This is a genomic window from Leptospira barantonii (assembly GCF_002811925.1).
Lineage (GTDB): Bacteria > Spirochaetota > Leptospiria > Leptospirales > Leptospiraceae > Leptospira > Leptospira barantonii.
This window is the reverse complement of sequence record NZ_NPDS01000011.1, coordinates 1-57671: the sequence shown is the minus strand read 5'-3', so window position 1 is coordinate 57671 and position 57671 is coordinate 1. Positions and strand designations below refer to the sequence as shown.

The 57671-nt window shown below is 44.5% G+C and carries 53 protein-coding genes and 1 other RNA gene (1 of these 54 running past the window's edge); 34 read left to right on the top strand and 20 right to left on the bottom strand.

Going from position 1 to position 57671, the window contains the following annotated elements; translation table 11 throughout:
• A protein-coding gene (locus CH367_RS20110; RefSeq protein ID WP_100764293.1) for a PD40 domain-containing protein crosses the window boundary here: on the top strand, positions 1-75 show its 3' portion. 7704 nt of this gene lie to the left of the window's left edge; 75 of the gene's 7779 nt are visible here — the last part of the coding sequence; its start codon lies off the left edge, out of view; its stop codon occupies positions 73-75.
• Between the two features lie 111 nt (positions 76-186).
• Here CH367_RS20110 and CH367_RS20105 read toward each other — a convergent pair whose 3' ends face one another.
• Together CH367_RS20105 and CH367_RS20100 are read right to left on the bottom strand one after the other, a co-directional pair.
• Positions 187-1209 carry an ankyrin repeat domain-containing protein gene (locus CH367_RS20105; RefSeq protein ID WP_100764292.1) on the bottom strand — a complete coding sequence of 341 codons (1023 nt, stop codon included), beginning with the start codon at positions 1207-1209 and terminating at the stop codon, positions 187-189.
• 385 nt (positions 1210-1594) lie between these two features.
• Positions 1595-2698 carry an aminopeptidase gene (locus CH367_RS20100; RefSeq protein WP_100764319.1) on the bottom strand — a complete coding sequence of 368 codons (1104 nt, stop codon included), beginning with the start codon at positions 2696-2698 and terminating at the stop codon, positions 1595-1597.
• Here CH367_RS20100 and CH367_RS20095 point away from each other — a divergent pair.
• The 8 genes from CH367_RS20095 (at position 2697) to CH367_RS20060 (ending at position 10615) form a co-directional block, all read left to right on the top strand.
• Positions 2697-3803 carry a S1C family serine protease gene (locus tag CH367_RS20095; protein WP_100764318.1) on the top strand — a complete coding sequence of 369 codons (1107 nt, stop codon included), beginning with the start codon at positions 2697-2699 and terminating at the stop codon, positions 3801-3803. The genes CH367_RS20100 and CH367_RS20095 overlap by 2 nt on opposite strands.
• Positions 3804-3836: 33 nt before the next feature.
• Positions 3837-5141, top strand: a complete 1305-nt coding sequence (locus CH367_RS20090) for a pyridoxal phosphate-dependent aminotransferase (RefSeq protein WP_100764291.1) — start codon at positions 3837-3839, stop codon at positions 5139-5141.
• The gene (gene murI / locus CH367_RS20085) at positions 5125-5943 is read left to right on the top strand and encodes a glutamate racemase (protein WP_100764317.1); all 819 of its coding nucleotides are present in this window, start codon (positions 5125-5127) and stop codon (positions 5941-5943) included. The genes CH367_RS20090 and murI overlap by 17 nt, the downstream gene beginning before the upstream one ends.
• A 1-nt stretch (position 5944) precedes the next feature.
• Positions 5945-6505 carry an RNA polymerase sigma factor gene (locus CH367_RS20080; RefSeq protein ID WP_100764290.1) on the top strand — a complete coding sequence of 187 codons (561 nt, stop codon included), beginning with the start codon at positions 5945-5947 and terminating at the stop codon, positions 6503-6505.
• Between the two features lie 321 nt (positions 6506-6826).
• Positions 6827-7441, top strand: a complete 615-nt coding sequence (locus tag CH367_RS20075; RefSeq protein WP_100764289.1) for a cupin domain-containing protein — start codon at positions 6827-6829, stop codon at positions 7439-7441.
• A gap of 155 nt (positions 7442-7596) precedes the next feature.
• Complete coding sequence (gene lsa19 / locus CH367_RS20070; RefSeq protein WP_100764288.1) at positions 7597-8193, top strand: adhesin Lsa19; 597 nt, start codon at positions 7597-7599, stop codon at positions 8191-8193.
• A 30-nt stretch (positions 8194-8223) separates the two neighbouring features.
• The gene (gene purM / locus CH367_RS20065) at positions 8224-9348 is read left to right on the top strand and encodes a phosphoribosylformylglycinamidine cyclo-ligase (RefSeq protein WP_165783349.1); all 1125 of its coding nucleotides are present in this window, start codon (positions 8224-8226) and stop codon (positions 9346-9348) included.
• Between the two features lie 73 nt (positions 9349-9421).
• Positions 9422-10615: a chloride channel protein gene (locus CH367_RS20060; protein WP_425268896.1), complete on the top strand. Its 1194-nt coding sequence runs from the start codon at positions 9422-9424 to the stop codon at positions 10613-10615.
• A gap of 207 nt (positions 10616-10822) precedes the next feature.
• Here the strand turns inward: CH367_RS20060 and len are convergent, their stop codons facing one another.
• The gene (gene len / locus CH367_RS20055; RefSeq protein ID WP_100764285.1) at positions 10823-11506 is read right to left on the bottom strand and encodes an endostatin-like outer membrane protein, LenA/LenB family; all 684 of its coding nucleotides are present in this window, start codon (positions 11504-11506) and stop codon (positions 10823-10825) included.
• A 498-nt stretch (positions 11507-12004) separates the two neighbouring features.
• Between len and mutL the strand changes: the two genes are divergently transcribed.
• The 4 genes from mutL (at position 12005) to CH367_RS20035 (ending at position 15956) form a co-directional block, all read left to right on the top strand.
• A complete protein-coding gene (gene mutL / locus CH367_RS20050; protein WP_100764284.1) occupies positions 12005-13795 on the top strand; it encodes a DNA mismatch repair endonuclease MutL in 1791 nt (596 codons plus the stop codon).
• The gene (locus CH367_RS20045; protein WP_100764283.1) at positions 13764-14384 is read left to right on the top strand and encodes a YqaA family protein; all 621 of its coding nucleotides are present in this window, start codon (positions 13764-13766) and stop codon (positions 14382-14384) included. The genes mutL and CH367_RS20045 overlap by 32 nt, the downstream gene beginning before the upstream one ends.
• A gap of 76 nt (positions 14385-14460) precedes the next feature.
• The gene (locus CH367_RS20040; protein WP_100764282.1) at positions 14461-14688 is read left to right on the top strand and encodes a hypothetical protein; all 228 of its coding nucleotides are present in this window, start codon (positions 14461-14463) and stop codon (positions 14686-14688) included.
• Positions 14685-15956, top strand: coding sequence for a replication-associated recombination protein A (locus CH367_RS20035; RefSeq protein ID WP_100764281.1), 1272 nt, complete (start codon positions 14685-14687; stop codon positions 15954-15956). Before CH367_RS20040 ends, CH367_RS20035 begins: the two co-directional genes overlap by 4 nt.
• Here the strand turns inward: CH367_RS20035 and CH367_RS21200 are convergent, their stop codons facing one another.
• Both CH367_RS21200 and hisC read right to left on the bottom strand, forming a co-directional pair.
• Positions 15957-16256: a hypothetical protein gene (locus CH367_RS21200; RefSeq protein ID WP_425268901.1), complete on the bottom strand. Its 300-nt coding sequence runs from the start codon at positions 16254-16256 to the stop codon at positions 15957-15959.
• A gap of 23 nt (positions 16257-16279) precedes the next feature.
• Positions 16280-17383, bottom strand: coding sequence for a histidinol-phosphate transaminase (hisC, locus tag CH367_RS20020; protein WP_100764278.1), 1104 nt, complete (start codon positions 17381-17383; stop codon positions 16280-16282).
• A gap of 152 nt (positions 17384-17535) precedes the next feature.
• Between hisC and CH367_RS20890 the strand changes: the two genes are divergently transcribed.
• Positions 17536-17709 carry a hypothetical protein gene (locus tag CH367_RS20890; protein WP_165783348.1) on the top strand — a complete coding sequence of 58 codons (174 nt, stop codon included), beginning with the start codon at positions 17536-17538 and terminating at the stop codon, positions 17707-17709.
• On the opposite strand, the gene CH367_RS20015 is transcribed toward CH367_RS20890, so the two are convergent.
• The 3 genes from CH367_RS20015 to CH367_RS20005 all read right to left on the bottom strand — a co-directional run bounded on the left by CH367_RS20015 (position 17710) and on the right by CH367_RS20005 (position 21525).
• The gene (locus CH367_RS20015; protein ID WP_100764277.1) at positions 17710-18867 is read right to left on the bottom strand and encodes a M48 family metallopeptidase; all 1158 of its coding nucleotides are present in this window, start codon (positions 18865-18867) and stop codon (positions 17710-17712) included.
• A 3-nt stretch (positions 18868-18870) separates the two neighbouring features.
• Positions 18871-19833, bottom strand: a complete 963-nt coding sequence (locus tag CH367_RS20010; protein ID WP_100764276.1) for a YjgN family protein — start codon at positions 19831-19833, stop codon at positions 18871-18873.
• Between the two features lie 81 nt (positions 19834-19914).
• Positions 19915-21525 carry a peroxidase family protein gene (locus tag CH367_RS20005; protein WP_100764275.1) on the bottom strand — a complete coding sequence of 537 codons (1611 nt, stop codon included), beginning with the start codon at positions 21523-21525 and terminating at the stop codon, positions 19915-19917.
• A gap of 193 nt (positions 21526-21718) precedes the next feature.
• Here CH367_RS20005 and CH367_RS19995 point away from each other — a divergent pair, with 193 nt between their 5' ends.
• Positions 21719-23428 (top strand): EAL domain-containing response regulator, encoded by a 1710-nt coding sequence (locus CH367_RS19995; protein ID WP_100764274.1) that lies wholly within the window; start codon positions 21719-21721, stop codon positions 23426-23428.
• 121 nt (positions 23429-23549) lie between these two features.
• Complete coding sequence (locus CH367_RS19990; RefSeq protein ID WP_010574222.1) at positions 23550-23939, top strand: response regulator; 390 nt, start codon at positions 23550-23552, stop codon at positions 23937-23939.
• 130 nt (positions 23940-24069) lie between these two features.
• On the opposite strand, the gene CH367_RS19985 is transcribed toward CH367_RS19990, so the two are convergent.
• Positions 24070-28506, bottom strand: coding sequence for a PAS domain-containing protein (locus tag CH367_RS19985; RefSeq protein WP_100764273.1), 4437 nt, complete (start codon positions 28504-28506; stop codon positions 24070-24072).
• Positions 28507-29164: 658 nt separating this feature from the next.
• On the opposite strand from CH367_RS19985, the gene CH367_RS19975 reads away from it, so the two are divergent.
• Together CH367_RS19975 and CH367_RS19970 are read left to right on the top strand one after the other, a co-directional pair.
• The gene (locus CH367_RS19975) at positions 29165-30724 is read left to right on the top strand and encodes an LA_0442/LA_0875 N-terminal domain-containing protein (protein ID WP_100764271.1); all 1560 of its coding nucleotides are present in this window, start codon (positions 29165-29167) and stop codon (positions 30722-30724) included.
• 30 nt (positions 30725-30754) lie between these two features.
• The gene (locus CH367_RS19970) at positions 30755-32830 is read left to right on the top strand and encodes a methyl-accepting chemotaxis protein (RefSeq protein ID WP_100764270.1); all 2076 of its coding nucleotides are present in this window, start codon (positions 30755-30757) and stop codon (positions 32828-32830) included.
• Between the two features lie 288 nt (positions 32831-33118).
• On the opposite strand, the gene CH367_RS19965 is transcribed toward CH367_RS19970, so the two are convergent.
• Positions 33119-34165, bottom strand: coding sequence for a hypothetical protein (locus CH367_RS19965; RefSeq protein ID WP_100764269.1), 1047 nt, complete (start codon positions 34163-34165; stop codon positions 33119-33121).
• 158 nt (positions 34166-34323) lie between these two features.
• On the opposite strand from CH367_RS19965, the gene CH367_RS19960 reads away from it, so the two are divergent.
• From CH367_RS19960 to CH367_RS19945, 4 genes are all read left to right on the top strand, one after another.
• Positions 34324-34674 carry a hypothetical protein gene (locus CH367_RS19960; RefSeq protein WP_100764268.1) on the top strand — a complete coding sequence of 117 codons (351 nt, stop codon included), beginning with the start codon at positions 34324-34326 and terminating at the stop codon, positions 34672-34674.
• Positions 34649-36031 (top strand): PP2C family protein-serine/threonine phosphatase, encoded by a 1383-nt coding sequence (locus CH367_RS19955; protein ID WP_100764267.1) that lies wholly within the window; start codon positions 34649-34651, stop codon positions 36029-36031. The genes CH367_RS19960 and CH367_RS19955 overlap by 26 nt, the downstream gene beginning before the upstream one ends.
• Positions 36032-36038: 7 nt before the next feature.
• Positions 36039-36812, top strand: coding sequence for an enoyl-CoA hydratase/isomerase family protein (locus tag CH367_RS19950; protein WP_100764266.1), 774 nt, complete (start codon positions 36039-36041; stop codon positions 36810-36812).
• A gap of 206 nt (positions 36813-37018) precedes the next feature.
• A complete protein-coding gene (locus CH367_RS19945) occupies positions 37019-37480 on the top strand; it encodes a DUF192 domain-containing protein (protein WP_100764265.1) in 462 nt (153 codons plus the stop codon).
• Between the two features lie 69 nt (positions 37481-37549).
• Here the strand turns inward: CH367_RS19945 and CH367_RS19940 are convergent, their stop codons facing one another.
• Positions 37550-38155 (bottom strand): DUF3332 domain-containing protein, encoded by a 606-nt coding sequence (locus CH367_RS19940; protein WP_100764264.1) that lies wholly within the window; start codon positions 38153-38155, stop codon positions 37550-37552.
• A 177-nt stretch (positions 38156-38332) separates the two neighbouring features.
• Here CH367_RS19940 and CH367_RS19935 point away from each other — a divergent pair, with 177 nt between their 5' ends.
• The 4 genes from CH367_RS19935 (at position 38333) to CH367_RS19920 (ending at position 41586) form a co-directional block, all read left to right on the top strand.
• A complete protein-coding gene (locus CH367_RS19935; protein ID WP_100764263.1) occupies positions 38333-39787 on the top strand; it encodes an MBOAT family O-acyltransferase in 1455 nt (484 codons plus the stop codon).
• A gap of 184 nt (positions 39788-39971) precedes the next feature.
• Positions 39972-40331 (top strand): PilZ domain-containing protein, encoded by a 360-nt coding sequence (locus tag CH367_RS19930; RefSeq protein WP_100764262.1) that lies wholly within the window; start codon positions 39972-39974, stop codon positions 40329-40331.
• Between the two features lie 83 nt (positions 40332-40414).
• Positions 40415-41017, top strand: coding sequence for an RNA polymerase sigma factor (locus tag CH367_RS19925; protein WP_100764261.1), 603 nt, complete (start codon positions 40415-40417; stop codon positions 41015-41017).
• 5 nt (positions 41018-41022) lie between these two features.
• Positions 41023-41586 (top strand): LIMLP_12425 family protein, encoded by a 564-nt coding sequence (locus CH367_RS19920; protein ID WP_100764260.1) that lies wholly within the window; start codon positions 41023-41025, stop codon positions 41584-41586.
• A gap of 4 nt (positions 41587-41590) precedes the next feature.
• Here CH367_RS19920 and CH367_RS19915 read toward each other — a convergent pair whose 3' ends face one another.
• From CH367_RS19915 to CH367_RS19900, 3 genes are all read right to left on the bottom strand, one after another.
• Positions 41591-42532 carry a tetratricopeptide repeat protein gene (locus CH367_RS19915; RefSeq protein ID WP_100764316.1) on the bottom strand — a complete coding sequence of 314 codons (942 nt, stop codon included), beginning with the start codon at positions 42530-42532 and terminating at the stop codon, positions 41591-41593.
• A gap of 66 nt (positions 42533-42598) precedes the next feature.
• Positions 42599-42886 (bottom strand): ribosome hibernation-promoting factor, HPF/YfiA family, encoded by a 288-nt coding sequence (hpf, locus tag CH367_RS19910; RefSeq protein ID WP_010574237.1) that lies wholly within the window; start codon positions 42884-42886, stop codon positions 42599-42601.
• Positions 42887-43078: 192 nt separating this feature from the next.
• Positions 43079-43528 (bottom strand): tetratricopeptide repeat protein, encoded by a 450-nt coding sequence (locus CH367_RS19900; protein ID WP_100764259.1) that lies wholly within the window; start codon positions 43526-43528, stop codon positions 43079-43081.
• Positions 43529-43656: 128 nt separating this feature from the next.
• Between CH367_RS19900 and rnpB the strand changes: the two genes are divergently transcribed.
• From rnpB to CH367_RS19885, 3 genes are all read left to right on the top strand, one after another.
• Positions 43657-44050, top strand: an RNA gene (rnpB, locus tag CH367_RS19895) — RNase P RNA component class A.
• A gap of 30 nt (positions 44051-44080) precedes the next feature.
• Positions 44081-44509: an acyl-CoA thioesterase gene (locus tag CH367_RS19890; protein ID WP_100764258.1), complete on the top strand. Its 429-nt coding sequence runs from the start codon at positions 44081-44083 to the stop codon at positions 44507-44509.
• A gap of 114 nt (positions 44510-44623) precedes the next feature.
• Positions 44624-45982 (top strand): Ntn hydrolase family protein, encoded by a 1359-nt coding sequence (locus CH367_RS19885; RefSeq protein WP_100764257.1) that lies wholly within the window; start codon positions 44624-44626, stop codon positions 45980-45982.
• Here the strand turns inward: CH367_RS19885 and CH367_RS19880 are convergent.
• Positions 45969-46688, bottom strand: a complete 720-nt coding sequence (locus CH367_RS19880; protein WP_100764256.1) for a TerC family protein — start codon at positions 46686-46688, stop codon at positions 45969-45971. The two genes, CH367_RS19885 and CH367_RS19880, sit on opposite strands and share 14 nt — an antisense overlap.
• A 73-nt stretch (positions 46689-46761) precedes the next feature.
• On the opposite strand from CH367_RS19880, the gene CH367_RS19875 reads away from it, so the two are divergent.
• Positions 46762-47325 (top strand): SelL-related redox protein, encoded by a 564-nt coding sequence (locus CH367_RS19875; RefSeq protein ID WP_100764315.1) that lies wholly within the window; start codon positions 46762-46764, stop codon positions 47323-47325.
• 65 nt (positions 47326-47390) lie between these two features.
• On the opposite strand, the gene CH367_RS19870 is transcribed toward CH367_RS19875, so the two are convergent.
• On the bottom strand, positions 47391-47825 hold the full coding sequence (locus CH367_RS19870; RefSeq protein ID WP_100764255.1) for a universal stress protein: 435 nt from the start codon (positions 47823-47825) through the stop codon (positions 47391-47393).
• Between the two features lie 159 nt (positions 47826-47984).
• Between CH367_RS19870 and CH367_RS19860 the strand changes: the two genes are divergently transcribed.
• Positions 47985-48836 carry a hypothetical protein gene (locus CH367_RS19860; protein ID WP_100764253.1) on the top strand — a complete coding sequence of 284 codons (852 nt, stop codon included), beginning with the start codon at positions 47985-47987 and terminating at the stop codon, positions 48834-48836.
• Between the two features lie 187 nt (positions 48837-49023).
• Positions 49024-50826, top strand: coding sequence for a methyl-accepting chemotaxis protein (locus tag CH367_RS19855; protein ID WP_100764252.1), 1803 nt, complete (start codon positions 49024-49026; stop codon positions 50824-50826).
• 48 nt (positions 50827-50874) lie between these two features.
• Here CH367_RS19855 and CH367_RS19850 read toward each other — a convergent pair whose 3' ends face one another.
• Both CH367_RS19850 and CH367_RS19845 read right to left on the bottom strand, forming a co-directional pair.
• Positions 50875-52344, bottom strand: coding sequence for a M20 family peptidase (locus CH367_RS19850; RefSeq protein WP_100764251.1), 1470 nt, complete (start codon positions 52342-52344; stop codon positions 50875-50877).
• Positions 52345-52347: 3 nt separating this feature from the next.
• Positions 52348-53820 carry an amidohydrolase family protein gene (locus tag CH367_RS19845; RefSeq protein ID WP_100764250.1) on the bottom strand — a complete coding sequence of 491 codons (1473 nt, stop codon included), beginning with the start codon at positions 53818-53820 and terminating at the stop codon, positions 52348-52350.
• A 119-nt stretch (positions 53821-53939) separates the two neighbouring features.
• Between CH367_RS19845 and CH367_RS19840 the strand changes: the two genes are divergently transcribed.
• On the top strand, positions 53940-54590 hold the full coding sequence (locus CH367_RS19840) for a TetR/AcrR family transcriptional regulator (RefSeq protein WP_100764249.1): 651 nt from the start codon (positions 53940-53942) through the stop codon (positions 54588-54590).
• Between the two features lie 59 nt (positions 54591-54649).
• Here CH367_RS19840 and CH367_RS19835 read toward each other — a convergent pair whose 3' ends face one another.
• Both CH367_RS19835 and CH367_RS19830 read right to left on the bottom strand, forming a co-directional pair.
• The gene (locus tag CH367_RS19835; protein WP_100764314.1) at positions 54650-55012 is read right to left on the bottom strand and encodes a hypothetical protein; all 363 of its coding nucleotides are present in this window, start codon (positions 55010-55012) and stop codon (positions 54650-54652) included.
• Between the two features lie 177 nt (positions 55013-55189).
• On the bottom strand, positions 55190-56170 hold the full coding sequence (locus CH367_RS19830) for a patatin-like phospholipase family protein (protein ID WP_100764248.1): 981 nt from the start codon (positions 56168-56170) through the stop codon (positions 55190-55192).
• A 154-nt stretch (positions 56171-56324) separates the two neighbouring features.
• On the opposite strand from CH367_RS19830, the gene CH367_RS19825 reads away from it, so the two are divergent.
• Positions 56325-57335: an LA_2444/LA_4059 family outer membrane protein gene (locus CH367_RS19825; protein ID WP_100764247.1), complete on the top strand. Its 1011-nt coding sequence runs from the start codon at positions 56325-56327 to the stop codon at positions 57333-57335.
• Positions 57336-57671 lie beyond the last annotated feature (336 nt).

The following is a 57671-nucleotide window of genomic DNA, read 5'->3' as shown; positions in this document are numbered from 1 at the left end:
AAGGAAGCGCATCCTCTGGATCGGGTTTGGAACGGTTATCGATTGTATACGAATAGTATTATATTAGAAGAATAGAGTGTAATTTTGATACGAAGTCGGTCGTTGATAAACTTGTGCCGCCGAACTTGGGCGGCTACGTTGACGATTTCAAGAATCTTCTTTTGAAATTCGTTCCGACGTTCGGTTTCAATCGGCCGTTTTGTATTCGAACGGAGTTTTCCCCGATTTGTCTTTTATATTCGGATTCGCGCCTTGGCTGAGAAAATATTCTACCAACCAGCGGCGGTTCCAACCTCGGGCTGCAATGTGTAACGGCGTTTGCCCCTGATTGTTCTTAGAATTAATTTTTGCGCCGTGTTTTAAAAGTAACTTCAAGATTTCCTTTTTATCTTCCGCGAAATAGGTCGCCAAATGTAAGGGGGTTTGACCGTCGTCGTCTTTGGCGTTCACATCGGCGCCGTTCTCTATAAAGTATTTTGCATATTCATATTTATATTTTGAACCGAAAAGGTCGACCGCTTCGTGGAGAGGTCTATTGTTTCCGCCTGATGAAGAGGAAATTTCAAGATTTGCCTTTCCTTTTTCCACTAAGAGTCGAATGATTTTTAAACGTATATCCGGGTCCGGAATTCCTCCAACACGCTGGGCATGTATGAGCATAGGTTCCTGATCGAATTCGGAGTTCGCATCGGCTCCTTTTTCTAAAAGTAGTTGGACGATTTCTATGTTTCCTTTTTCGATCGCGTAGCCCAAAGGCGATCTGCCATAGTAATTAAAATTGACGTCCGCACCTTCCTGAATTAACTTTCTGGCGTTTGTTGTATCGTTCCGTTTGATTTTTACTATCAGAGGACTTGCTTTGAGAGCGCTCGACGATTTTTTCCAATTATAGTTTACGGCGAGAGGAGCCGAAATCGGGAGAAGAATGGTATCCATAACCAAACAAAGAGGAAAGTCAATGATTGCAGCTATCAGTAGAATCGCTGATTCCGCTGAAAAATGAGGATCGAGCCAAGATCGTACTCCGCCGTAGATAAATTTAGGAGAGGTTTCGTAATCCGGATGATTTTGACGGCCATAATCGTTCTGGAAATTTTTCTCTCGGATTCGAATGGGTTTATTCACGTTTTCGTACAACGTCCACACAGAGAAACAATTCCAGGAAACGCTCGCGGCGAAAATGAATACGAGTTTTAGCAAAACATTCATATTTTTTTATATCGATTCCCGATGTGTGAAGGACAGATTTTTACTTTTTTAACAGGCAATCCGTGCTTGAAACGACTGTCATTTTATAAGAATTGCTTACGTTAAGCGATCGTTTAGTCGCGACGAACCAGTCGTAGTTCCGACAATTTTGTAGGAATACAAAGGCGCCCCCACCCTGAATTGGGCGGTGGAGGCGGGCCTTGTGGGAAAACTTCGGGAAATTTTCCTATATCAGAAAATCATAAACTTGTCCACACAAATTGGCCAATCCTGTCGGAACATTCAAAATTTCTAATAAATATTATATCTTAAAACTTCCGCGAACCAACCGTAGTAGTTCCTACAAATCTCCGTAAACTTCTTTGATCACCGCATGCTTCCTTCTTCAACGCGCGGCTTCGAGCAACTTCTTTCTTTCCTCGTTGGAAAGATCCACAAGCGTTCGCATTCTTTCGTGAAACTTCGCAAAGTTTCGATCCGCTTTTGTAAACTCGCGGTGAAAAAAATCGGTTCCGGAATGATAGCGAAGATAACCTACGAAGTCTTCGTTGTTCCAGTTTCTCGTAGCGAGTTTGTCCAAGTGGATCGTTTTGAATTCTCTCTTAGCGGAAAGAAGTGAGTTTTTAAATTCTTCCAAGATTCTTTTTTTGCCTTCGAGTTTTTCGGAATCGCTACCTGAACCTTCGTATAACTTTCTAAGTTTACCCGCGGTTTCCACGAGTAAAACTTTGAGTTTTTTAGATTCTTCCTTTTTCAAAAGAATCTCTTTTTTAATCGGACTTTCTTTTCCTTCCACCGATTCCAGATAATGAAACGCTCCTTCCTCTTCGACGAAACTCGCATAACTCTCGTTAAAGAGAGAATCTCCCGGAAAATATACGGTTGCGTGCGCCATCTCGTGAAACACGAGTGAGGCGATCTCGTGAGGTTTTGTATCGTCCAATTGTGAAGAGAAAATCGGATCTTCGAACCAGCCGAGCGTGGAATAACCGGCGGTGATTCTGATTCTTGTGTCGAATCCTTTCTCTTTGAGTTCTTGCTCTTCCTTTTTCGTTTTTTCCAAATCGAAAAATCCTTTGTAAGGAACCGTTCCGGCGATCGGAAACCACCAAGTATAAGATTCCAACTTGAGAGGATAACAAGCGGATACGTGCCAACCCAATTCTTCCCGGTCGAGTTGAACGAAGGACTTGAATCCGGCGGCTGGAGCGAGTGAAAGTTCCTTGATTCCGTATTCCCGAAAGGATTCCACTTCTCTGAGTTTTGTTTTTAATTCTTCCTTTGCGGACGGATCTTGCAGGATCGTTTCGATCGATTTTCGTTTTAGCAAAATGTCGAGTTGTCCCGTTCCCAAGTGCCAGAGATAACCCACGCAGTTCTCAAGAGTGAAACATAAAAAAAGGAGAATTGCGATTCTTCCCAATCGATGTGCGGTTTTCGATTTACACTTGTTCTTCGAACAAGGAGAATCGAATTTAGGTTCTATTATGGAATTTATACGTTCACTTCCTAAGGTTGTCGTCTTCAACGGAATTCTTTTGGTCGCTCTCATTTTGATCCTGATTTTTCCCAAGGAATGTTCGTTGTCTTCTCTTTTCTCCGGCAAAAGACCGATCAATCCGGGCGAACAAAAGTCGGCGATCGAAATCCAGAATTCCTTTCGCAACGTCTATCATCTCGTTAAGGATTCGGTCGTTTCCATTCGCACGAAAAAAAGCGAATCGATCACAAGCCCGTATCACTACTTCGATTTCAGAAACGAAAGACTGGCTTCCTTCGGAAGCGGTTTTTTCGTTCATGAAAAAGGTTATATAGTTACCAACTACCACGTCATCGAAGGTGCGGAAAGTATCGAAGTCATCACCTCGAACGGTAGCGTTCATTCCGCGAAATACGTGGGAAGCCACGAACGCGCGGACATCGCTCTTTTAAAAATCCGAGAAGGTTCCGGTTTGCGTCCCATCGTTTTCGGAGATTCGGACCGGATCGAAGTGGGAGATTGGGCGATCGCGATCGGTTCTCCCTTCGGTCTCGAACGTTCCTTCAGCGTCGGCGTGGTCTCAGCGAAATACAGGGAGGATCTGGACGAAACCGGTCAGACTCATATCCAAACGGACAGCATGATCAACCCGGGAAGTAGCGGAGGTCCGCTCTTAAACATCTACGGAGAAGTGATCGGGATCAACCGTTTGATCCGAAGCGAAACTGGTCGTAACTCCGGCATCGGTTTTGCGATTCCGAGCAATTATGCTTTGAAGATTATCCGAATGATCGAGTCTAATCAAGGCAGACATATTCGTCCGGCGATTCTCGGCGTGATGGCTACGGTTCCGCTTCCCGATCATAGAATCGCATTGGGCATTCCCGATTCTTGGACGGGGGTTCTCGTTTACGATATGGATCCTCAGTCTTCGGCGGAACTCGGAGGAATCAAACGTTATGATTTTATTCTCGAGGCGAACGGAGCCCCGATCAAAAATATTAATGATCTGCGTGAACAGGTTGGAATAGTGGGACTTGGGGGCAAGATCAAGCTCCGTATCTACCGGGAGAAAACGATGCTCGAACTTCCGGTGAAGTTGATTCAAAAATAGCGGTTTTAGAATTTTAGAGGAAAGAAAGACGGGATGAGAAGAAACATCGTTCACAGCGGAGCCGATGCTCTGATCTATGAAATCAGACAGATCGTAGCCGTCGCGAAAAAACTGGAGGCTCTTGGTCTTCAGATCACTTACGAAAACATAGGAGATCCGATTCAAAAGGGAGAATCCATTCCCGATTGGATGAAAGAGATCGTTTCCAACCTGGTTCTAACGGACAAGTCCTGGGCCTACACGGCCACGCAGGGTTACGAACCTACGCGTACATTCCTCGCCGAAAAAGTAAACGAAAGAGGCGGAGCCCAGATCACCGCGGACGATCTTTTGTTTTTCAACGGACTCGGAGACGCGGTCGCGAAAATTTTCGGATTTATGAGAAGGGAAGCCCGTGTTCTCGGACCGAGTCCCGCTTATTCCACGATTTCATCCGCCGAAGCCGCACACAGCGGATATGAGCACCTAACGTATAATCTTCTTCCCGAACACAACTGGATGCCGGATTTGGAGGACATCGAGAATAAGGTTCGCTATAACGATTCCATCACAGGAATTCTTCTCATCAACCCGGACAATCCAACCGGCGCAGTGTATGATAAAACCTTAATGAAGGATATCGTAAAGATCTGCGAAAAATACGATCTGATGCTGATCTGCGACGAAACCTACGCGCACGTGAACTATTCCGATCACGGACCCTTACATCTTTCCGAGGTCATCGGAGACAAGGTGCCGGGAATGGCGCTAAGATCCATTTCCAAAGAATTTCCTTGGCCGGGCGGTCGTTGCGGTTGGCTTGAAATCTTCAACAAGGACAAGGATCCCGTTTTCAGTCGTTACGTAAAATCGTTGTTAGACGCAAAGATGCTCGAAGTATGTTCTACCACACTTCCGCAGATGGCGATTCCGGAGGTTTATTCTCATCCGGAATTTATTCCTCATCTAAAACGAAGAAACGAAAAGTTTAAAAAACGCGCTCACGCGGCGACCGAATACTTTGCCGGTTTAAAAGGTGTAAAGGTGGTCGAGCCGAAGGGAGCGTTCTATCTTACGGTCGCTTTCGACGACGGGGTTTTGAATTCCAAGATGAAGTTGAACGTGGAAAACAAAAAGGCGGACGAATTCATCCAACCTCTTTTGGGTTCCGCGGCGAACGATCGAAGATTCGTATATTATCTGCTCGCCTCCACGGGAATTTGTGTGGTTCCTTTGTCCGCGTTCTGTACGCTCAAGGACGGGTTTCGCGTAACGTTGCTCGAGGAGGACGAAGAAAAATTCGATTGGATCTATAAGACGCTTCGAGACAAGATCGGTGAGTATATCGCGTCCGCTTAAAATCGGACTGATGGATTCCGGAATGGGCGGCTTGTCCGTTCTTAAGGAACTCCTGAAATACGATTCGGAAATGGAAATCGTATATTACGGAGATCTAAAGAACAGTCCTTACGGGGAAAAACAAGCCTCCGTCGTTCTGGAACTCGTTCGAAACGTATGCAATTATTTGCAAGCGGAGAATGTGGACGCGATTCTTCTCGCGTGTAACACCGCGACCTCGGCCGCGGCGGAAACCCTCCGAAAAGAATTTAAGATTCCTATTTTCGGAATGGAGCCCGCGATCAAACCGGCGATTCTCCAGAACCCCGGAAAAAAAGTCGCGTTACTCGCAACGCCTGTCACTCAAAGAGAGGAAAAACTTCAGAAGTTAAAGACGGAACTCGGTGCGGAAGAATTGATCGTTCCCGTATCCTGTCCCGGTCTCGCCGGTTTTGTGGATAGGGGAGAATTTGCCGAGGCCGAAAAGTATCTTCTTCCGATTCTTTCGGATCTTCGCGAAAAGAAGGTGGAGATTCTCGTTCTCGGGTGTACCCATTACGTTTTTCTAAAACAGATTATTCTAAAGAACTTTCCGGAGGTCAAACTCTACGACGGAAATTTCGGAACCGTAAAACATCTTTTGAATTCCCTGGAAGCGAATGCGGACGCGGCTTCAAATGCAACCGCCGATACGAACTCGATCCCCGAAGGACCACGATCCGATTCCGGGAGAGGCCCTCATTATAGATTGATCTTAAACAGCGACGACGACTCTCACATTCGATTGGCGGCCGATCTTTTAGAATCTCCGAGCAAGGTCTAATATGTCCTCAGAGGCGGAACGTCTCATAGCGGAGATCGTTCGTAAAGAACAACGTTCTCTGGAAAAATTCTACGATTTATACGGATCGATGCTCTATTCGGTAGTTTATAAAATTCTAATGAATCGTGAAGAGGCCGAAGAGATTCTTCAGGAAGTGTTCTCGATTCTCTGGACGAAAGCCGAACAGTTTGATTCTTCCAAATCGTCTCCCTTAACCTGGATGACTACGATTGCGCGTAACGCGGCGCTTTCCAAAATCCGATCGGTGGATCATAGAACGCGAAGACAAAGTTTTGAATTTCAGGAAAGTTTTGCGGAGAATCCGAAGGTGATCCAGGATTCCGTTTTTCAAAACGTGATGGACTCGAGCCTCAGAGATAAGGTCAAAGAAGCGATCGCCGGTTTGGCGCCGGAGATTTCCATTCTTTTGGAAGAGGCATATTGGAGCGGTCTCAGTCAAAGCGAGATCGCTAAGAAATACGATCTTCCTTTGGGAACGGTCAAATCGAGAATTCGGTCGGGGCTGATGGAACTTAGGGCGTCCTTGAAGGATTGGTCGTGAATTTTTGTATGAGTTCCCACATTTTTAGTGAAATCGCGCCCCCACACTGCGATGCAACCCATAGGGAGCAACGCGCTGAGTTTATGGTGAGGTGGCGGGAAAGGAATCACCGCAAAATCTCCGATATCAGAAAAATTGAATTCGAACAAGAAGAAAAATATTTCTAAAAATTGTAGGAATTCCTACAAAACCGGACGCCGGTGTAAAAAAAATCGATCCGATCGGAATTTTCCGGAATAAAATCAAGTGGGAGTTCCTACATCGGAACCGATCGAAAGGAAACGTTGAAACAATGAATCGTAGAACTGGAAAAACGAAACTATGACGAACCCGAATTCCGACCCGATCGAACCGGCGGAAAGCTGGGAGGATTTCGTCTTTCCGAAAGAAGTTTTTTCTTCTTCGAAGGCAGAGTTGGACTTAGAGGACGTGTTTCATCTTTACGGACTTTCTTCGATGGAGGAGTTCCGACCTCATTCTTCCCTGAGGAATCAAATTCTATCCAAGGTTTTGCAAGACCCGACCGATTTGAGCACGACCGGCTTGCACGGGAACGATTCGAAAACGAAGAACGCGCCGAAATCGCACGAGGACTTTCTATTCGTCCGCAAATCGGAGGAATCGCTCTGGAAGAAAAGCGCATTCGAAGGTGTGGAATATAAAATTCTCAACCGAGATTCTTCCCGCAACACGGTAACTCTTATGATCCGAATGGAACCCGGCGCGGTGTTTCCGGCGCACCCGCACGGAAGCGCGGAAGATTGTTTTCTCGTAAGCGGCGATTTGATGATCGCCGGAACTACGATGTCGGCCGGAGACTTTCACAGAGCGGAAGCCGGATCCAAACATAAAAAATTTACCACGTCTCTCGGAGCGGAATTCCTGATCGTATCGGGAGAATCCGACTTCTCAGAATCCGAGAAATTTTTTTCCTAATTTTTGAAAGCCGATTCTTTGGAAATAAATTTCCAAAAACGAAAAAAGTTTTTTTGAAATAAATTTCCAAACTTTATACTAAAAATTCGATCCGTTTTTTTCGAACTATAGTATAATACGAAAACTCCTCCATAGAGGATTCATCGGAGCAATGAATGATCCGTTTATTAACCGCGATTGCGGTTTTATTCTCTCTCACCGTTTGTAAACCGAAGGTCGCCGAAAGTTCGGACGCGGTTGTAACCTTTCTCAAAGGAAAGGCTTCCGTAATCGAAACCGGTAAAGATCTTTCTCCTCTTGCAAACGTAACCGAAAAACAATCCGTGAAAACGGATTCGGACGCGGTATTAGATCTTACTTCCAAACTCGGAAGTTTCCGTTTATTAGGCGGAAGCACCGCAACCTTGGCGACTCTCAACGCAGAGAGCGCGTCCTTTCAAGTTTCCGAAGGAAACGTTTTGATCAAAGCGGGTAAACTCGCAAAAGGTCAAAGCCTTCTTGTGGATACACCTACAGTCGTTGCGGCCGTTCGTGGAACCCAGTTTTGGGGAAGAGTGAACGGCAAGGACGAATCCGGCACCTTTGCGGTTCGTGAAGGAGCCGTTGAGATCACTCGTAAGTCCGACAACGTAAGAGTTCTGATCGAAGCCGGACAAGCGGTGGATCTAAAACCCGGTGAGAAGGATCTAAAACCTAGAACCGCCGCCAAAGAAGAATTAGCCGCGATGGAGCAGATCGACCAAATGAAATGATTTCCTGAATTCCCGAATCTTCGTCCTTAAGTGCCGGATTTCCTAGTGGGTCCGGTTTTTTTTTGTGTGCAGGGATTTTGTCTTTTCCAAGCTATTCTAAAAAAGAACCGGGAACGGAGAATGGAAGAAAAGATCACATACAAAAGCGCGGGTGTGGACACCGAAAAGGGAAGAGAGTTCGTTCAAAAGATCAAACGAAACGTAGAATCCACGCACGGACCGAGAGTTCTCGGCGGTCTCGGCGGCTTTGCAGGAGCTTACGACGTAAGCGTTCTTAAAAAATTCAACCAACCCATTCTTCTTTCCGGAACCGACGGCGTCGGAACAAAGATAGAACTCGCAAGATTGTTAAACACGTTCGATACGGTAGGGATCGATTTGGTCGCGATGTGTGTGAACGACATTCTCGTTTGTGGCGGAGAACCGTTTTTCTTTTTGGATTATATCGCCTGCGGAAAATTAGATCCGGAAAAAATGGATCAAATCGTATCGGGAATCGTACAAGGATGCAAATTGTCGAATGCTTCCTTACTCGGTGGAGAAACCGCGGAACATCCCGGAACGATGAAGGAAGACGAGTTCGACCTCGCGGGTTTTGTAGTCGGCGCGGTGGAAAAGGATCTGATGATCGACGGTTCCACGATCAAACCGGGCGATAAAATTTTAGGATTGGAATCGAGCGGTCCGCACAGCAACGGTTTCTCACTCATTCGTAAACTTCTTTTGAAAGACGGAAAACATCTTCCATCCGATCCGGAACAGGTTAAGTTTTTAAAAGAATACGCTCTCAAACCTACGCGTATCTACGTTCAAAGTATATTAAAACTTTTGCAAAAGATTCCCGTAAAAGGAATGGTTCACATCACCGGAGGCGGTTATCAGGAAAACGTTCCGAGAGTTCTTCCGAAAGGATCTCAGGCGAAATTTTTCAAGGATAGAATTCCTTCCGGATATTTTTTCGAAAGATTAAAAAAAGATCATAAACTCGACGAGTTGGAAATGTTCGCCACGTTCAACATGGGAATCGGTTATATGGTGATCGTATCCGAAGAGAACGTTTCTTCCGCAAAAGAATTTTTGGAATCCACCGGAGAATCGGTTCACGAGATCGGAGAGATTCTTTCCGGTAATAAAGAAGAAGTAATCTTCGTCTAACAACGCATCTATGATGACGATCGCAGATCTTCTCCGGTCCAGAGTTCTGGTTTTCTCCAGGAAAAATCCGTTTATGCTTTCGAGACTCACTTTTTTTTACGTGATTCTCGGGATCGCGGGCGGACTTTTTTCGGCCGCGTTTTGGATGCTCCTCGAATACCTGACACGTTTTGCGTCCGCGATCTCCGGGATTTACACCGTTCCTTTTATGACGATCTCCGGACTGTTGATTGGACTCGTCATTCATTTTCTCGGAGAACCGGGGGAAATCTCATTAGTAATCGATAATATACGTTTTCGTGGCGGAAAGTTGGAAGCGAGTCAGAATCCTTCCATGGCTCTTTCTTCCATCTTAAGTATATCTTCGGGAGGAAGCGCTGGTCCCGAGGCTCCTCTCGTTCAAATCACGGGTTCCTTCGGAAACTGGTTCGCAGAAAAGCTCGGACTTACCGGAGAAGAATACAGATCTATGACCATCGCCGGGATGGCCGCGGGTTTTACTTCGTTGTTCGGTTCTCCCTTGGGAGGCGCGTTATTCGCTCTTGAAATCCTACAACACAGACACGTGGTCGAATACTATAAGGCGCTTCTTCCCGCGTTTTTATCGAGCACATCGGCGTTTTTCGTTTTCCTTTGGATGACACACGCGGGTTTACAACCCACTTGGCAGTTTCCTCAGTACGTTCCCGGAGACATTCAAGATTTCTTATATGCTCTTTTACTCGGCGCGGTCGGCGCGGTTCTCGGATGGATGTTTCACGGTTTGTTCATCGCAAATCGTTGGATCTATTCTAAAATTCCGGGACCGATCTACTGGAAGACCTTGCTCGGCGGCGCGGTTTTGGGATGTATCGCTTGGCAGATTCCGTTGACCCGGTTTTTCGGACACGATCAACTCAATCAAATCGTGGAAGGAAAGTTCACTCTCGTTTTTTTAGCGGCTTTGATCTTCTGGAAAACATTCGCGATCACGAGTACGGTTGCGAGCGGTTGGAGAGGGGGAGTGATCATTCCCTTGTTTTTTATCGGGGCTTGCGCCGGTAAACTTTTGTTCGGAATTCTTCCTACCGAAAACGAATCCTTTCTGATGATCTGCTTGATGGCCGCGGTCAATTCTTCCGTAACCAAAACTCCGATTTCCACCACGATTTTGTTATCCGAACTGACCGGTCTTTACAGTTTTACACCTGTGTTGATCGCAAGTTTAAGCGGTTACTTTTTATCTCCTAAAGAACCGTTTATCAAAACTCAGGGAAAAGAAGTTTAATCAAAGTCGATTTGTGAAATTCACTTTTGTAGTTTAGTATATTTTAATTTTTGTATGTTTTGTTTTGAATGTGTTTTGAGGTTAAACTTAAAAAACATCATGAGGATCTTTCAATTTTCTTTCGAAAATATTCCTCATCGACTGTTCGGTTCTATTGTGGCGGCGAGAACGACGAGCCGATTTTAGACTCGCCATTCTCCCTTGATTTTACTGTTCGGCGCAGAGTAGATTTAGGTTCACATTACAGTTATACGTATCCACGGTAAACGCTCCTTCGGGCGTTAAATTAGGATTTGTCTCCGTGGTATTTCCCGCTTTTCCTGCGGACACGGCGTTATTCGAAGACCACGCGTTACAATCGGAAGAGACTTCCCATGGAAATGTCCCCGCTCCTCCGTTGAAGCCATTCCAGAAAAATTTCTGAGCTCCCGCATCGATTCCGTTCGTCAGGTTTGCGGTTACGATCGAATTCGCGTTCGTGGTAAACGTGATCGTAGTTCCGTCGCTTCTGCGGTATTGTTTATTCGGATATAAAACCCAGTCTTTTCGATTCGGATTTCCATCCGTAGCGGATATAACTTCCCGAACGTTGAGCGATACGATGACCGCTTTGTAAGTTCCGGTTAAGCCGCTAGGTCTTGCCGCCATACACTTTGCGTCCGCGCCACTGATTCCGCCTAAGTTTCCGTTGTAACCGGCTCCGTTATTTGTCGCGATAAACGTTCTGCAGAACGAAGAGTCCTTGCAGGAGGGGACGGAGTTTCCCAATGCTCCGCTGGATGCGAGTAAGAAAAAGAGAGTGCCCGTGTTGTCTTCTTTTTTGTCTTCGCAGGAAAAAAGGGTCATAACGATCGTTCCCGTAAGTAAGCTAAGAAAAATTTTTTTAAACATTGTGTTTTCCTATTTTTTGAACTAAATTCGCGCGTGTTTTATCTTACTCTAATGTTTGTGTTATCTTCGGGAACGAAATAGAAACGCAAACGAATCCATCTTGAAGAACCGTCCTTTGTTTTTAAATTTTCAGATTCTATGAATTAATTGATGAAACGTTGTCGTGCGTGAATTCGATTCTTTGGTATTGTTAGTGAAATACTTTTTTGTTTTTGTTTCTTTTGAGTTGAATGTACAATCATTTTAATATAGTTCTTATAATATGGAGAGCGTGATTTCGATGCTCGCGTTACGCTGTCCTTGATTTTGAAAATGAGGAAAGAGAGTTTACGATTTAGGATGTCTCACTTGAAAAATAAACAGTTTCCGATTGTAGCGTCTTAAGAATCCGGCCGATTTTAGATTTCACAAAAGTTTTCCAAGAATCCATTCTCCCTTAATTTTCGAAGATTTCCACGATTGACAGCCTTGGTCGGAATTCCGACATTGGAACCATCCATGGGGAAAATTCAGGAACTCAGTCCGGAACTCATCAATCAAATCGCGGCGGGAGAAGTCATTGAATCGGCTCATTCCGTCGTAAAAGAACTTATGGAGAATTCCATGGACGCGGGCGCGACGCAGATCGACGTGGAGTCGAAGGACGGCGGGCTTTCGCTTTTGCGAATCACGGACAACGGTTCGGGAATCGATCCGGGGGATTTGGAACCCGCGCTCAAACGTCACGCGACGAGTAAAATCCGGGATTACAGAGATCTTGAAAGTGTGTTGAGTTACGGGTTTCGGGGAGAAGCTCTCGCATCGATCGCATCGGTGTCCCGCCTAACGTTGGAAAGCGGAACCAAGGATCAAAAGACCGCGTGGAAGATCCGTTCCATCGGTGGAACGATTTCCGATCGGGAAGAGATTCCCGGGTTTACGGGAACGAAAATTCTCGTGGAAGAATTGTTCTTCAACACGCCGGTTCGCAGAAAGTTTTTAAAGTCGATCCGATCCGAAGACAAAAAAATTCGGGATCGAGTCACAACCCAAGCCCTTGCCAGAGAAGACGTTCGCTTTCGTCTTTTTCAGGACGGTAAGGAAGTCTACGTATTGCCTTCCAGAGAAAGTAAAAAGGACAGAATCATCGATCTTTTCGGTGAAAACTTTCGAGATCATCTTTTGGAAGTGAGTTTGGAACGCGGCGGAATCAAAGCATACGGCTATATCAGCGATCCCGATTTTTATAAATCCAACCGAACCGGACAATTCATCTTTATCAACGGAAGACCGATCGAAATCAAATACAGCTCCGTTCTATTAAAAAAAGCTTATGATGAACTTCTTCCTCCGAACGGACATCCGTATTGTTTTTTATTTTTCGAGATCGATCCTTCGAGAGTGGACGTCAACGTTCATCCAGCGAAGAAGGAGATTCGCTTCTTAGACGAAGAAGGTTTTAACGGATTCTTTCTTACTTTGATTCAAAAGGAATTGAGATCGAGTACTCCGGTCAGTTTTTTAGAATTGAAAAAACGTCTTTTAAAACCGACACCCGATACGTTCAAAACGAGTTCGCTTTATCAGGCTCATTCTTCTTCGCGTGCGGGTGAAAGTCCTTTGCTCAGCCGAGAACTTTTTACCGATGTTCCGAGACAGGAAGGATTCGAGCTTGATCGAATGGGACCGGGCGCTTCCTTGTCCGCTCTCACGGACGAAAGAGTCAAACATTCTTCCTTTGTTCCCAAGAAACATTTCGGAGTTTTGTTCGAGACGTTTATTCTCGCGGAAGCGGAAGACGGTTTTTATATCATCGATCAACATACGGCTCATGAAAGAATCCGTTACGAAGAGGTTCTTCGAAAACTCGAAAAGAAAAACTACGGAATCCAACCGCTGTTGACTCCGATTCGAATCGACGTTTCCAAACAGGAACAGGAAGACATATTAAACCGAAGAAAAGAATATGAAGAAGTCGGAATATACTTGGATCCATTGGGCGAGGACAGCGTGGTTCTCCGCGAAATTCCCGCGTATATGGAACCCGGAGAGGAAAAGGAAATCATACTCGATTTTCTAAATCGAACCGAAGGAAAAGAATCCAGCGAACCCGAGTTATACGATCTTATGGCGAAGTGTGTTGCCTGCCGATCCGCGATCAAAAAAGGGGATCATCTCTCCGATCCGATTTTAGCTGAAATATTAAACAGACTGAGTTATTGCGAAAATCCTTCCCGTTGTCCGCACGGAAGACCCACCCTAGTAAAGTTGAGCAGAGATGACCTCGAAAGAATGTTCCACAGAAAATGAAGAAGTTCCGGGAAAAGAACCGGATCGAGTCGTACGTAAATTATTCCGTCAAACGTTAGTCGGAATCGTGATTCTCGTATTGGGAGTCGTGTTTTTGGCGCGTGTTTTTCCCGAACCCGTGCTCGCGGTTTCTCAAAAGTTTATCGAGATCACCGGAGTTTTCGGAGTCGGGATCGGAATCATGCTCGCAGATTCTTTGCACGTTTTTATTCCGCCGGACGTATTTTTGATGATCGCGGTGGCCGGTAAACTCAACTCGATTCTCGTGATCGTTTCCGCTTCGATCGGAAGTCTGATCGGAGGAACCATATCCTATCTTACGGGAAGAATCGTTTTACCGAAGATCGAAGGTGTTGCGAGCTTCGTAAAAAAACACGAACAGAAATTGGAACACTATCTGCATCGTTACGGATTTTGGGCCGTCGTATTAGCGGCTTTGACCCCGCTTCCGTATTCTTGGGTTTCGCTTGCGGCCGGAGCGATGAAAATGAGATATCTTCTCTTTTTTCAGGGTTGTCTTTTTCGAATTCCGCGTTTTATAGTATTCTATTATTTGATTCAATTCGGTTGGGTCGGGGGCGGAATGTGAGATCTTTTTTCGGTTCCGATCAGTCCGATATAAGAAAGAATTTTTTGATGAATCTTTTGTATCAAGGTTAGAATTTTTGGAAACCAACCAGCCCAATCTATTTCCGAAAACGAGAGAGGAAGTCATCCGAGAGAACTTGGATCTGTTCGATCTTCCGATTCGAATTCAAGCCTTGATCGAAAACGTTCTTCAAGGAAACATCCGGGAACAATCCCTGGTTTGTTGTCATAGCGCCTGCGACGTTTGTAACGCGACCATACGAACCTGTCTTAGAAAAATCAAAAACGAGTTGGAACCGAGTTGAGCGATCTTTTTACAAAGAAGCCGATTCCTCCGCTCGCTCATAAGATCCGTCCTTCCAGTTTCGACGACGTAATCGGTCAAACAAGAGCCACCAAACAACTCGTCAATTATCGTTCTCCCGTATCGATCATTCTCTACGGACCACCGGGCACCGGCAAATCGACGTTAGCCGGAATTCTATGCAGAAAATGGAATCTTCCCTACGTGGAATACAACGCAGTCTCCACCGGAGTAGCGGAGATCAAAAAACTTCTCGAAAGAGCGGAACGAGAGGGAACGATTCTTCTTTTTTTGGACGAGATCCATCGTTTTAGCGCGTCCCAACAAGACAGCCTTCTCAAGGGAGTGGAAACTGGACATCTCGTATTGATCGGAGCCACGACCGAAAATCCGGCGTTTCGGATCACAAGACCTCTTTTATCCAGATGTCAGATTTTAAAGATAGAACCTCTTTCTTTGGAAGAACAATCCTCTTTGTTGGAAAGAGGAATTCAAAATTTAGCATATTCCATAAATCTAAATCAGGAAGCCAAGGAAACATTGATTCGATTTTCGGGTGGGGACGGAAGAAAACTTCTTTCCAATCTAGAGGGTCTCAGTTTCAGTTTTCCGGAGAATCATACGATCGACCAAGCCGACGTTGAGGAATATCTCGCTAGCAGGGTGATCGAATACGATAAAAGCGGAGAATCGCACTACGACGTGATTTCCGCGTTTATCAAATCCGTGCGTGGGAGCGACCCGGACGCCGCGTTATACTATCTTGCGGTTTTACTCGAAGGCGGAGAAGATCCGCTTTTTATTATGCGAAGATTGATCATTCTCGCGAGCGAAGACGTGGGAAACGCATCGATCAACGGATTGCCCTTGGCGGTTTCCGGCTTACAAGCGCTCGAGGCAATAGGGATGCCCGAAGGAAGATTGATCCTCGCGCACGTAACCACCTTTCTTGCATCCTGTCCCAAATCGAACGCGAGTTACAAGGGCATCGGAGCCGCTCTTTCCTTTGTAAGAGAAAAGGGAACCGGAATTCAAATTCCGAATCGTCTCAGAAACGCTCCTACGTTTTTACACAAGAAAGAAGGCGCTTCTCAGGGTTATATTTATCCTCACGACTTCGGCGGATTTAAGGAACAAAATTATTTCCCGGATCAGTTTGCGGACGATCCGCCCCGTTTTTATTTTCCAACCGGAAACGGAGCGGAATTGAAACTCAAAGAATACTTGGATAAGATTTGGGAAAAAACTCCCTGGAAGAAAGGAAGTTGATTATTTGTCGTAGAGATCGGGTCGAACTTTGACCTGTTTTGTCCTGGATTCCAATCCTTTCAGACCGGTTTCCGTTTCGTTTCCATTTCTACTCGAGTCCGAATTCCATTGATACGCCACCGCGTGTTGTTGGTGTTGGATCGGCTCTTTTATTTTTTTGTGTTTATACTCAGAATTGAACATTTTTCCTCCTTGGGTCGTAAGACCGCCAAGGTTTAGTAATCGTTTCGTGCTTTTCGGTAAAAATCTAAATCTTTTTTTTAAAGATAGGATGGCGATTTCGTTACAAAACGGTTTAATCGCGCAACGGGTCGTAAGTTTTTTTAGTTGAATTCTTTTTCCAAAGCGGAAAGAACCCGGTCGTTTTGTTCGGGTCTTCCGATCGTAATTCGAAGCGCGTTTAAATCGTAGCTCTTCAAGTCGCGAAGAATGATCCCTTGTCTTAAAAGAGACTGGGAAATTTCCGAAGAAGTTTTACCGTGTTTTCTTGCAAAAAACGTAATAAAGTTCGCGTATGAATTCGGATATTCTATACTTTGTTCCGATGCGAATTTTTCGTATCGTTTCATCTCGTTCAGATTCGTTTCCAAATAAGAATCCACGTGAGATTCGTTCTTTAAAGCCTCGGTCGCCGCGAGCGCGGAAAGATTCGCGACGCTGAACGGAGGGCGCATCTTATAAAGATTGGAGATCAATTCCTTGCTTCCGATCCCGTAACCGATTCTCATTCCTCCGAGTCCGTAGACTTTGGAAAATGTTCCCGTATAAAAAACGTTCGGAAAAATATCGGTGACTTCTTTTGCGGGAATGAATTTATCCTCGTCCTTTTTTTTACCGAATTCCATATAAGCCGCGTCAATGACGACTAACGTGTCCGGGGAAACCTTTCTTAAAAATTCATAGACGTCCGATTTGGAAAGGGCGTCGCCCACCGGATTGGACGGAGTGCATAAAAAGATGATTTTGGGACGAACGGATTTCGCAAGATCCAAAAACGCGTTCAGATCGTGTTCGATCGTTTCGGTGGAATGAATCACGGCACCGCATTGAAGGGCGTAGATCTTATACATAGCGAACGTAATACGATTGATCAGAATCGGATCTCCCGGACCCAATACGCATCTACACGCGAAATCCAAAACCTGATCGCTTCCGTTTCCGGGAATGATTCGATCGGGAGTGACGTCGAACTTGGACGCGAGCGCGGTTTTTAAATCCAAGTAAGAATCATCCGGATAATACGACATCGTCGACGCCGCGCGCTGGATCGCCTCTACGACCGGAAGGGCCGTGCCGAACGGGTTTTCGTTGGAGCCGAGTTTGATGACTTCTTTAGGATCGATCCCGAATTCTCGAACCACGAGTTCAATGGGTTTACCGGCTTCGTAACTTTTGAGCGTGTTTAGAATAGGTTGAAATGGGATCATCTTCTCCCATGCTTTTTTTAGGAAAAAATTTGGGAATCGATTTAAGAATAAATTCGAGTTCGACTCGGAAAAATAGTTTGGGTTCGTTGTATTCCCGATTTTTTTCCCTCTAATCGTAAGTATTCGTTAAATAAAAAGAATCTGGTATCAAGATGAAAGACACGCAGTTCCACAGTGAAGTAGAAGAAGAAATTTTGGATCGTTTAGAGGACTTTTCGAACGGAGAAATTTTGATTCAGGAAATTCTCAAGTCGTTCGAGAACTTCGATAGAGCTTTAGGAAATACGGTTCAAGAACTCTTTCCCTTGGATGACAACAAGAAATAATTAAGAACAACTTTCACGGATCGACTTCCAAGAATCGATGCGGATTCCCCTCGATTTTCCCTGAAGTCGTTTCGCATACTCCTTCGCTTTTTGAATTCTACTTTGATTGTCCGGATGTGTGCTCAGCCAATCCAGAATTTTCTCGGCGTTCCATTCCTTTTCGTCCTTCTTCGAAGACTGCCCGCCTTGTTTTTGGGGAGAATTTTTCGAAACCTTCGATTCTTCCCTTTCAAAAAAATCTATAAAGCCCGAAAGACCGACCCCCGATTTTTTTAACATCTCAAAGGCTCGTTCGTCCGCTTCCTCTTCGAATTCCCTCGAATATCTAAGAACGGTTAACGTGTTTACGATTTCCGTGATCGTCTCCAAGGTTCCGATGTCGTCGAATCCGATTCCGATCGAGAGTTTGATTACGAGCGAGATTCCCAGAAGACGGATCATCTGACGGATTCCGTGACGATTTTCGACGTGCGCGATTTCGTGTGCGAGTATTGCCGCGATCTCTTCGGGGCTTTCCGATTCTTCGATCAAACCCGAAAATACGTAGATTCTTCCTCCCGGAAGAGCGAACGCATTTATATCAGAAGTTCTTAATATTTTAATGGAGAATTTGTCCCTGACTTTCGGGGACACGATCGTATTGCGGATCTTGTTCACACTTTCCCGCAGTTTCGGATTCTTACATTCGGAGTAGTTCGTTTCGAATCGTTTCGAGATCATTTCTCCGAGAGCCTTGTCCGCCGATTCCGGAACAAGAACGTAAACTTGATCGAGTTTGTTTACTATCAAAAATCCGATGCCGAACGCGAGAATTCCCGCGATCAAAATCTGTTGGAATGTGGGCAACAAAAGAAATCTGGATAAAAGCCCGCCGAAGTCCGTTCCGAGTTTGCGTTTTCTGTATTTTTGAAAAAGATCAGCCTTCTCCTTTGAGAAGAACGTAAAGATCAGATCGTTTCCGAGTTCGTGGTTGTCCGAGAGTTCGAGTCTGTACTCGTTTCCCAGTTTTTCGAGGGAAAGAATTTGTGTATAAGAAAAATGGAATGTATTATTTTCTTCCGAGTTTGTTTCCGCGACGAAGCGAAATCCGGTCTCGTTGGGAATCAAATTCCCCGAAACCGGTTTCGCCGATTTGCCGTCGTAGTAAAGGTCGGGCATTCCTTAGTTTCCGAATACGGAACTGATCGCTTCTCCGGCTTCGTGCAATCCGTCGGCGAGAGCGTTCGCGTACGGATCTTTTACGCTTTGGATCGCTCCTAAGTTCGGAGAGGATTCCAAGGACAACGCTTCCGTAAAAATTCTCATGGAACGAAGATACGCCCAGGGAATTCCGATTCCCAACGTAAACACGACCAACACGATCGAAATGAACGCGTTTAGAAAAACGGTTCCTCCTTTGAGTTCGGAGCGGAAAGAAATTTCCTGAAACTTCGTGTGATTCCAGAAATAGTTATGAAGATTGGCTTCGAACCAGAATAGATAAATTCCCGCGGTAAACGGCGTGAAAAAGATTCCTTTTAGGTAGATGAAAAAAAGTTCCTTTCCTTTTCCGTGATACTGAAAGTCCGCGTTCCCTAAATGAGAATGTTCGATGAAGAATTTTTCGAGTTTGTTGTAAAACCAAGGAGAATAAATTCCGAGCGTCACTAAGGAAAGAAGCGCGTTCGGTATAAAAAGGCTCACGAGATGTCTTACCTTTCCCGTGAATCTAAATCTGATATTGTTAAACGAAGTTCTGCTTAGGAAATATCTTCTCGATCCGATCGAGATATAAGGGATCGCGAGTAGAATACTGGAATATAAAAGAAGAGTAAAAAGAATCGTGGCCCAAAGTCCGAGTTTACCGGCGATGTAAAACAAACCCGCAAAGACCAAACCGAAAAGAAGAAGGATTCCCATTCCCTTTAGAAAGCCGATAAAATTCTCCTTACCGGTTCCGTGATAATCGAATCTCTGATTTTGAAACGACAAATGTCTATGTACGAATTTTTGCGTATTGACCTTGGCCCAAAAATAATACACACCCGCAGTGATGATCGTAAAGAATATATTCTTAAGATAAATGAGAAACAGTTCTTCCGCTTTTGCATCGAGTGAAAAACGATTTGCCGATTCGGGCATCATGGGTCGCTCCTAAACTTGTAGATCGATCAGGTTAACGTTCGATTCATTTCGTTCAAGAAAAAAATTTCCCTTTCTTTTCATTTAGGCAGTGAGCTTCCGATATGCGGCAACGAAGTCCTCGAAAAACTTGGATTGATCGAGAGCGTAATCCAAAACCATAGCTCTGGTTTCGTCGTTTTTCAAAAGTTCTCTGTCGTTCGGGATCAAGAGCGGCCCTTCGAGTCCCGCTTTGAGAAGAACGTGAAAGTAACTGTTGTCGAAGTTGAAAGGATTTGCGGTGAGAGATTCGTCTCCGAGCCATCCGATCGTACGCGCTCCCGAAATCAAAACCAAATCTCTGACTCCTAAATTCATCTTTTGAAGACAGGGAAGTTGATCCGTTTGAGTTTGCATTCCCAAGGGAAGAATCTGAACGACTTCGTTGATCGATTCGTCCTTTCTTCCGGATTCTATGGAAATTCTCGGTCCCCCCGATTTTTCGATCGCAACGGCTCCGGCCAGCGCGAGAAAATCCGCGAGAGAGATCGGAACCTGAGTTCGTTCCACGAAAGTATCTCTTGTCTCTTTGAGTTGATAATAATTCTGAACCAGATCTCCGTTTTCCGGAAGTTTGGTGAAACCCGAAAACGATTCCGCCGCGGAAAGTCCGATCCATTCGTTCTTCTCGTTAAACAGACAAGAAAGATGATATACTAGTTTTAACCAACTTCCGGTTTCACGTACGAGTATGATTCTTCGGAGCGCGTTTCTCGCTTCTTCCCAAGCGTTCACGCTCGCTTTTTTTAGAATCTCTCGGATTTCGTAGAGTTTATATTCTCCCGTTTTTCCCTTGAGTTGTGTGGAGAACGTTCTGCCTTTGAGAACTCTTTCCTTCACCTGTTCGTAAAGCGATTCCGATATAAGAACGGACGTTCCGGCCTTTTTGGTTTTCGATTCGATTCTACTCGCCATGTTGACCGAATCTCCGATCGCGGTGTAAGACATGTTCGCGGGATGTCCCAGTTGTCCTAATATGCAACTTCCATAATGTACTCCGACTCCGATCCGAAAGGAAGTATGAAAATGGGACTTTAGATATTCGTTGAGCGAGTAGAGTTCCAATTCCATTTCCTTAGCCGCACGAAGAGCGGAAAGACAAATCTCTTCGGGCGAACCGCCTTCCACTCCGAACAAGGCCATCAACCCGTCTCCGATATACTTGTCGATCTTTCCGCCGTGTTTTAATACGATGTCGCCCATCTTGTAAAAGTATCGATTGAGAATATGGATCACGTCGTAAGGAAGATGTGATTCCGAAAAGGTAGTGAAGTCTCGGATGTCGCTGAAAAGAATCGCGATGTCCTTTTCTTCTCCGGAGGTTTCGGACGAACCGGGGATGGTAAGATTGTAATCCTCGTCGTCCAAAACGATTCTTCTCACTCGAACGTCTCCTAAGACCTTGGCTTGGCAAGCGAGTCGAACCGCCTCTGGAAAACCTTTCTTTTGCGACAGATCCTTTTCTTTTTGTTCCGGTTCGGATAAATTGGAGGGATTTTCCAAAACTAAGACGCGGCAAGTGGAACAACGAGCGTGTCCGCCGCAAGCGTGCGTATGAGGGATCGAGTTTGATAAACTAATCTCCAACAGGCTCTGTGGTGCGGAATTTTCAGGTAAACTAATTTCTTTTTCGTTTTCGAAATTTACGAGAATCATTAAAACCTTCCGGATTTGACGGGGAACTAAAAAAATAATTGGCGTCTTATAGGGAAGAGTAGAATTGCAGACTCGGTTGTCAATAGAAGAACTCGGCCGACCGTTACGGGGCTTGCTTTCAAAAAAGCTAACGTGAGTTTGCGGGATTTGAGTGAAAGCATTGTTAAACGAATTATTGTTTTAGGATCATTGAATGAACGGAAATCAAAATTCTCGTGAAGAAAATAAGGATTCGAAGCCGGTCATACTTTTGGTGGACGACGAACTCATCATTTTGAGGGGTTTGAAAGAACAACTGAAACTCGCATTCGGTAAAGACTACGATATCGAAACCGCCGAAGACGCAGAATCCGCTTGGGAGATTTTGGAAGAATACGACGAGAAGGGAATCGATATTCCGGTCGTAGTCTGCGATCAAGTTATGCCCGGTGTGAAGGGAGACGAACTTCTCATTCGAATCCATAATAAAAATCCGGATATTAGAAAGATCATGCTTACCGGTCAGGCTTCTGCGGACGCGGTCGGTAATGCGTTGAATCACGCGAACTTATACAGATATTTATCCAAACCCTGGGATTCCAACGATTTGATTCTTACCATCCGAGAAGCGCTTAAGTCCTTTTTTTCGGATCAATCCCTTTCGGAACTCAATCGTAAGTTGGAAACCACACTTCTATACGATCGGGATACGGGACGTCCGAATCTCGAAAGTTTAAGAAGAGCCTTGGACGCGCGCGAGTCCGAGGGAATTCCATCCACTCTTGCGGTGATTCGGATCGAATCTTCCACGTCGACCACACACCATTTCGGAGTGGGAGTATATCATAACGTACTCAATCAATTTTTAACCACCCTTTCTGCCTTTATCGGAAAGTCCGGAAATCTCTTTCATCTCTATCAGGACGAGGTGGCGATTCTTTCGGAGGTGGAGGAGAGTAAGTTCCATTCTTTGCTTGTGGCGTTTCGGATTCTTTTGCGTTCGGAATACATCGAAGCGGACGGGATTTCATTTCGAGTGAACGTTTCCATCGGAACGGCGACACACCAATCCGCATTGTATTACAAGGCTAGGATCGCGATGATGCACGCGGCTCAAAACCGCGAACTCGAACTCATGAATTATTCCAACACGATGGAAGAGGGAGATCAATACCGGATCAATCTCGTTCTCGGAAGAAAGTTGAACGACGCAATCAACGCCGGGAATGTGATTCCTTACTTTCAGGGAATTTACGACAACAAACTCGAAAAGATTACTAAATTTGAATGTCTCGCGAGAATTCAGGAAGGGGATAAAGTATACTCTCCGGCGAGTTTCATTTCCATCGCAAGATCCACGGGAATCATTCGTCTTCTCACTCCGATCATGATCGAAAAATCGATTCGCTATTTTGCGAAATACCCGGACTATTCTTTTTCCGTGAATATTTCCGAATCGGATTTGGAAAAGAAGGGTTTTGCGCTCTGGGTCATCAGTCGTTTACAACACTACGAGATCGATCCAAGTCGTTTAACGTTGGAGATACTGGAAACGGACCGTCTTCGCGGCGGGGAAAGAGGCCTTGATACCTTAAAGGAATTGAAAGAATGCGGTTGTAAGATCGCAATCGACGATTTCGGAGTGGATCAATCCAACTTCGAAAGATTGATGGAAATCGATCCAGATTATATCAAGATCGACGGAAAATTCATCCAAGGAATTCATCTGAGTAAAACTCCGTATTTGCTCGCCTCTGCAATGACGGAGATGGCTCATCGAATCGGAGCGAAGGTAATTGCTGAATTTGTAGCCGGAAAGGAGGAATTTGACACTGTTCGTTCCTTAGGTGTAGAATATTGTCAGGGTTATTATATCATGCAACCCGCTCCGGAGATTCTTCCCATCCCCGAAGTCTTGTTATAAGGGCCTTCGTAATTTTTTTCCAAAATTCGCTTGCCTTTATTTTTTTTCCAAATAACGTAACGCCTTGCGTTTTTTATCAATTAGGTGAGTCGAATAGAATAGGTGAGGGTGAGTACTTCAGTTGGATAAGGCGATTCTTTTTGTAGACGATGAAGCTCTGATCCTGATGAGCATGAAGTCCCAGGTAAAAAGACATCTGGGAGACGGATACAGGTACGAAACGGCTTTAGACGCCGGAGAGGCCTGGCAGATTATCGAAGAACTAATTCACGAAGATGTAAGAATTCTGATCATCATTTCCGATTGGCTGATGCCTAACGTGAAAGGCGACGAATTTCTTAGACAAGTACACAGTAAATATCCGGACATTCAAAAAGTGATCGTGACCGGACACGCGGACGATTCGTCCATCGAAGCTCTCAAAAAAGAAATCAATCTTCGTTCCTATCTTAAAAAACCTTGGGACGAACGAGAACTGGTTTCTACAATTACAACAGCGTTAGAAGGTTGAACCGCGAAAGCGGTTCAAATCAAAAGCCAGCGGAGCGTCTGGCGTTGATCCTCAGCGAAGCTGAGGAAGCAAACAATCGAAGCGCCTGTCGAAATCCTAACGACTTCATCGTCTACACTGCGTTAGGCGTTTAAGAAGTTGTAATCGGTAAGAATATCTTAAACGAAGTATTTCCGGGAACGCTTACGAGTTCGATTCTTCCCTCGTGTTTTTGAACGATCTTTTTCACGATGTCCAGACCGAGTCCGCTTCCTTCTCCGGGCGCTTTGGTTGTAAAGAAAGGTTCGAAAATTCTTTCCTGAATCTCGTCCGGAATTCCGGGTCCGTTGTCCTTTACTTCCACCATCAATTCTTTTCCTAGATTTTTCAAACGAAGAAGAATGGCTCCCTTGAACTGCATCGCTTGCAAAGAATTGTATATAAGATTGGTCCAGATATGCAATAAGTCGTCCGGGAAACACAGAATCGGTTCGACGTCTTCGAAATCCTTCTGAAGTTCGACGCCTTTTTTGAGTTGGTTGTGATAGATCGTGAGTACGGTTTCGATCGTATCCTTGACCGAAGCGGAAATTCTTTCTCCGGCGATGTCGAAGTGGGAAAAGTTTTTCAACGCGTAAAGAATTTTGGAGATTCGATCCACGGCCACCTGAACCGTTTTTGTGTTTCTAAAAAAGTAGGATTCGAGAGCGGAATATTCGAGAATCAATTCGGATTGTTCCAAAAGAAGGAGGGGAATAAACTTCTCGTTCAATTCTCCCAAGCCCATGTCGACTAACGTGTCCGCGTAGGAAACCGCGAGTCTCGTGGGAATCTTTTTGGATTCCAATATGCTCGTGATCGCCTTTTTCCGGTTTCTCTGTTCCATTCCGGTAAAGTGTTCGTTGCTCTGAATCGCCTGTTCAATGAACTCGGCGGACAGTTCGCGCATCTCGTTATTCAAGGTTCCCATTGCGATCTGCACGTCGGGGAGAAGCGATCTAAATCTATTTAAGCATTCTTGAATATTCTGATTTGAGGCTTGAACCGCTCCGATCGGGTTGTTGATTTCGTGCGCGATTCCCGCCATCAATTGTCCGAGCGCGGCCATCTTCTCGGATTGGATCAACTGCGATTGTGTTTTTTTCAGGTTGTCTAAAGTGTTCTCCAATTCGTTTTTCTGAATTTCGATCAGTCTGTTTCTGACCCTGATTTCGTCGTTGATGATCCTCAGTTCCTCCGCTTCCTTAAACGGGGTCGTATCGATGATGTTGATGGAAAAGAAAGTGCTTCCTTTGCTTATGAAAATTCTCTGACTGATGATGGCCGGAAAAGAATTTCCGTTTTTCTTTTTGGCGATGACCTCGATGGAATCCTTTCCTCCGATTGCGAATTTTTTCCGCGTGAGTTCGTGAAGAGATTCCTTGGACAACAAACGTGCGACGTTGAGTCCGATCGATTCTTCCGATGTATATCCGAATAATTTTTGGAATGCCGGGTTCGAATCCGCGATTCGTATCTTTCCCTTTTCGATAAGCAGGATCGCCTCGTTCGAAAATTGATAGAAGGTTTGAAATCTCGTTTCGGAAGCCTTCAATTCTTCCTCGGCCTTTCTTCTTTCGGTTACGTCGGTTACGGTCCCCACAACACGAATCGGTTTGGAACTCTTATCCCGAAAAAGTTTCGCCTTCGCTTCGACCCACGCGATTTCTCCGTCCGGAAATAAAATTCTATGTTGAAAGTATAGGTCGTCTCCTTCCGTGTTTTGTTCGATTACGTCCTTTAACATTTTTTCCAAACGCGGCCGATCTTCCGGATGTGTTACGTTCCAGATGGTTTGCAGATTGGGTCGAAAGTCTTCCGGTTTGATCTTGAAGATTTGAAACGCCTTATCGGACCAGGTGAGTTTATCCTCGTGAATTTCCCAACTCCAACTTCCCATGTTTGCGGCGTTTAACGCGAGTCTGAGTCTTTCCTCGCTTTCTTTGAGTTTTTCTTCGGCCTTTTTCTTTTCGCCGATATCGATCATCGCGCCCATCATGCGGAACGGTTCTTCGTTTTTATCGTATAGAAAAACTCCACGATCTTCGACTAACGTATAACCGCCGTATTTCGTTCTGAAACGATACGTGGATCTGAACTTTGTTTTTTTGGAAACCGCTTCCTCTAATTCCTGAATGACTCGGTCGAGATCGTTCGGATGAAGATAATCGGTCCACTTATCTATATTAAAGTTTTGGAATTCTTCCAATTTGAATCCGGTTATGGAAAATACAGCGCCCGCCCAGGTGATGTTGCCCGTGGAAATGTCGTAGTCGTATACGATACTACCCGTTTGTTCCGCGACGGTTCTATATCGATCCTCACTGGCCCTGAGTTCGCGTTCCTTCAATAGGTTCTCGGTGATGTCGGTCACGAGAAAAACGAGGGATACGATTTCCCCGTCCTGATTTTTTACGGGAGAACCGTTTACGGAAAGATATTTGATCTGTTTATCCGATGTGATGATGGAATGTCTGATATCGTAAACCGGTTTGCCGGTTCGCATAACAACGGTAAACGGTTGGTCTTCCTCTTTCCATTCTCCGCCGTCGAGGGATTTCGCTTCCCATTGTTTAGAATTGTAACTTCTGGAAGTGATATCCTCGAGTTGAATCCCGAGTACGTGTTCGGAACTTTTGTTCGCGTAAAGAATTTTTCCTTTCGTGTTTAAGACGACGATCGAGGTCGCGCTATTCTCCGTAATGGAAGAAAGAAGATCCCGTTCTTGAGTCAATTCTTCCTCGACCCTTTTTCGTTCGAGCGCGTTGATCACGATTTCGGCGAAGTTTCGTAGCAGTTGATTTTCAAGCGCGTCGAACTCCGGTTCTTTGGGAGAACCCGTAACTTCCGAACCGAAGCCGAGTCTTCCCTTCAATATACCTCCGATCAAAAGCGGAACCGCGGTGAAAGATTGGATTCCGTTGTTCGTAAGAAGACGACGATCCGACTTCGCTTCCGGGGGGAGATCGTCCACTCTGTCTATTTTTGCGATTCTTTCGGCCTTCATCTCGGCCGTAAAAAAACTATGAGGGTCGATCGAATCGACCTGATTCAGGGAAGAATTTTTTGTCTTCGCGTTCGGGTCGATCCATTCGTAGACTACCTTTCGGGTCGAATAGTTTTCATCGTAGAAAACGATGTTCGCCCTTTGTACGTTTAGGAATGTTCCCAGTTTTTCCAGAGCGGAATGGATCGTGTTTGAAATTTCGGATAACGGAAGATTGATGATGTCTCTCGATACCACCGTGGTGATCGATTCGAAACCGAGACGAAACTGAATCAGCTTTTCGATCTTTCTTTTTTCGCTGACGTCCAAAACGGAACCGATGATTTTTACAACTTCTCCCTTTTCGTTTCGTATCAGTTCGCTTTGGTTGAGAATCGTTTTGATCTTTTTGGATTTTGTAACGATTCTATATTCGATTTCACGAATGTAGTTGTTCGAGATCGCCTCGGAAAAATAATGTTTTACCCTTTCTTTGTCGTCCGGATGGATGAGTTTTTCGCCGTAGATTCCCTTTACGGTTTCGTTCGGAAGTTCGTAGATCGTGCTGAGTTGTTCCGAAACGGACATGAGGCAAGTGGAAAGATCGTATTCCCAGGAACCGAGTCCCGAAAGTTTTTGAGATCTGGAAAGCGCCGCTTCTTTTTCTTTGAGTTCTTGTTCGGCCCTTTTTCTTCGATCAATGTCCGCGTGGATCCCGTACATCTTGAGAGGATTTCCCGCGGCGTCGAAGTCCGTAAACTTACCGACCGTGATCACCCATTTCCAGGAACCGTCCTTACATTTTAAACGGAATTCGGCTTCGTATATGGGGGATTCTTTTCTGATGTATTTATTTAATGCGACTTCGACGTGAGGCCAATCCTCAGGATGAATGAGAGATCTCCATGTATCCGCGTGGGGTCTCAGTTCGCTCAACTTGTAACCCAACATCTCCGCCCAATATTCGTTGTAAGTGTTGCTATCGCTTTTAACGTCCCATTCCCAAAGACCCAATTCGCCGCCTAAGATCGCGGATTCGAGTCTCTTCTGATTTTCCCTGAGTTCGTCTCGGATTTTTTTTTGTTCTCTGAAATCGAGAATACTTCCTCGAACCAAAAGATTCTCGCCGGGAAGAGCGATCAGACGAACCTCGCAGGGAATGATCTCGCCCGACTTTGCCATATGAAGCCATTCGAAGGTTACCAGTTCCCCTTGGATCGCTCTTTGTACGTAAGCCATCGCGGCTTCGGAACTCGGCCTTCCATCTTCTTGGTGTGTGGGGCTGATATCGACCGGACCCAAATTCCTAAATTCTTCTTTAGTAAAATTGAAGATGTCGACTGCGCGTTGATTTACCGATTGGAATTTTCCGGTGGGAATGTCCAGGATTACGATCGCATCGGGAGAATTTTCTATGATCTGGGAGATTCGAATCTCGGATTCTTTGAGGGATTCCTTAAGTGATTCGTTTTCTTTGACTTTTTGCTCTAAGGAGAGAATTTTTCGATTCGCTTCCTCGTATTTTTTTCGAATGTCTTCGATAGCAACTTCGTCTTGGTTCATATTTTATTTTCCAAAGACCGTTTTGGAGGAGGGAAAACACATTAGGATTTTATTAAATTCAAAGGAGCCGGATTTTGCGACGTTTTGAGAAGTTTGTTTTTTCGGATCGGATTTCCGAGAACGAACGATAGTGTTATGTCTTAAACGATTTCTCATAAATGATTTAAAAAGATCTCACCCGCTTAGTTATTAGTCTCTTGTCGCTTTAAAATTCATTCCGTCCGAAACGCGTTTTTCGAACTATACTAGGAAATTATTAAATATGGATACTTTTATATAATTTTATTCTCATTTTCTGAAATTCTAATCTTCCGATCGGGGTTCGTTCTTTGAAAACCGGAAGTGAATCGAATCGTAATATTCCGGGAAAGATTATAACCCGAGTTTTCTTTCCGCGCGGAAATTTTAGGAGAATTTCCCAAAAAAGACGCAGAATTGTCTCAATTGGTTTTTCCTTTTTGAGCCGTTCCGCTCGCTTGAAAGATCGATCTCTTTCGTTTCGTCGAAAGAAAATGTTTTTCCGAGTTGATTCTTCTCTTTGTTTTCTATTTCTGTTATTCTTCCCGGGTTGTACATAAAGAAAGAGCCGTGTTCGGAAATTCATTTCTGCTTGAAATTCGAAAAATAAGAAATAAAAAAATGACAAGGTTGTAAACGTATGAGGCTTAAATATTTTCTTCTATCCTTATTCTGTTTGTTCTTCTGTTTCGGAACCTCCCTGATCGCCGCGGACATCGTCCGTTTAAAGAACGGTCTGATCTATCGAGGTAAGGTGGTTCTCGAAGACGACGAAAAGGTTCTTCTTGCGGAGAACGACGATTTTATACGCTACATCAACAAGGAAAACGTGGTCAGCGTTACCTACGAAAAACCTCAGGATAAAAACAAAAATTCTTTAGTGAGTTCTTCGGATAAGGACAAGGATAAATCTTCTGCGAAAGAACCTCCTCCGCATACCAACCCTTATGCGGGAATCGCGACGCCGATCGAAAGGGAACCGCCTCACGCTTCTTCGCAAGGAAACGACACGACTATCGACGTGACTCACGAGATCGTCACGGACTTTATTTGGCGGGGTCTTAGTTTTTCCGGCGAGATGGCCAATCGTCGTAGAAACGACAGTTATCCTTCGACCACGTTCGTACCTTCGTATCAACCAACAATCGATATCAATACACCTTTGAAAGGGTTTAAGATTCAGTTCTGGGGAAATTTTCAGCTAACGGAAAGAAACGATAAGGATAACGACGGACGTTTTCAATTGTTTCCGGGCGGTCCGGGACCTTCTTATCCGGGTCAGGGAAATCCTTTCACGGCTCCGAATCCGGATCTTCTCAATCAAAGTTGTGTTTACGATACTCAGAACAACGTGATGGGCGGGAACTACGCGACAGGACCTACCTGCGGAGGTCTTACTCCCACCGCACATAAGGAACAGAACGGTATGAAACGAGCGGACGGTTTATTCTACGCTTTTTATTATACGTTCGAAAAGACGAGTTGGGGAAAGTTCACCGTAGGGACTTGGTTCTACAATACGTTTAACAAAAACCCGGCGTATATCTCGACTCCATTAGGAGGTTATAATTCTCTCGCGGCTCAGGGAGTCACGAGTTCGAACAACACTTCGAATCAGATCACAAGACTCGCTTGGCAGGAATATTACATCTTTTGGCAACTTCCGTTTCTTTCTTATTTAACTCCTACGATTTCGTTTTATACTCAGATGAGTCAGGAGAATGCGGGGCTTGCGGCGGGTAAGAATTATCTTTCCCTTTACATGAGTCACGAATATTTCGCGGAGAAGTTTTTTAGAATCACTCCCGCGGTCAACATCGGTTATGAAATGTCGAACAATATCGTGGACAACCGTTACGGGATTCAGGACATCACGAGTAGTTTGACATTCTATTTCGGTAAATTCTTCATCAAAGGAAACCACGTATATCGCCCCAATCTGTATATGTATGATACGGATAACTACTATGGAGCGACCGGAGGTTACGTTAACCGAAATACAAAGGACGGTTTGATCGTGGATCCTCATAAGGTCAACGGTCCGGTGAACCAATATCTATTGGATCAGATCGCGAACAGTCCTTTGATTCCGGACGCGGGCGACGGATCGTTGAGACAGGCCCTTCGAGAATCGTATTTATTGCAGAAAATTCCGGCTCATTTATTCTGGTTCAGCGTCGGTTTTTCTCACAGTTTCTAATATAAAAACAAAAAGAACATAGGAAGATTCATGAGCATCAGGTTTCGAATTTCGTTATATCTCGCACTCGTACTTTTGGCGGGAAGTCTTGCGATCACCACCATGAATGCCATCACGACTTACTTTAAGTTATCGCAGGATATCAAGGATTCTTCGTCGATGGTCGCGTCTCGTTACGCATTCGAAATTCAGGACTTTTTCGATCGCGCACTCGGGGGGCTACGAGGGCTTGAGTTTCAACTTTCTCACGCAAGACCGACTCGAGAAGAAACGATCGAAACACTGAAGGACCTCGCGAAAACCGATCCGCATTATTTCGGAGCCTGGTCCGTTTTCGAAGCCGGTAAGTTCGATTCCAAGGATTCTCAATACGTCAACAAACAAGGGTATGACGGAACGGGAAGATTCATTCCTTACTTAAACAAGGCTGGGGGTGCGGATAAACCTCTGATCTTAGAACCGGTCATCTATTATGAAAACCAGGATGCAAGCGGATACTTTTACAACATTCCGAGAAAAACCGGAATCGATTTTATAGCGGATCCGTTTGCATATCCGGTTTCCGGAAAAGAAATTCTCATGATCTCCGTCGTTAAGCCCGTGAGAAGAAACGGAGAAGTCGCGGGTGTTGTTGGAATGGACATCACGATGGAGAATATGCAGGAGATGCTCGCTCCGATTCGTCCGTATCAGGGCGAAGGTTATCTGAGTTTGATTTCTCCCGGAGGTTTTTACGCCGCGAACGGACAAAAACCCGAACTCGTAGGAAAGGAAATTCAAGATCCTGCATGGAAAAAACAAATTCTGGAAGGAAGTCAGAAGAAGGACATTCAGATCTACGAAAGAGACGGCTCCACACATTTCTTTTATTCCTTTTTTCTCGGAAGTTACGATAAGAAATGGATCTTGGAAGTCAGCGTACCAGACAGCATCTTCTGGAAGAATTTATCCAAGATCATCATGGAAACGATCGCTTCTTCCCTGTTTACGATGATCATCATCGTAATCGTATTAAATCTAATATTCCAAAAATTGATTACGAATGGAATTAACACGGCCATTTCTTTTTCGGAGGAGATTTCCTCCGGAAATCTGATCGTCGAAAATAAATACGAACGTTCGGACGAGGTGGGTAAGTTACTCCTTTCTTTGGATCATATGAAGAATAATATCAAGAGAATCATTCTCGAGATCAAAGGTTCTTCCGAATCTCTGAATTCCACTTCCGATCAGATGGCCGAATCCTCGAAAAGTTTTTATGATGTTGCACAGGAACAGGCTTCCGCTTCGGAAGAATCTTCCGCGGCGATCGAAGAATTGGCGGCCTCGGCGGAGAACGTGGGCAAGTCCATGGACAGAGCCATTTCTCACATGAAGGACATCGACGGGAACGTGGTTCTTTTGAAGGAACAGATCGCAAGAATCAACGAAGAGATGAAGTCTCTCGCTTCTCTCGCCGGAGAATCGCAACAACAGGCGACCACGGGCGAAAGTTCCATGAATCAATCCACGAAGGCGATGGATGAGATCGGTGACAGCGCGTCTCGGATCAACGAAATTCTTTCCATCATCACCGATATTTCCGAAAAGACCAACTTACTCGCGTTAAACGCCGCGATCGAAGCCGCTCGGGCCGGAGAGGCCGGTAAAGGTTTTGCGGTTGTCGCGGAAGAAATTTCCAAACTCGCTTCCCAAACGTCCAACAGTGTTCAAGAGATCAGTCAACTCGTGGAATCCACGAACCGAGCCGTGATGAACGGAACGAGCAAGGTGAAGGAAGCGTCCGGAATTCTCGCGAAACTAAGAAGTTCGGTAGATATGTTCGGCGTTTCGGCAAAGAACGTTTTGGATTCGGTCAACACTCAGGAAAAAAATACGGAGAAGATTCACCAGAGCGCGAGTTCTTTGATGAGTTTCAGTCTTCAGATCGAGGAAGCGGTCCAAGAGCAAAAACGCGCATCGGATGAAATCACAAAAACGATCGTGAGTATTTCGGAAGGAACTCAGGAGATCGCGAGCGGCGCGGACGATCTTACCGGTTTTTCAAAGAATATGCATACTCAGTCCGAGGGTCTTCTTCGTTTGATCAATAAGTTTAAGATATAGTGAGCCCCTATTGAACGACCCGTAGGGAGTGAGATTGAGTTGAGGAAGCGTTCTGCTGAGTTCAACGCGAAGGCCTATTGAAGTGAGAATCTTGTCGTAGTTCCGACAATCTTGCAGTGGAACAAAGGCGCCCCCACCCTGAATTGGGTGGAGGAGGTGGGCCTTGTGGGAAAAATCCGACAAACTTCCTATATCAGAAAATCATACTATTTGCAAATACATTTCCGAACCGTGATTCTGTCGGAATTCCGACAAATCCGGATTTCTAAAAAGTTTGACCCGCGTCGTTCAGCGTTCCAGCTCCGCAAACAAACGATCTAAGAATTCCCTTTGTTTTTTACATCGTTCTTCCTGGATTCCGTTCTTCATTTGAAAGACTACTTTTTCGCCTTCCAAAACTTCGAGATTCCAAACCTTCTTTTGCAACACCGTATGGACATAGGACACGAAAGAATCCGCAAAAAAATCGTCTCCGTTCGCGGCCGAATACAAAGTCGGGAAAGAAGTTTTTTCCAAAGGAGGGTAGATGTTTTTCCAATTCGAAGCAAGATCGATCGGTCTGGAAGAATAGAATTTCAATTTCTTACGCGTCGGAAAATCGGAATCGAAAACGGAATCGTTTTCGGTTTCCCAGATTTCATTCGAAAATTTGAATGTACTAAAGTTCCTGTTTTTTTCACGGAAGTCCGGAACGATCTTTTTTGAAACGCTCAAAACGTGACCGAATTCGTGTAACAGAATGTATTCGATCGCGGTTTCGATCGTATCGTTTTGATCCGGTTCGATTCTCACTCGAACTTGCACCGTACCCGGAGCGAATGGAGAATTCTCCTTTTTACTGATCCAGGCGTTCGCTTTTTGAGTGAGCATCCCGGTGTCCAAAAAGATGATTCCACCGAGCGCGTTCCCGTTTTCATAAACGAAACTGCTGAGTCCGGTTCCGCCTAAATTCTTACAAAGAACCACTCGAAAAAGAGAACGATCGAGTAAACGATTTACGGAGGATGGAAGAGAATTCCTAACGGAGCGTAGGCGATTCTTCCAAGGATCCAAGTCGGTTTCAGCCACGGGAGAATCTTGGAAGCCGTCGATCCGATTCATTTCTTTCACGAAATCCAGTTCTTCGGAATCGAGGGAGGTCGCCCGAGTTTCCCAAGTTCCGGAGATGGAATAACGTTTTGCTTGAGTGATGGGATGATCGGTAAAGAGCCGATAATACGGATTATTTCCCATTAGAGTTTGAGAAGGTTTGCAAAAATTGAGTCCCAAAAGCACGGATACGATCCATAACGTTCGGAAATGTTTTTCCAAGACACAGACGGGCAATAATTGCATGGAAAGATTTTTCCAGATTCGGGAAAAAAAGTAAACTCCAATCCGATTTGTTTCGATTTTTAAAAAAAAGGGTTCTTCAAACGGAATGGTTTGCGCTAATCCGGGAGCCTCGTAAACTTGGACGACAAAATTCCCAGGTGGGAAATTCAGAAACGAAGATGTTCTATTTCCTTTTGCCTGCGCTCTTGATAATCGGTCCTCTTTATTCCATGGAAACCAATCCTTGGAGTCTTTCCATCAATGAAAGAATCATCAACCGAAAACATGTATCTCATATCGTGATCGAAACCAGAGCGGATCATACGAGAGTTACTCTTTTGTTAAACGAACGCTATCCTTATAATTATAAATCCAGATCCGGTTCCTTTTTTATACGAGTACACGACGAAAAAGAAGCCTTGGAAATTTCCGAAAAACTGGATCGGTATTTGGAGTCGGGTTGGAATCTAAAAATTTATCTTTCCGGATCGGAAATCACTCGGTATGACCTGGATAAAACAATTCAGTAAACTCAAATCGGGCTTCTTAAATCCCTTTACGTTTTTTGAAAGGGAATTCAATTACAGCGACGCCGAAGCATGGAAGGATCAGACGAGAATCGATCAGTCCTTTATACGACTTGCGTTTCTTCTTCACTTTACGATGTATCCGACTCTCGCGATTCCCGAAGTCAGAAATTCGGAAAGGGGAGTTCTTTATTTGGGAATCATCTTTCTCATCAACGTGATGAGTTTGGTTCTTTCCTTCCAGGAAAAATTCTTATCCTGGGTGATTCAAATCTCGAACATCGTGATCATCTTTTTGATGATGAATCTTTTTCACGAATCCTTTTACCGTTTTCAGGATTTGGAAAGTCTTCAGATCTATAACAATTACTTTTTGCTAATATCATTGATCGTAATATTCCAGATGTTCCGTTTGAAAAAAGGCTCCTGTTTTTTGACCGGGATGATCGCGATCTGTCTTCATATCTTTTTTGTTTCGATCAAAAGGGCGGAACTCGGTCTCGACGATTTCCCGAGAATTCTTTTCGTGCCGGACGTAGTCTACGGACTTTGTATCGTCATCGGAACTTCTTCCGTGATTATCGTAAAACGACTGATTTCGATTTCTTCCGAACTCGATCTTGAATACAAATACATCCAACAGGATCTCACCGTAGCCAAACAGGTTCAGGAGAATCTTTTTCCCGGAAGACTGAGCATCAAAGGAATTCGATACGAGGTGATGAGAATCACTCCGAATCATATCGGCGGAGATTTTTTCGACTTCGTTCAACTCCGGGAAGGAAACACGGGAATCTTTCTGACGGACATCGCGGGGCACGGAATCGCGTCCGCGCTTGTGGCTTCCATGGTGAAGATCATGGTTTCTACGATGCCGTATATTTTAAAAGTACATCCTTCCCGTTTGATGGATTACATAGACGATTCTTTGCAGAAACAATTCCAATCGTATCACGCTTCGGCGATTTATATGTTTTTGGATTTTATTTCCAAAGAAGTTACGTTTTCCAACGCCGGTCATCCGTATTTGATTCACGGTTCTTTTACGAAAGAATTTCACGAGGTCGAAACGGAAGGAGCCATTCTCGGTTTCGGAATCAAAAAGCCGATTGCGGAACAGGTGAAATTTCCTCTTGTGGAACAGGATCGATTCTTCTTATACACGGACGGTTTGATAGAAAACAAGAATAAGGAAGGAAAACTTCTTGGAACGGAAGGCCTCCTTGAAATATTGAATGAGAATCGATTCGAAAAGGATCTCGGCGTATTTAAGGCGAACGTACAAAAGGCCGTGGAAAACTTTTTCGGAGACGTAGCACTGGAGGACGACACTCTCTTTCTCATCGTGGAAGTGGAGTAAATTAGAAATGAGTGAAAAAATAATCAACGTAACCAAAGAAGGTCAGATCGCAATTCTTACCATTCAAAGACCATCCGCTCTCAACGCTCTCAATCGCGAAGTTCTGACCGCCATCGGACAGGAAGTGGAAGCGCTTGAAAAAGACAATAACATCAGAGTATTGATCGTAACCGGAGAAGGAAAGGCATTCGTAGCCGGCGCGGACATCGCGGAGATGAAGGACTTAAACATAGCGCAAGGGGAAGAATTCTCCAAACTCGGAAACGGTGTATTCCAAAAATTGCATCAATCCAGAATCGTTTCGATCGCGGCCATCAACGGATTCTCCCTTGGCGGAGGTTTGGAACTTGCACTCGCTTGTGATATCAGAGTCGGTTCCGAAAAAGCGAAACTCGGTCTTCCCGAAGTTTCTTTGGGACTCATTCCGGGTTTCGGCGGAACACAAAGACTTGCAAGACTGATCGGTTATGCAAGAGCGATCGAACTCGTCGTGACCGGCGATATGATCACCGCGGAAGAAGGTTATAGAATCGGAATTCTAAACAAGCTCGTAAAAGAAGGCGAGGATCTATTAGCTTTTTCTAAAACGATTGCGAACTCGATTTTGAAAAAAGGTCCGCAGGCGATCGAAAGAGTGAAGAAGACGATTCAACAAGGTTTGGACGTTTCTTTACAACAGGGGATTTCGATCGAAGAAAAAGCGTTCGGCGCTTGTTTCGACGGCGGTCAATCCAAGGAAGGAATGGGCGCGTTTCTCGAAAAAAGACCCGCGCAGTTTTAATCAACGCGCGGATCGAACGTTTTGTAGGAGTTCCTACGATTTTTTAGAAAAATACGGAGCGCCCCCACCCTGAATTGGGTGGTGGAGGCGGGCCTTGTGGGAATTTTCGGAGATTTTTCTAATATCAGAAAATTATACTTTTTGCAAGTGTAATTTTTTAGCGTTATCGTAGGAGTTCCTACTTCATTCGAAAGAAATAAAATTCTATGCAATCATTGAAACGAAAAACTTTAACTTTCCTCTTATTCTTCCTTGTCCTTGCGATTTCGCATAATGTATCCGCGCGCGATCTCGAAAAAATCACGATCTACGTGGACGAACATCCTTTGATCGTGGAGGTCGTGAATACACAAGCGGATCGCGCCAAGGGTTTGATGTTTCGTAAAAATCTCGGCGAAAACGAGGGAATGTTGTTCGTTTTTTCCGCGCCGGAATACTTGAGTTTTTGGATGAAGAATACTTGGATTCCTCTCAGCATCGCCTACTTCAATCGGGATCGAAGAATCACGGATATCCACGACATGAAACCGAATCAAACAACCGAGTTGTATCATTCCAGTGAAAAGGCTTTGTATGCTTTGGAAGTGAACCAGGGTTGGTTTGCAAAAAGGAAGATCGGAAAATACGGAACGTTAAAAATTCCGGATCGAATCAAAGCGGGGGAGTAATCGAAGTAATCAGGGAAACATTCCCCGATTACTTTTTTTATGTTTCGAATCGGATTCGATTCTTAAATTTTAAAGAGATTCGGAAGAAAGTTTTTCTTCCAAGTCGCTTAACGTTTTCGTATCGACAACTTTCGTAGACTTGAGTTTTCCTTGTTCGGCCATTTTCAAAATCGTTTTCGATCCGACTGTTTCTGAGGTCACAACGATCTCTTCCAACTTTCCATTCTTCTCAACGAAGAATTTACCGGGCTCGGAACGAAGAGCGGAAAGAGTTTGTACGCTTCCGTCTTTTTCAGCGGTGATATCGAGTCTTTTTCCGAAGTCGGTATAAACCAGAGTCAGTTTCTCTCCCTTTTCTTCGAAAGTTTTTGCGAACTTGCCGTTTTCATCATATTCGTTGTAACCGACCGGGTTGCTTCCGGACCAGAACTCGATCAGGTTGAAAAGAATTAAGTCGAAAAAGAAACCCACTGCGTAAAGAATGCTGAAAGGAAAATACATTACAAGAGTCTTGATGAATTTCGCAAACAATCCGCTACCGATATTGAAGCTCTCGTTCACATCGTAAACTTTTTTGGTGATTGCGAATTTACCGAAACAATTCGCGAAGGAAGCGAGAAAGAACATCGGGACGAGAATTGCTACGATAGACTTACGAAACTTGGTTAGTTGCATGAAAGGACAACTCCTTTGTCAGATTTTTTGAGAATTGAATCCCTTCCCGAAAATTATGCAAGATTTTTCTTTTTTCAAAACGGAAATTCGACTTGGAGCAAGGCCTAAGGACAGGTCATAATTCCTTGACCGAAACCGCGTTCGGAAAAATATAGAGGGAACATCGGGAGCGGAAGGTTGCTTTTTCCTACTTTAGAATTTTTCGTATTTTTTATCTTCGTATTCCTGGTTTACTGGTATGTGATTCCGTATTTTTTAGGAAAAGATACGAAGGCTCTTACCGCTTCGCATTTTTTTCTTCTCGTCGTTAGTTACTATTTCTACATGAGTTGGGATTGGAGATTCGGCGGTCTCATCCTTCTTTCCACCGTGATCGATTTCGTCCTCGCGGCTAAAATTCATTCTTCCCAAGATCAAAGAAACAGATTCATTCTGATCACGGTCAGTTTAGTTTTGAACCTCGTATTCATTCTCGGTTTTTTCAAATATTATAATTTCTTTGCGGACTCGATCAATCTCTTCCTCGGAAACTTCGGAGTCAAAAACGCGCTTCCGATTCTGCACATCATTCTCCCCGTGGGAATTTCCTTTTATACGTTTCAATCTTTGAGTTATACGATCGACGTCTATCGCGGACAGATTCTCCCCGAGAAAAGTTTTTTACGATTCGCTTTGTTCGTTTCTTTTTTTCCACAACTCGTCGCCGGTCCGATCGTAACCGCAAGAACCTTTTTGCATCAGATGAACACAACGAAAAATCTGACCGACATTCAGTTCAGAATCGCGCTCCGTTATTTCATCATGGGTTATATCAAGAAGGTTGTGCTTTCGGATAACGTGGCTCCTATCACCGAAAAAATTTACGCACATCCCGAGAGTTTCGGAACCGCCGCTATTTGGCTGGCCGCGACTTTGTTTATGATTCAGATCTATTGCGACTTCAGCGGTTATACGGATATGGCCTATGGGTCCGCTCTTCTTTTAGGATACGAACTTCCCGAAAACTTTCGGATGCCGTTTATCGGAAGAAGTATCACCGAATACTGGAGAAGATGGCATATCACTCTTTCCACTTGGCTTCGCGATTACGTTTATATCTCTCTCGGAGGAAACCGAGCGGGAGTGTTTCGACATCGATTCAATCTTTGGTTTACTATGTTTGTCGCCGGTTTTTGGCACGGCGCGGCTTGGACCTTTATCATCTGGGGGACCTGTCAAGGAACTCTCTTACTCATCGAATCGATGTATAAGAGTTATAAGGAAAAACACTTTCCGAACTTCAGACTTCTTCCCGAAAAGATCGGAGTTCCGATTCAGATCATTCTTACGAACTTGATCGGAATTTCGGTCGGCACATGGTTCAGAGCCGAGTCCATCGAGAAAGAATGGATCATGTTGAAAAAGATGTTCGTATATACCGAAGGCGGCTTACGTCCTTATATGTTGAAGACCGGAATCCCGGTGATTCTCTGCGTGATCATCGCACAGTGGCTCGGTTATCAGATCTTTGAAAAAAAGAAAGAATGGAACCCGCCGGTCTGGCTCGAGTTTGCTTGTTATCCGATCATCGCGGTTATTCTCGCTCTTTTAACTCCGGACTTAGAACTGCCGTTTATCTATTTTCAATTTTGATTGTGGAGAATTCTCGACTAACAAAACCGCTACGAACCTCGTTCCTTTCTCTGCGGTTTTTTGTTTTGTAATCGGAGTTCTAATAAGTTTACGTTATCCTAGGTTACAGACCTTCTAAGCGCCGTTAACTTCCGATAAAATCCTTCTCGACAAACCGTCATTCCGTTGTAACCCTGATCTGGATATGTCCGGCAACCCAGATCAACAGCCAAGAAGTCATAGATACTATCCGGGTAGTTACGCCGACTATATCATTCAAATCGAATTCGGTTTGATCACACTTCACGCAAAACTCGGAAACATTTCCGAAACCGGAATCTGTCTTATCTTAAACGGGCAGGACTTGGACGTAACCGAACCGGTACACGGTTCGGTAATCGAAAAGAAATCGGGGAAACGTCTCGAGTTCGAAGGAGATATCGTCTGGGCCGGACCGGAAACAATCGATCACAAAGAGAGATTCGTCTACGGATTGCGGTATCGAATGCCCATGGTTTTGACGGAAACCCTGGTTTTGATCAATCTTTCTCTCCAAGATCCCTGATCGTATCTCTTCGGTCCCAAGTTTCCGGATTGCCATATCCGCTTCCTTCAGGATCTTTGAATCAGGATTCATCTTCTACAAGCATGGAACAAAAACAAATCATTCCTAAGAAACCCACTTTAAGAGAAATCGAAATCGGTCTTCTCAAAAAGATCAAGGAAGGGGACGACGAGGCTTATATCCAACTCGTAAATCCTTTTCGAGAAAGGCTCTATCGCAAAGCCATCTCCATGGTCAAGGACGGAGACGACGCGGAGGACATCGTACAAGACGCGTTGATCTCCGGATACAGATCCATTCGAAACTTTCGCGCCGAGTCCGGTGTTTATACCTGGCTTTATCGTATCGTGGTCAACAAATCCAAGGACTTGTTAGCGAAACGGAAACGAGCTAAAGAGAATTCCATGGACGATAAGGAATACCAGGTAACGGACGATCGCGTCGGATTCGAAAAAAAAATTGAACTTAGTGATGAGTCCAACTATCTAATTACCAAAATCAACGAGTTGGAAGATCTCTACAAAGAGGTGATCGAACTCAGATACTTCGAAGAAATGTCCTACGCACAGATCGCCGAAGTTCTGGGAACCAACGTGGGAACCGTAAAGAGCAGGCTCTTTAAGGCGAAGGAATTTCTCAAACATTTGATTTTGCAAGATGGTAAGGGTGAAGGATACTTTAGGTAAGAAAGATGAAAAGTTTACAGTCAAAATTCAAGGTTCCGCTTTTCCTCCGAAAGGAAGACGGAGATTTGCTCAAGATAGAAAATTCTTTAGTGAAAACGATGTCCGAACTCAGGGACAAAGAACTTCGTAGCATAAACCTAAGCGACGAATTCTCGATTCGATTGAAAAATCAACTGAAGGCAATCCGCCCCGAGCGTGAAAACGGATGGGAAAGAATCCGAGAAAACGTCTTCGCGAATCGCGGTCTTCAATTTTCCTTTTCGGCCATTTTGGCATTTGCAATCGTCTTCGTAACGTACAACAGATTTCAAAGTTCCGGCGAACCGATTCTTACCGAAAGATCGGGAACCGTTTTCGGACAATCCGAAGCGGGCAACTTTCAGGACATTCCTTCCTCCGGCAAGTTTCAATCCGAATTGGACAAATCCCTTCTCAAACAGATTCCGAATACTACCGAATCCAGAAAGACGATCGATTCTCTTAGGAAATATTTTTCCGAAAAAGGCGATCTGAGAATGGCGGAAGAGATGGATCGGATTCTCGAACAAACCCAAGGAAACAATCCCTAAGTTCTTATCTTTTAATCCCGTCTTGACGTCTTTGAACAAAGCCGGGATCGACGGAGTCCAAAATCCTCTTGGACTCCTGATAAATTTCACTGTATTGCATTCCTCTGTAAACATCCAGGATCAGACACGCGTGTTGTAGAATTCTACACCGAATCTTAAAATCGTATAGATCCTTTCTCGAATTGAGAGTATCCTTCAAACGAATTAGATTTTGATAATATCCGAGAATTTCCTTTTCGGAATAATTTCTGGTTTCTTCGAAGATACCACGCTCCGCCAAAACGACCGGAAGTATTTCCTTTAGATCGGATTCGTCCTGATAAGAATCTTTCAGCTTCTCGATCCAGACAAGAATCGGTTCCGATTTTAAAACACCCAGAGGAGCCGCGGAAGGATCCTTTAAAAAGGCTTCTCGGAAAAGAATCATCGATTTTCTTTCTTCTCCGGTTTGAAAAAGGGACTCGGCTCTCAGATATAAGAACTCCGGAGAATTTCTTTCCACAGAGGAAGAATAATTGAGAATCTCAAGCGCGTTTCTGTAGTCTCTAAAGCGGATCAATTCTCGAATCAAACTCAAAAGAGCGGACGGATCTTGAAAATGAAGACCTTCTCTTTGAACCGAAATTTTGAGTTGGTCGACGGCTTCCGATAAAACCGATTCCGAAATCGCTCGAAAGGAAGAATTGCCCGTAAACTTTCGAAGTTCGAACGCGTTTTGAAATTCGGAAAAATATTGAACGAGAAGATGACTTCTTTCACGACCTTCTTTTGCGTTGTGAATCCGATCCAAACGATTGTCCCAATACGAAGAGATAAAAAATCCCGCGATCGTTTCCGGATTTTCCGGATCTTCCGCAAGAAGAGAATCGAAAGCCTTTTTGGCTTTGTCGAAATCTCCATCGCTGATGTATTGATTGGCTTCTTCGAGTTTTCTGGAAAAGGACATTGAGAATTTCTTTTTAGGTCGGAATCCGGCGGAAGAATCCACCGGATGATTGTAGATGCGATCGGATCAGTGGGTTGCTTTTTTATCGTGATGTTTGCTGACTTGTTTTACGATTTTGTCTTCCAAGCCGTCGATACAAGCGTAGATGTCTTTATTCGAATTTTGAGCGTTGAACTTGTTTCCGTCTCCGTGCAGATTTAGATTTGCGCTAACTTCTCCGTGAATCATTTCAAAAGAGATTTCAAAAGACTGAACCGTATGAAGGTATTTAGAAACACGATCCAGTTTGCTGTCCGCATATTCTTCCGCCGCTTTGGAATGATCGACGTTTTTCCAGTTATAATTTATTTTCATAGGCCGCTCCGAATTGTTTTTTTGTACCGGATAATATGAGACGACGGGGATTTAGTCGGAAAACTTCAAGATCCGGAATTTCAGGTTAGTCTTGAAAGGAGAAGAGTCAAATCAAAAAAAATCCCGCCCTTTCGGGCGGGCCAAGTCAGTTAGAACTAGAGATGGGATGAATTAATGGGGCGCAGTATTTGATTACTGAGCGTTCGCAACATTCTCCATATGGATGGAACATGCTTCTTGATACTTTTTGAAAGCTTCTTCTTCCGCATTCAGAGCAGAGTCGATGTCCCCGATTTTCTGATAGATTGAAATAACGTTTTTGATGTTCTCAAGTGCCTGGCAAGACTTCCCTTGACGGAACTCAGAGATGGATTTGAGGTAAAGAACCAGAGCGTATCCGGAAGATTCTTTTTCTCCCATTTTCTCACGAACATTGAGAGATTGGTTGTAAAGATCGATTGCAGAGTTGTAGTCTCTTACTTTTTGTTTGAGGCTACCCAAGGCGCTGAGCTTGTTTGCGAGCTGGATTTCGTTCTCAGGTGTAAACTTATTAAGCTCTTCCTCGACCTTTTGGGCCTCTGGCATTGCATAAAGTCCGGTAAAAATGCTTAAAAAGAGAGCGATTGTTGCAAACTTGTTCATCTTGTCACCCCTGATCCAGTGTTCTGTCTATATATATGCAAGGGGCGTGCCAGAATTTCGGAAGATTCTTAGATTCTTTCTTTTTTTTTCTGGTTGGCCTTGGGCCTTCTCAAAATAGTCGAAATCAAGCATTCTGCCGGATGATCGCGCTACTTTTTGGAAACAAAAAGGGTGAGGAAAGTCCGGACACTGGGAAACACGGGACCGGGTAATGCCCGGAATTCTTACTTTGAGAGCAATTTCAAGGCAAAGGGTATGGAAAGTGCAACAGAAAGGATACCGCCGTCGAGGAATTCGACGGTAAGGGTGAAATGGTGGGGTAAGAGCCCACCTCCGATTTTGAGAGAAATCGGGAATGGTAAACCCTCCCGGGTGCAATCTCAAATAGGCGGCCTTTTAGTCGTTTCCACGGGGCCGTGGGTAGAGAGCAAGGACTCCGATCGGTAACTTTCGGAGCAAGATAAATGGTCATCCATCTCCTTCGGGAGAGGACAGAATCCGGCTTACAGGCAGAATGCGTACGAAATATTTTTTTTCTTTGGAAAATGAACGATGGCAAAACCGATTCGTTATTCTTACAGTTATTTTCAAAAGGTTGCTTGGGGCGATATGGACGCGTTCGGACACGTAAATCACGTAGTCTACGCGAAGTATTTTGAAAACGCTAGGGCCAATTACTTTACGGACCTAAACCTCTGGGATACCCCGGATCGTCCTTCCGAGGGAGGACCCGTAATCACGCATATCCAAGTGGAATACAGAAGGCAGGTTCGATATCCGGAAACCTTGGAGATTACCATGCAGGTGGACGGAGTGACTTCCAGATCGTTTCACATATCTTGTACGATGTGGAACGGAGAAGGGGACTGTGTAGCCACCGCAAGCGGAGAATTTCTTTGGTTCAACTTCGCGACACAAAAACCGACCCAACTGCCTGAGATTTATAAGAACTTATTTTCACAGAGCCAAGTTTCCAAATAAGAATCGAATCGAAACTTTATCCAATTATAAAGCGCACTTCGTTTTAAAATTGGGTCGAGCGGTTCCCTAAAAACGACTTGCCAATCCGTTTGAAACGGAGAATTTTTTGCGATCATGTGTGATACATTCGTTGCCACACCTTCCTTTACCGGAACGGGTTCTATGATCTTTGGAAAAAATTCGGATCGTGAACCGAACGAGGCGCAGGCTCTGCTTCGTGTTCCTTCTCGAACCGGAGAAACAAAAACACGTTGTACTTACATCGAAGTTCCCGGCGTTCCACAAACACAAGAAGTGATTCTTTCCAAACCATTTCAGATGTGGGGAGCGGAGATGGGTGCGAACGCATCCGGCGTCGTCATCGGAAACGAAGCGGTCTTCACAAAAATTCCTTTTGAAAAAAAGAATCAAGGTCTCACGGGAATGGATCTGCTTCGTCTTTCATTGGAAAGAAGCAAGGACGCGGAAAGTGCAAGAGAAACGATCTTGGATCTTCTTGAAAAATTCGGTCAGGACGCTTGCGGCGGTTATACGAATTCTTCCTTTTACTATCATAACAGTTTTATCATCGTGGATTCAAAGAACGCGTTCGTGCTCGAAACCGCGGGAAAGTTTTGGGCTTGGAAAAAGATAGAAGGTTTTTATTCGATTTCCAACGGACTTACTTTGGAAGACGACTACGATTCGATTCATCCGAAAGCGATCGAGTTCGCTTTACAAAAAGGTTGGATTAAAAACGGAGAAACGTTTTCGTTCCGCAAAGCGTTTTCGGATTCATTCTTCACTTTTTTTAGCAAGTGTAAGGTGCGCAGGGCGAGAACCGGCGCGATGGGAACATTCAAAAAAGGGAATTTAGACGCGAGGGCCGCGATGGAAATTCTCAGACAGGAAGGAGAACCGGGAGAACGCGGAAATTTTTATCCTTCTGCCTCGGACATGGGTTCGGTTTGTCTACACGCTACCGGTCCGATTACGCCTAACGGTACTACCGGTTCCTTGGTTGCGGAGCTGAAGACGGATTCTTCCCAAAATCGTTTTTGGTTTACGGGAACGTCGATTCCTTCGATTTCCTTATTTCTTCCCGCGGGTTTTCCGGGAACTTCCTTCTTGGAAAAAAATTTCGAGGCGCCGACCGCGGAGCTGGATACTTCTCTTTGGTGGACTCACGAAAAATTCTACAGAGAAATTCAGCGTTTTTATCCTGAGGCGAAACGACTCGTTCAACCGAGGATCGATTCTTTGGAAGAAGATTGGTTTCAAGAACTGAAGAAACTTGAAAAAGATACGAACCCTTCGAAAGGTTTGGATCTTTTGAGCGGAAAGGCCGCGAGCGCGGCCCTTCAGGAATATCGCGTATGGAACGCGAATTTGTTAAACGAACTGAAAAAAAATCAGCCTAAGAAAGTATTCGCGCCCTTCTACAGATTGCAATGGTCCTTTTGGAATCAGAAGGCCGGGATCAGTGTTTCTTAGTTCCCGCCTTTCTGATTTTCATATTGATCAGTTCCACTCCGAGCGAGAATGCCATCGAAAAATATACGTATCCTTTCGGGATATGAAAGTGAAGACCGTCCGCGAACAACATCGCTCCGATCATGATCAAAAACGAAAGCGCCAATACCTTCATCGTAGGATGTTCGTTGATAAAATCGCTGACCGTTCCTGAAAAGATAAGCATCACGATCATGGATAGAATCACTGCGGCCACCATCACTTGAAAGTTTCCGGATAAACCCACCGCGGTTACGATCGAATCGACCGAAAAAATGATGTCGAGAAGGATCAACTGAACGATCACGCTCCAGAAAGAAATTTTTTCCTTTTTGGATTTGGAATTCTCATCTTCGATTCCTTCCACTTTTCCGTGAATCTCGCTCGTACTTTTTGCGATTAGAAAAAGTCCTCCGCCGAGCATAATCAAATCCCTTCCCGAAACCGCAAAATCGGCGATCGTAAAAAGAGCATTGGTTAGGGAAGCGATCCAACTGACCGCGAACAACAAACCGATTCTAAAACCGAGGGCAAGGGTAAGTCCGAGATTTCTCGCTTTGTTCTGTTGAGTTTTGGGAAGTTTTCCGGAAACGATGGATAGAAAAACTATATTGTCGATCCCGAGAACGATTTCCATCAAGGTCAGGGTCAGAATTGCGATCACTGTATCGAGTGTGAGAAGTTCCATGCTTGCAATTAATTTTTCGAAAACGAGGAAATCAATCGATTTACAAGGAAATTTAAGAAGGCATACTGGAAGTATGGAGTTTCTTCCTGAAAGTTTCTCGACTCGCGAAGCGACAGGAATTCATCTGAGAAACAAAACCATTCTCCCTTGTCTTCCTCCTCGTTTGAGTCTTCTCGTATTCTTAAGACATTCGGGTTGTATCTTCAGCCGGGAAGCGATTTCCGATCTTCGTGAAATTTCGGAAAGTTGTCTTTCCTTTCCTCCCATTTTATTTTTTTTTCCGGGAACACCGAACGATTGCGAAAAATTTTTCGAAGGTGTTTGGGAAGACGCTTCGGTGGTCGCCGATCCGAAAACGGAATTCTATCAGGATTTAAAATTGGATACGGCCAATCTAGTACAACTCGCGAGTCCCGAGGTTTTGATCGGAACCGCAAGGGCCACGTTAAAAGGACATTTTTACGGAATTCCCGGCCGCAATCCTTTACAGATGCCGGGGGTGTTCTTAGTGGTGCGGGACCGGATCGTTTGGGAACACAGATACAGACATATCGGAGATCATCCCGATTGGAAAAATCTTCCCGGAGTTACCTTGTTGCCGGGAGCGGAGTTCGGACCCGACGTTATGCCCGCTTAAATGCGCGTTCCGTTTTCGGTTGTAGAGCCGACCGACTTCGTTTATCAATTCGTCTTAAATTCTTATCAACGAACCACCGTGACCGAACAAGTCGCGTGATGAACGATCCGATCGGAAACCGAGCCGACTAAAAATCTTCCCACCGCGGAAAGACCTCTCGAACCGATCACAATCATATCATAATTTCCTTTAGTAGCCGTTTCGACGATCGTGTCGGCGGGATAACCTTCCAAAACCAATCGATCCCATTTGATTTCCGGAGATTCGTCCAAGGGAGAATGGATCTTTTCGAATCTTTGTTCCGAAATCCATTTCACTCTGTCCTTTCCTTCGGGGGCCTTTTCGTAATAACCGGGAAGTGGACCGAATTCTTCGACTACCTCCAAAACGGTGAGGCTTGCATTGGCCGCCTTCGCGATCGCAATTCCCATCTCCAAAGCTTTTTTGGAACTCTCTGAACCGTCCACGGGGACTAAAATTTTTTTGATGAATCTTTGCATGTTCTTTCTCTTTGCAAAAAGTGTATCTCTTCGAAAGATCTTTTCCAATCAAAAAACGAAGAATTTTAGGTTTTCAAGGTTTGATTTTGATCAATCGGAGAACGGACCTTATCGAAAAAACTTGGACAAGAAACGCTCTAAACGAATTTTTTTCCGACAATGCAGAATAATTCGGAACAAGATCGTATATTCATAAATTCTTATTTAGAATATAAACATTCGGGCAACTCGGAAACCTTGATAGAACAGGCGGCGTTTTGGATCAAAAGAATCGCGGCGAGAAAATTCTCCTTGAGCGAGGACGGAAAAAACGAAGTGCTCGTTCGATTCATTCAGAAAATTGAATATTTCTCCGAGATATATGAAAAGGGAAAATACGAAAACTTCCCCGCGTTTGCGATCAGATTTTTGAAAAACCTCGTGCTCAATCAATGGAAAAAGGAAATTCAAAACCGCAAACAAGAACCCGGTTTTTTGGAACCGGATACGTTGATCGGACCGGTTTTTCATTCCTCCGAAATGGAATCCGAAACCGCCGCGCACAGAATCTTTTTAAATGACATCCTTAAGAACTGCGATCCGAGAGGAGTTCTCATCCTGAAACTCAAACACAATCTATTCCTTGAGAGATGGGAGATTCTTCTTTTAAAAAGTATTCTTTCCGTTTCCGGAAATTCGATCCGTGATTTTTTGAAGGAAAGAATGGAAAAACGTTATTCGTCTCGAAAACGCGAATTGGATCTTTTGGAAAGAATGGAGGTCTCGCATCAGATTCTTTTTTCCGAAAGAAAAAACGCCCGCGATCGATCCTCAAGATCCAAGTCGAAGTTGAAACGTAAACTTCTGAGGATCGAAACGCTTTACACATACGAGGAAATCTCCTTTTGGTTTTCCTGGAAATCATCCGTGATCAAAAAATTATATCTTCAAACCATGAACTCCCTGAAGGACGCGGGCAAGAATACGAAGTTCATTCCGATTCCGGAGGAAGAAGAGAAGGAGGCCGCCTAATCCGAATTAACGCGCGTTATCTTTGTGTCAGAAGATCGTCTTTTGGGGAATTCGGTGAAAAAATAATTTCCTTTGAATTTCTCGAATTCGTGTAAGCAAAAAAAAACGGGTTCGTCTGATAATTGTGGATTGAATCCGTTCGGTCCGCTCGAATGATAGTCTTCGATTTTTATACAAAGAGTAAAACATGAATCAGTTTGAATCTAGGAAGTTGCGATGGAAATTAACTCTCGGTTTGGAGTTGCTGACTTCCGTTTTGGCGGTGCCCCTGGCGGTTCTTTTTATCATCACCGCGGGCGGTTACGATTTTAGCAAATCCATCTCGTTGATCGTAAGCGCGACGATTTCCACATCCTGTTCTTACGTCGTTCCGTTTATACGCTTTTTGTATTTAGGACGGATGCTCGGTAAACTCGACGATTCGGTTTGGTTTACCCTCAACTCGAAGGAGAAGAGCGACGTCAAAACGAGAATTCTCAACTTTCCTCTTTATAACACTTTTTTTTATCTCTTTCAATGGAGTTCGGGAATTCCGTATGCGTGGTGGCTCTTGCATCTTTTTTTCGCTCCGACTTTTTTGGAATCGTTTCCGTTTTTATTTCTTCCTTTGATCATTTATCCGATCTTAGGCGTTTCGCATTTTTTTCTCACCGAATCGAGCTTCGTGGATATTTTGGAATCGGAGCGACTCAACGAAGTTCAGATCGATTCGGAAAGAATGCGGAAGGTCGGAGTTCACGCGCGCATTCTGAGCACGATCGTTTCGATCGCTTCTCTTCCGATCGTAGTTTTCGGTTATCTTTTGTTCGAAGAGACTTCGGGTTGGGTCAAACTCGGAGACGTTACGATACCGTTGATTCTTACCTTGGTTTTTATGCTGATCTCGGTCATCATCGTTTCGTATCAGCTTTCCTCCACGATCCGAAGAAATTCGGAGAACATGATCGATATTTTCGGAGAAATGTCCGACGGAAATCTCACACACGTTCTTCCTATGGTTTCCAGCGACGAGTTGGGTTCCAGCAGTAAGGCGTTGAACGAATTTGTTAAGCGACTTCGTATTATCGTAAAGAGTGTGGTTCGAGAAGCTGAGAAACTTTCGGGTAGTTCCAAAAACCTGGGAGAAAATACCCGCGAACTTTCGAGAAAGATGCAGGACCAAGCCGCTTCCACGGAAGAGATGAGTTCCGGAGTGGAAGAGATCGCGGCTTCGATTCATTCTACGGCGTCTCGGGCGGAAAGTCAGGCGCAGATCGCCAAAAAAGCGCAGGCTTCTCTCGCGGAGTTGGAAGCGAGAATCCGTCAGGTTCACGTCGCACTTTTGGAAACCAAGGGAGACGCGGATCGTATGAAGAGTGAAACCAGAAGCGGTGAAGAAGCGCTTCAAGGAACTCAAAAAGCGATGGAAGCCATCGAAGAAAGTACGATGAAGATGGGCGCGACCGTAAACGTAATCAAAGAAATCACGGATAGAATCGGTTTACTTTCCTTAAACGCCGCCATCGAAGCCGCGAGAGCGGGAGAGGCCGGAAAAGGTTTTGCCGTTGTTGCACAAGAGATCGCAAAACTCGGAGAACAAACACAAGAGAACGCAAAGAGAATCACGGGCGCGATCTCGGAAGCGTTAAACGCGACCAAAAGCGGAAGAGAAGTGATCGAATCCACTCAAACGGTCTTTCAAAGAATCGGAGATACGGTCGCGGTTACTCTGGACCGTGTTTCCGAAGTCGCTTCGTTGTCGGATTCCCAGTTGACGGCGAGCGAACAAGTGAAGTCCGCCTTCACCGATCTTTCTCTTTCCTCCGATGAAATTCGAAATCATACGCAAGAACAAGCGCAGACTTCAACCGAATTTTCGAAAACGATCGTCGCGATTTCGGAGACGACCGAATTTTTAAATCAGGTAGTGACTCAGATCGACGAGTTAGCCGTGACGTTGAACGAACAAGCCGGCAAACTCAAGTCCGAAGTGGAATTCTTCAAAACCTAAAAATAAACCGGGTCTTCGAAATCGAAATCGGACCCGGATACTTTCCATTTATTGAATATTCGAATTTTTGATGATTTCCGCGTAAAAACGGATGATCTCCTCGTAGTTCGAAATCGAAATTCTTTCGTCGATCCCGTGAAACCGTTTTAGATCCTCCGGATTGGCGCGCACCGGAAAAAATCGATACGCGTTATCCGCTACCGAAGAATAGTGGATCGAATCCGTATAAGCCGACATGAGGGCCGGAGCCACGATCGCGTTCGGAATCGTACGCAAAATCGCGACGCGGATCGATTCGAAACTTTTCGAATCCGTCGCCGAAACGTCCGAAGGTTCGATCAGTGTTTCGGGAACGATCACTTTCACACGATCGTCGTTTATGATTTTTGAAATTCTTTTCAATACGCTCGAATTCGTATCACCTTGGATGATTCTAAAGTTTACGGTTGCTTCCGCTCTTGAAGGCAAAACGTTGTCCTTGAATCCGCCGGAAATTTTCGTGATCGCGGTCGTCGTGTGGAGTTGCGCTCTTGTCGAATTTTTTTCGCTCAATCTGGATTCTAAGATTCTTTCGAAAAGCCAAAGATTGGAAAAAACAAAACGAGAACCTAAGTTCATGGACGGCGCCAACCATTCGAACGTGGATCTCGAAACTGCGTTCAGGGAGAATGGAAACGGAGAGTTTTCAAGACGATGTAAAGCGGAAGAGAGGATTCCGATCGCGGTTTCCCGGGAAGGCATGGAAGAATGTCCGCCTTCCTTTAGATCGACATTCAGACGGATTGTGAGATAACCCTTGCCTGCGATTCCGACTAACGCGACGGGTTTGTCGATTCCGGGTACGATGTTTTCGGCGACGAGTTGTCCCTCGTCCAAAACATAATCGAAACGCAGATTCATTTTTTTGAATGTATCGGTGATGGCCTTGGCGCCCGAGGTTCCGTATACAACCTCCTCGTCCTGACCGACCGCGATAAACACGCTTCGTTTCGGACTAAATCCTTTTCGTATTAGAATTTCAACGGATTCTAATATGGCAAACAGACTGCTTTTGTCGTCCCAGGATCCTCTTCCCCAAACGAACCCGTCCCGTATCTCTCCGCCGAACGGACTTGCCGTCCATAAGGATTCGGTCGCGGCCTCGACATCCACAACGTCCGAATGTGCGCAGAGTAGAATCGGTTTCAAACTCGGATCGGAACCCTTCCATTCGTAAAAAAAGGAAGAATCGTTGATTTTCGTTTTTACAAGTTTCGAATTTAAGAGGGGATAGCTCTCTTCGATATGTCGGTTTAACGCGAGGAACTGATCCGCGTTCAAAAACGGATTCTCCAGGGACGAAACGGTTTTAAACCGAATCGACTTCGAAAGTCTTTTTACCGCGGCGTCGATGGGAACGATTTCTTTTTCTCCCGCGGAAACGAAAGAAGGAATATTACGAACTCGAAACGTGTTGAAGATACAAACGAAAACGAGGACACAAAACGAAACGATTGCGATTTGGATTATTTTTTTCATGGTTCAGTGTTTAAAATCCCTGGTTTGTTTTTCCAATGCGATTCTTCCGAGAAACATCGAAATGTTTTCGTAGATCGAATCGTTCAGACGATCTTGGTGCGCTTTTACGAGAAGATCCAAATCCTTTTTTCGATACAACTTGCCGCGTGCGATAACCGCGTATAAAGAAGACATGTTCTCGAGATTTTTCACGGGGTCTTTTCGAAACACAAGAAGATCCGGAGAGAATCCTTTCTCTAGATGAAACGAATCTTGGTTCTTTAAGTTTTCATTCGCGTCGACCGTTGCAATTTTCCAAACGTCTTCGGAAGGAATTCCGGCTTTGTGAAACAAAACCATTTCTCCTTGGACGGATTCTCCCGGAACCACAAAGGGTTGTTGTGCGTCGGATCCGATTCGAAGTGTTGCCCCGGCTTGGAATAATTTTAAAAGAAGTTTTAGCTTTTTGAATAAAGCCTTCTCCACGGTTTCGTTCAGATACGAAACATCCAAGTTGCGATACGCGGGAATTCCGGAAGAAGGATTCCATACGATCTCCCTATAAAATCGAGGCATCAAAAGAATCGAAGGTTGTGAAATCGCCGAGTTGTAATCTCGATAAAGAAGAAGTCTTTCCGATGCGACTAACGTGGGCGTGTTTGCGATACGATTTCGAACCGAAAAGTTTACGATGTCGTTTAACAAACGGTCGTCTACACGATCCCAATCGGAGACTCGGTTGACGACGTTGTTTTTCGAAACCCATTCGGGTCTTGGAATCCCGTGAAAGTGTTGAACGTCTGGAATCGCCGCTTCTTCATAGGTAAGTCCGAACGGAACGTGACCGAGAACCGTTAAATTTTCCTTGTTCGCGGCTTCGACGACGGCGCGAATCATCGGAACGTTTAAGTTTTCGTAGGACTTGATACAATCCGCGCCTTTGGATTTCAACGTTATAACCGCTTGAGCGGCTTCCTCCGGAGAATTGACCACGATCGAATTTTTCCATCTCGGAGGTCCGGTGGTTACGAACGCGTCGCAGGAAAAAATTCTCGGACCAAAAAAATCGTTTTTGAATATTCCATTCTTAGCATAAGGAACCGATGTTCCGTCGATGTCTCCCGCGATTCGGAGCGTGGTCACTCCGTGGGAAAGATAAAGAAGCGAGAAATAAGGGATCAAATCGAGAAGATTATTCGGCGGAAGATGAGCGTGCATGTCCGTCAAACCCGGGGTAACGATCATATTCGCAAATTCGGAGTTAAGCGGACTTGCGGAATCGTTTATGGAAACGATTTTAGAATCTTGAAATCGAAGATCCAAATTCGAAAACGATTTTTTACCGGGATCAAAAAGCCTGACACCCTCCAAAACGAAGGTTTCATTCGGTTGAACCGAAGGAGAAGGGATTTTAAATACGAAATAAAAAATCCAAACGAAAAGAAAGAGAAAAAGCAGAGTTATATACAGGATCAAATGCAAAACGAATCGTTTCAAAAACGTCTCCTTTAAAAAGATGAGGAAGTCTCACTTTTTACAATTCAAATAATGAGCCATCCTCATTTTTTGTCAAGAATGATTGTTGAACGATTTTCGGTCTATGAAACGATGACGTTATGGAAGAAGAATCCGTTCTCCAACCGAGAATCAATCCGATCCAAAAAAGGGCTCGGGAAAAACAGGAAGTCATCCTGAATTCGGCGAAGAAGCTGATCTTAAAAAACGGACCCGATAAGTTTACGCTCCAAGAGATCGCGGACGCGATCGATTCTCCCATCGGAACGATCTATCGATATTATTCGGGTAAACCCGCGATTCTACGCGCCATCGCTCAGATTCATCTGGACTTACTTCGCACCGAGTTAAAACAAGAGTTGGCCGATATGGGCAAGACCGCGACGGAAGACATTCGATTTTACAGAATCGTAAAAAAGATTCTCGATCTTTTCGAACGCGCGTATGAATCCGATCCTGTGTTTCAAATCGTTTGGAGCGGGTCGCAGGCTTTTCCGCTGTTGCGCGAATTGGATCTCGAAGACACTCGAAAGAATGCAGAGATCGTCGCGGACGCCTTGGAATGTTTTGTCCCGAGAATGCAGAAAAACAAACTCCAGGACTTATGCGTTCTTCTTTGTGATTCCATCGGAAGCGCGCTTCGATTGACTTCCATGATGGAAAACAAGGAGAAAAAAAGAATTCTTACACAACTGCGCGCGATGATCACCAATCATCTGTATTCGGCCCGAAAAAATTTCGGACCGAAGTGATCGAAGAAACGAAGTCGATTCAATTCTAAAGAATTTGAATATTCTCGGTTTTGAATGTTTTAACGCGCGAACTCGGGTGCGGGCGTTTTTAACAAAACGTTGAGTCCGCCGATGATCGTTCCAAAGATCAAACTGGCTACGATCAAAGGGATAAGATGTCCCCAGTTTCCCGGAATGACTACCAACGTGATAAACCAGGGAAGATTGAGCAGTTCCGTGAGTACAATCGAAGAAACTAATTTCGGGATTCCGATCTCCGTTACGGAAACCACGGCCCCGCAGGAAAACCAAAACAACATAGCCTGGATTAGAATCCAACGAGAAGCGTTCGGGTCCGCGAAAAAAATCAAAAGACCTTCCAAGGCGGCCGCTACGATTCCGACGATCGACGCGTTTCTCAAACGAATTGTATTTTTATTCATCATTCTAACTAAAAACTCCTTTCGTTTAAGGTCGAGGAGGTTCGGAGAACGGTAAAACAAAAACGGAATCAAAAAAGAATTTTGTAATAATTGAATGTGATGGCTTCGTCTTCGGTTTAAAAAAGAATTTCAAACCTGTCATATTTCTTTTTGCAAAAGAAAAATAAAAAAGAATTCTTACAGAATTTTCCAACCCTTGTCTTTGAGTTTGGTTTTGAAATGGGAGAATTCTTCCTTGATGGAAGCGACCGCTTTGAATCCGGCTTCGATTCCTCGGTTGATCGAACGTGTGAGTTTTTCCGCGCTCGTAGTCACCATCGTGAGTTCCTGATACGAAGGCGAGATTACCTGAATGCGAACGTCTTTCGGAGGATGTTTGAGAATCTGAACCGCACGATTGTACATCGTATGATGCACTTTTGTAATCATGTGACTGAGTTTTTTATCGGAAGGATACGCGAGCCAACCGGAAAATTTGGAGATAGGACTCGAATATTCGTTCTGATTGGTATTTAAGACAACCGTAATGTCCTTATAACCGGCTTCGATCACTTTCTCCAAAGGAATCGGATCCGCAATTCCCCCGTCTCCGTAAAACTGATCTTCTAATTTCCATTTTCCTCTGGTCGCGATCGGAAGAGAGGTTGCCGCCTTTAAAAGATTGAGAGCGTTCGACGCGGAGGCCTTGATGTATTCCGCCTGAAGTTTTGCGAGATTGGTTACGGCGATGTAAAGAGGAGGGGCTTCTTTTCTATCGAAGTTCTCTTTCGGAAGTCTATATTTTTCGCCGAATATAAAGTCTATTAGATATTCCTGATCGAGTACGGTTTTGCCTTTAAAGGGATGTAAAAAAGAAATAAATTTATTCCCGATCAATTCCTTCGTCCAGATATCCAAAATTCGAATCGATTCTTCGTAACTTTGTTCGAAACCGGTCGCGTAATACGCCGCGGAACAGGAACCGGAAGAAACACCCACGATCAAATCGAAATGAGTCGACGGAATGTACTGATGAAGCGCGGCAAGCACTCCGCCCGCAAAAGAACCCTTCATTCCTCCTCCGGCGACGATCAAGGCCGTGGATTTTTTTCCGGGTTTGGGGAGAATGTGGTTATTTCCCGGAAAGACCGTTTTGCCCGGAGTAAAATAAGAACTCATAAGTTCAGCTTTTTAAGCTTGAGGATTCTTTCAACGAGGATACCATTTGGGATGTCGTTTTTTGCGAACCGAAAAAAGAAAAGAGATCCGTAATTCAAATCCGGTTTCGCTCAAATTCGAAACTCTTTTATAATTCAGGTTGAAAGAGAAAGTTATGCAAACACGTTATGTCCGCTTTTCGAAAAGAAAAAGAATTTTGGAATTTTCGATTCTTCTTTGTTGGATCGGTTCCGCTTTTGCAACTTTGAACGCGGAGTTCGAGAAGGAAGATCCGAGCAAAAACGGAAGAAAGAATTCTTTTGAACTGATTCTCAAACGCCAAACGTATCAATGGACCCCGTATGATTTCACTTCTTATACGGAACGTTCTCTGTTGGAAACATCGATCAAAGCCGATTCGATCCAACAAAACCAAAAGGTTTTGACGCCTTTCGTATTACGATTCGATCATTCGGAAAAGAAGTTTCGCGTGGAAATTTCGGCGTATGAAATCGAATTAGCAAATCCGAATACGATCGTAACACAGGCCGGTTCTTCCGGATTCGAAATCAGAAGACAGTATTTGAATCCGATGATTCGATCCGAAGCTGAGTTGAATCTGTTTAAAATTTTCGATCCAAACGACGACTGGAGAATTTTTGCGGGCGCGGGAATCCGAAATATCAACAAATACAAATACGGCTACTATCTACGGGAAGGCGCGTATGAAGAATACTTCTACACATACGGACCTCAACTCGTATTCAGAACCGATTATAGAATCCGGGAAAAATTCTTCATAAGCCTCGGTGTGGATCTTTTTTACACGGAAGGAAATCGTTTTTACAAACCGACGTCGATGACCTTGGATTCGATCGTAGTTTCCGCCGGAAGTTCCGGCGTTCGCGGAATCTATCGAGGAGGCGAGGTCGACATTTCGGTCGCATATCAAATTTCAGAATCGTTTAAATTCTACGTGGGTTATAGTTATATCGATTCACAGTTTAGTTATTACGGATTCAATCAAACGGATCTACGTTTTGGAATCGCATCCAACGATCCGTTTCGAAGTGGAACGAATGATGCGAATGAAATTTCCAACGTGTGGAAAATCTCTCATACGATTCAATCCGGACATAGGGATCTTTTGCGCGGAGCATATTTGGGACTTTCTATAAATTTTTAATATTCTGTGAATCATTGACGACTTCATACGATCTGCATACTTGAAAACTGTAAATAACTTGTGTATAACTTTGCAGAGAATTCGGAATTCAACAATGGCGGTTTTTCTTTAAGCAAGAATTTATTTCCAATAGTCATGATTTCAAAATCAATTCTAACTTCTTTCAAGGATGGAAAATAAAGTATGAAGTCGATTCACTGTGATTTTCCGGTTCAAGGGACGCGGAATTTGCATCTGATTCTTCTTAAAAAAAAGAACTAAAATCTGGACAATTTTTTTAAAAAGGGTTTGACCGGTTGAGTGACGTAATTAATTTGGATCTTGCGCCGCGGAGGA

Excerpts from the sequence above, each read along its gene's own strand:
- CH367_RS20105 (WP_100764292.1), bottom strand. The coding sequence starts at position 1,209 with ATGAATGTTTTGCTAAAACTCGTATTCATTTTCGCCGCGAGCGTTTCC.
- CH367_RS20095 (WP_100764318.1), top strand. The coding sequence starts at position 2,697 with ATGGAATTTATACGTTCACTTCCTAAGGTTGTCGTCTTCAACGGAATT.
- CH367_RS20090 (WP_100764291.1), top strand. The coding sequence starts at position 3,837 with ATGAGAAGAAACATCGTTCACAGCGGAGCCGATGCTCTGATCTATGAA.
- CH367_RS20080 (WP_100764290.1), top strand. The coding sequence starts at position 5,945 with ATGTCCTCAGAGGCGGAACGTCTCATAGCGGAGATCGTTCGTAAAGAA.
- CH367_RS20075 (WP_100764289.1), top strand. The coding sequence starts at position 6,827 with ATGACGAACCCGAATTCCGACCCGATCGAACCGGCGGAAAGCTGGGAG.
- lsa19 (WP_100764288.1), top strand. The coding sequence starts at position 7,597 with ATGATCCGTTTATTAACCGCGATTGCGGTTTTATTCTCTCTCACCGTT.
- CH367_RS20060 (WP_425268896.1), top strand. The coding sequence starts at position 9,422 with ATGCTTTCGAGACTCACTTTTTTTTACGTGATTCTCGGGATCGCGGGC.
- len (WP_100764285.1), bottom strand. The coding sequence starts at position 11,506 with ATGTTTAAAAAAATTTTTCTTAGCTTACTTACGGGAACGATCGTTATG.
- mutL (WP_100764284.1), top strand. The coding sequence starts at position 12,005 with ATGGGGAAAATTCAGGAACTCAGTCCGGAACTCATCAATCAAATCGCG.
- CH367_RS20045 (WP_100764283.1), top strand. The coding sequence starts at position 13,764 with ATGACCTCGAAAGAATGTTCCACAGAAAATGAAGAAGTTCCGGGAAAA.
- hisC (WP_100764278.1), bottom strand. The coding sequence starts at position 17,383 with ATGATCCCATTTCAACCTATTCTAAACACGCTCAAAAGTTACGAAGCC.
- CH367_RS20890 (WP_165783348.1), top strand. The coding sequence starts at position 17,536 with ATGAAAGACACGCAGTTCCACAGTGAAGTAGAAGAAGAAATTTTGGAT.
- CH367_RS20015 (WP_100764277.1), bottom strand. The coding sequence starts at position 18,867 with ATGCCCGACCTTTACTACGACGGCAAATCGGCGAAACCGGTTTCGGGG.
- CH367_RS20010 (WP_100764276.1), bottom strand. The coding sequence starts at position 19,833 with ATGATGCCCGAATCGGCAAATCGTTTTTCACTCGATGCAAAAGCGGAA.
- CH367_RS20005 (WP_100764275.1), bottom strand. The coding sequence starts at position 21,525 with ATGATTCTCGTAAATTTCGAAAACGAAAAAGAAATTAGTTTACCTGAA.
- CH367_RS19995 (WP_100764274.1), top strand. The coding sequence starts at position 21,719 with ATGAACGGAAATCAAAATTCTCGTGAAGAAAATAAGGATTCGAAGCCG.
- CH367_RS19985 (WP_100764273.1), bottom strand. The coding sequence starts at position 28,506 with ATGAACCAAGACGAAGTTGCTATCGAAGACATTCGAAAAAAATACGAG.
- CH367_RS19975 (WP_100764271.1), top strand. The coding sequence starts at position 29,165 with ATGAGGCTTAAATATTTTCTTCTATCCTTATTCTGTTTGTTCTTCTGT.
- CH367_RS19970 (WP_100764270.1), top strand. The coding sequence starts at position 30,755 with ATGAGCATCAGGTTTCGAATTTCGTTATATCTCGCACTCGTACTTTTG.
- CH367_RS19965 (WP_100764269.1), bottom strand. The coding sequence starts at position 34,165 with ATGCAATTATTGCCCGTCTGTGTCTTGGAAAAACATTTCCGAACGTTA.
- CH367_RS19960 (WP_100764268.1), top strand. The coding sequence starts at position 34,324 with ATGTTCTATTTCCTTTTGCCTGCGCTCTTGATAATCGGTCCTCTTTAT.
- CH367_RS19955 (WP_100764267.1), top strand. The coding sequence starts at position 34,649 with ATGACCTGGATAAAACAATTCAGTAAACTCAAATCGGGCTTCTTAAAT.
- CH367_RS19950 (WP_100764266.1), top strand. The coding sequence starts at position 36,039 with ATGAGTGAAAAAATAATCAACGTAACCAAAGAAGGTCAGATCGCAATT.
- CH367_RS19945 (WP_100764265.1), top strand. The coding sequence starts at position 37,019 with ATGCAATCATTGAAACGAAAAACTTTAACTTTCCTCTTATTCTTCCTT.
- CH367_RS19940 (WP_100764264.1), bottom strand. The coding sequence starts at position 38,155 with ATGCAACTAACCAAGTTTCGTAAGTCTATCGTAGCAATTCTCGTCCCG.
- CH367_RS19930 (WP_100764262.1), top strand. The coding sequence starts at position 39,972 with ATGTCCGGCAACCCAGATCAACAGCCAAGAAGTCATAGATACTATCCG.
- CH367_RS19925 (WP_100764261.1), top strand. The coding sequence starts at position 40,415 with ATGGAACAAAAACAAATCATTCCTAAGAAACCCACTTTAAGAGAAATC.
- CH367_RS19920 (WP_100764260.1), top strand. The coding sequence starts at position 41,023 with ATGAAAAGTTTACAGTCAAAATTCAAGGTTCCGCTTTTCCTCCGAAAG.
- CH367_RS19915 (WP_100764316.1), bottom strand. The coding sequence starts at position 42,532 with ATGTCCTTTTCCAGAAAACTCGAAGAAGCCAATCAATACATCAGCGAT.
- hpf (WP_010574237.1), bottom strand. The coding sequence starts at position 42,886 with ATGAAAATAAATTATAACTGGAAAAACGTCGATCATTCCAAAGCGGCG.
- CH367_RS19900 (WP_100764259.1), bottom strand. The coding sequence starts at position 43,528 with ATGAACAAGTTTGCAACAATCGCTCTCTTTTTAAGCATTTTTACCGGA.
- CH367_RS19890 (WP_100764258.1), top strand. The coding sequence starts at position 44,081 with ATGGCAAAACCGATTCGTTATTCTTACAGTTATTTTCAAAAGGTTGCT.
- CH367_RS19885 (WP_100764257.1), top strand. The coding sequence starts at position 44,624 with ATGTGTGATACATTCGTTGCCACACCTTCCTTTACCGGAACGGGTTCT.
- CH367_RS19880 (WP_100764256.1), bottom strand. The coding sequence starts at position 46,688 with ATGGAACTTCTCACACTCGATACAGTGATCGCAATTCTGACCCTGACC.
- CH367_RS19875 (WP_100764315.1), top strand. The coding sequence starts at position 46,762 with ATGGAGTTTCTTCCTGAAAGTTTCTCGACTCGCGAAGCGACAGGAATT.
- CH367_RS19870 (WP_100764255.1), bottom strand. The coding sequence starts at position 47,825 with ATGCAAAGATTCATCAAAAAAATTTTAGTCCCCGTGGACGGTTCAGAG.
- CH367_RS19860 (WP_100764253.1), top strand. The coding sequence starts at position 47,985 with ATGCAGAATAATTCGGAACAAGATCGTATATTCATAAATTCTTATTTA.
- CH367_RS19855 (WP_100764252.1), top strand. The coding sequence starts at position 49,024 with ATGAATCAGTTTGAATCTAGGAAGTTGCGATGGAAATTAACTCTCGGT.
- CH367_RS19850 (WP_100764251.1), bottom strand. The coding sequence starts at position 52,344 with ATGAAAAAAATAATCCAAATCGCAATCGTTTCGTTTTGTGTCCTCGTT.
- CH367_RS19840 (WP_100764249.1), top strand. The coding sequence starts at position 53,940 with ATGGAAGAAGAATCCGTTCTCCAACCGAGAATCAATCCGATCCAAAAA.
- CH367_RS19835 (WP_100764314.1), bottom strand. The coding sequence starts at position 55,012 with ATGAATAAAAATACAATTCGTTTGAGAAACGCGTCGATCGTCGGAATC.
- CH367_RS19830 (WP_100764248.1), bottom strand. The coding sequence starts at position 56,170 with ATGAGTTCTTATTTTACTCCGGGCAAAACGGTCTTTCCGGGAAATAAC.
- CH367_RS19825 (WP_100764247.1), top strand. The coding sequence starts at position 56,325 with ATGCAAACACGTTATGTCCGCTTTTCGAAAAGAAAAAGAATTTTGGAA.